Origin of the sequence: Enterobacter sp. FB, assembly GCF_000805795.1 — a bacterium.
Taxonomy (GTDB): domain Bacteria; phylum Pseudomonadota; class Gammaproteobacteria; order Enterobacterales; family Enterobacteriaceae; genus Enterobacter; species Enterobacter roggenkampii.
In genome coordinates this window covers 57,672-115,342 of record NZ_JSZC01000011.1, presented here as the reverse complement: position 1 = coordinate 115,342, position 57,671 = coordinate 57,672, and the positions used below count along the sequence as shown (strand labels likewise).

The 57,671-nt window shown below is 56.2% G+C and carries 51 protein-coding genes (2 of these 51 cut by a window edge); 27 read left to right on the top strand and 24 right to left on the bottom strand.

Annotated elements, in window-relative coordinates; translation table 11 throughout:
• The 6 genes from fhuB to hrpB form a co-directional block, all read right to left on the bottom strand.
• Positions 1-543 carry the 5' portion of a Fe(3+)-hydroxamate ABC transporter permease FhuB gene (gene fhuB / locus PI91_RS06490; protein WP_039265701.1) on the bottom strand. 1,440 nt of this gene lie to the left of the window's left edge, so 543 of the gene's 1,983 nt are visible here — the first part of the coding sequence; the start codon lies at positions 541-543; its stop codon lies beyond the left edge, outside the window.
• The gene (fhuD, locus tag PI91_RS06485) at positions 540-1,430 is read right to left on the bottom strand and encodes a Fe(3+)-hydroxamate ABC transporter substrate-binding protein FhuD (protein WP_023293241.1); all 891 of its coding nucleotides are present in this window, start codon (positions 1,428-1,430) and stop codon (positions 540-542) included. The genes fhuB and fhuD overlap by 4 nt, the downstream gene beginning before the upstream one ends.
• Positions 1,430-2,227, bottom strand: a complete 798-nt coding sequence (gene fhuC / locus PI91_RS06480; protein WP_008501928.1) for a Fe3+-hydroxamate ABC transporter ATP-binding protein FhuC — start codon at positions 2,225-2,227, stop codon at positions 1,430-1,432. Before fhuC ends, fhuD begins: the two co-directional genes overlap by 1 nt.
• Before the next feature lie 50 nt (positions 2,228-2,277).
• On the bottom strand, positions 2,278-4,488 hold the full coding sequence (fhuA, locus tag PI91_RS06475) for a ferrichrome porin FhuA (protein ID WP_021240495.1): 2,211 nt from the start codon (positions 4,486-4,488) through the stop codon (positions 2,278-2,280).
• 231 nt (positions 4,489-4,719) lie between these two features.
• On the bottom strand, positions 4,720-7,245 hold the full coding sequence (gene mrcB / locus PI91_RS06470) for a bifunctional glycosyl transferase/transpeptidase (protein WP_039265700.1): 2,526 nt from the start codon (positions 7,243-7,245) through the stop codon (positions 4,720-4,722).
• A 142-nt stretch (positions 7,246-7,387) separates the two neighbouring features.
• Positions 7,388-9,817: an ATP-dependent helicase HrpB gene (gene hrpB, locus PI91_RS06465; protein WP_039265699.1), complete on the bottom strand. Its 2,430-nt coding sequence runs from the start codon at positions 9,815-9,817 to the stop codon at positions 7,388-7,390.
• 73 nt (positions 9,818-9,890) lie between these two features.
• Between hrpB and thpR the strand changes: the two genes are divergently transcribed.
• The 9 genes from thpR to panD all read left to right on the top strand — a co-directional run bounded on the left by thpR (position 9,891) and on the right by panD (position 16,830).
• Entirely contained in the window at positions 9,891-10,445 is a 555-nt protein-coding gene (gene thpR, locus PI91_RS06460; RefSeq protein WP_039265698.1) for an RNA 2',3'-cyclic phosphodiesterase, read from the top strand.
• Positions 10,435-11,139 (top strand): DNA/RNA nuclease SfsA, encoded by a 705-nt coding sequence (gene sfsA, locus PI91_RS06455; RefSeq protein WP_039265695.1) that lies wholly within the window; start codon positions 10,435-10,437, stop codon positions 11,137-11,139. Before thpR ends, sfsA begins: the two co-directional genes overlap by 11 nt.
• A gap of 176 nt (positions 11,140-11,315) precedes the next feature.
• Positions 11,316-11,771 (top strand): RNA polymerase-binding protein DksA, encoded by a 456-nt coding sequence (dksA, locus tag PI91_RS06450; RefSeq protein WP_001155232.1) that lies wholly within the window; start codon positions 11,316-11,318, stop codon positions 11,769-11,771.
• A 59-nt stretch (positions 11,772-11,830) separates the two neighbouring features.
• A complete protein-coding gene (gene gluQRS / locus PI91_RS06445; protein WP_008501938.1) occupies positions 11,831-12,721 on the top strand; it encodes a tRNA glutamyl-Q(34) synthetase GluQRS in 891 nt (296 codons plus the stop codon).
• A gap of 42 nt (positions 12,722-12,763) precedes the next feature.
• Positions 12,764-14,161, top strand: coding sequence for a polynucleotide adenylyltransferase PcnB (gene pcnB / locus PI91_RS06440; protein WP_072203850.1), 1,398 nt, complete (start codon positions 12,764-12,766; stop codon positions 14,159-14,161).
• The gene (gene folK, locus PI91_RS06435; RefSeq protein WP_039265694.1) at positions 14,158-14,637 is read left to right on the top strand and encodes a 2-amino-4-hydroxy-6-hydroxymethyldihydropteridine diphosphokinase; all 480 of its coding nucleotides are present in this window, start codon (positions 14,158-14,160) and stop codon (positions 14,635-14,637) included. The genes pcnB and folK overlap by 4 nt, the downstream gene beginning before the upstream one ends.
• A gap of 123 nt (positions 14,638-14,760) precedes the next feature.
• A complete protein-coding gene (gene panB, locus PI91_RS06430) occupies positions 14,761-15,552 on the top strand; it encodes a 3-methyl-2-oxobutanoate hydroxymethyltransferase (RefSeq protein ID WP_023293249.1) in 792 nt (263 codons plus the stop codon).
• A gap of 11 nt (positions 15,553-15,563) precedes the next feature.
• Positions 15,564-16,415 carry a pantoate--beta-alanine ligase gene (gene panC / locus PI91_RS06425; RefSeq protein WP_008501942.1) on the top strand — a complete coding sequence of 284 codons (852 nt, stop codon included), beginning with the start codon at positions 15,564-15,566 and terminating at the stop codon, positions 16,413-16,415.
• A 34-nt stretch (positions 16,416-16,449) separates the two neighbouring features.
• A complete protein-coding gene (gene panD / locus PI91_RS06420; protein WP_006173750.1) occupies positions 16,450-16,830 on the top strand; it encodes an aspartate 1-decarboxylase in 381 nt (126 codons plus the stop codon).
• 3 nt (positions 16,831-16,833) lie between these two features.
• On the opposite strand, the gene PI91_RS06415 is transcribed toward panD, so the two are convergent.
• From PI91_RS06415 to PI91_RS06400, 4 genes are all read right to left on the bottom strand, one after another.
• A complete protein-coding gene (locus PI91_RS06415; RefSeq protein ID WP_008501943.1) occupies positions 16,834-18,081 on the bottom strand; it encodes a polysaccharide deacetylase family protein in 1,248 nt (415 codons plus the stop codon).
• Between the two features lie 64 nt (positions 18,082-18,145).
• A complete protein-coding gene (locus PI91_RS06410; RefSeq protein WP_039265692.1) occupies positions 18,146-18,586 on the bottom strand; it encodes a PTS sugar transporter subunit IIA in 441 nt (146 codons plus the stop codon).
• Between the two features lie 104 nt (positions 18,587-18,690).
• Positions 18,691-19,461, bottom strand: a complete 771-nt coding sequence (locus PI91_RS06405) for an ABC transporter permease (protein ID WP_008501945.1) — start codon at positions 19,459-19,461, stop codon at positions 18,691-18,693.
• Complete coding sequence (locus PI91_RS06400; protein WP_008501946.1) at positions 19,458-20,384, bottom strand: ABC transporter ATP-binding protein; 927 nt, start codon at positions 20,382-20,384, stop codon at positions 19,458-19,460. The genes PI91_RS06405 and PI91_RS06400 overlap by 4 nt, the downstream gene beginning before the upstream one ends.
• A gap of 107 nt (positions 20,385-20,491) precedes the next feature.
• On the opposite strand from PI91_RS06400, the gene can reads away from it, so the two are divergent.
• Positions 20,492-21,154, top strand: a complete 663-nt coding sequence (gene can, locus PI91_RS06395) for a carbonate dehydratase (protein ID WP_008501947.1) — start codon at positions 20,492-20,494, stop codon at positions 21,152-21,154.
• A gap of 91 nt (positions 21,155-21,245) precedes the next feature.
• Here can and hpt read toward each other — a convergent pair whose 3' ends face one another.
• The gene (gene hpt, locus PI91_RS06390; RefSeq protein ID WP_008501948.1) at positions 21,246-21,782 is read right to left on the bottom strand and encodes a hypoxanthine phosphoribosyltransferase; all 537 of its coding nucleotides are present in this window, start codon (positions 21,780-21,782) and stop codon (positions 21,246-21,248) included.
• A 208-nt stretch (positions 21,783-21,990) separates the two neighbouring features.
• Here hpt and PI91_RS06385 point away from each other — a divergent pair, with 208 nt between their 5' ends.
• Entirely contained in the window at positions 21,991-24,381 is a 2,391-nt protein-coding gene (locus PI91_RS06385; protein WP_023293268.1) for a glucose/quinate/shikimate family membrane-bound PQQ-dependent dehydrogenase, read from the top strand.
• An 86-nt stretch (positions 24,382-24,467) separates the two neighbouring features.
• On the opposite strand, the gene cueO is transcribed toward PI91_RS06385, so the two are convergent.
• Positions 24,468-26,036, bottom strand: a complete 1,569-nt coding sequence (gene cueO, locus PI91_RS06380; protein ID WP_039265691.1) for a multicopper oxidase CueO — start codon at positions 26,034-26,036, stop codon at positions 24,468-24,470.
• 145 nt (positions 26,037-26,181) lie between these two features.
• Between cueO and PI91_RS06375 the strand changes: the two genes are divergently transcribed.
• The 3 genes from PI91_RS06375 (at position 26,182) to speD (ending at position 28,309) form a co-directional block, all read left to right on the top strand.
• Entirely contained in the window at positions 26,182-26,529 is a 348-nt protein-coding gene (locus PI91_RS06375; RefSeq protein ID WP_014882582.1) for a YacC family pilotin-like protein, read from the top strand.
• A 115-nt stretch (positions 26,530-26,644) separates the two neighbouring features.
• Positions 26,645-27,514, top strand: coding sequence for a polyamine aminopropyltransferase (speE, locus tag PI91_RS06370; protein ID WP_039265690.1), 870 nt, complete (start codon positions 26,645-26,647; stop codon positions 27,512-27,514).
• On the top strand, positions 27,515-28,309 hold the full coding sequence (gene speD, locus PI91_RS06365) for an adenosylmethionine decarboxylase (RefSeq protein WP_008501953.1): 795 nt from the start codon (positions 27,515-27,517) through the stop codon (positions 28,307-28,309).
• A gap of 31 nt (positions 28,310-28,340) precedes the next feature.
• On the opposite strand, the gene yacL is transcribed toward speD, so the two are convergent.
• Positions 28,341-28,703 (bottom strand): protein YacL, encoded by a 363-nt coding sequence (gene yacL, locus PI91_RS06360; RefSeq protein WP_008501954.1) that lies wholly within the window; start codon positions 28,701-28,703, stop codon positions 28,341-28,343.
• A gap of 190 nt (positions 28,704-28,893) precedes the next feature.
• Positions 28,894-31,491, bottom strand: a complete 2,598-nt coding sequence (gene acnB / locus PI91_RS06355) for a bifunctional aconitate hydratase 2/2-methylisocitrate dehydratase (RefSeq protein WP_023326709.1) — start codon at positions 31,489-31,491, stop codon at positions 28,894-28,896.
• Positions 31,492-31,890: 399 nt separating this feature from the next.
• Between acnB and PI91_RS06350 the strand changes: the two genes are divergently transcribed.
• Positions 31,891-33,438 carry a DUF3300 domain-containing protein gene (locus tag PI91_RS06350; RefSeq protein WP_039265688.1) on the top strand — a complete coding sequence of 516 codons (1,548 nt, stop codon included), beginning with the start codon at positions 31,891-31,893 and terminating at the stop codon, positions 33,436-33,438.
• A 10-nt stretch (positions 33,439-33,448) separates the two neighbouring features.
• Positions 33,449-34,240 (top strand): DUF2950 family protein, encoded by a 792-nt coding sequence (locus tag PI91_RS06345; protein WP_039265686.1) that lies wholly within the window; start codon positions 33,449-33,451, stop codon positions 34,238-34,240.
• A 53-nt stretch (positions 34,241-34,293) separates the two neighbouring features.
• Here PI91_RS06345 and lpdA read toward each other — a convergent pair whose 3' ends face one another.
• The 4 genes from lpdA to pdhR all read right to left on the bottom strand — a co-directional run bounded on the left by lpdA (position 34,294) and on the right by pdhR (position 41,355).
• Positions 34,294-35,718, bottom strand: coding sequence for a dihydrolipoyl dehydrogenase (lpdA, locus tag PI91_RS06340; protein ID WP_003856313.1), 1,425 nt, complete (start codon positions 35,716-35,718; stop codon positions 34,294-34,296).
• Between the two features lie 175 nt (positions 35,719-35,893).
• Positions 35,894-37,789 carry a pyruvate dehydrogenase complex dihydrolipoyllysine-residue acetyltransferase gene (gene aceF / locus PI91_RS06335; RefSeq protein ID WP_039265685.1) on the bottom strand — a complete coding sequence of 632 codons (1,896 nt, stop codon included), beginning with the start codon at positions 37,787-37,789 and terminating at the stop codon, positions 35,894-35,896.
• 14 nt (positions 37,790-37,803) lie between these two features.
• Entirely contained in the window at positions 37,804-40,467 is a 2,664-nt protein-coding gene (gene aceE / locus PI91_RS06330) for a pyruvate dehydrogenase (acetyl-transferring), homodimeric type (RefSeq protein WP_008501959.1), read from the bottom strand.
• A 123-nt stretch (positions 40,468-40,590) separates the two neighbouring features.
• Positions 40,591-41,355, bottom strand: a complete 765-nt coding sequence (pdhR, locus tag PI91_RS06325; RefSeq protein ID WP_008501960.1) for a pyruvate dehydrogenase complex transcriptional repressor PdhR — start codon at positions 41,353-41,355, stop codon at positions 40,591-40,593.
• A gap of 263 nt (positions 41,356-41,618) precedes the next feature.
• Here pdhR and PI91_RS06320 point away from each other — a divergent pair, with 263 nt between their 5' ends.
• The 4 genes from PI91_RS06320 to PI91_RS06305 all read left to right on the top strand — a co-directional run bounded on the left by PI91_RS06320 (position 41,619) and on the right by PI91_RS06305 (position 45,786).
• A complete protein-coding gene (locus PI91_RS06320) occupies positions 41,619-41,846 on the top strand; it encodes a hypothetical protein (protein WP_084635599.1) in 228 nt (75 codons plus the stop codon).
• 46 nt (positions 41,847-41,892) lie between these two features.
• A complete protein-coding gene (gene aroP / locus PI91_RS06315) occupies positions 41,893-43,263 on the top strand; it encodes an aromatic amino acid transporter AroP (protein WP_008501961.1) in 1,371 nt (456 codons plus the stop codon).
• A 164-nt stretch (positions 43,264-43,427) separates the two neighbouring features.
• Positions 43,428-44,825 carry a glycoside-pentoside-hexuronide (GPH):cation symporter gene (locus PI91_RS06310; RefSeq protein ID WP_039265684.1) on the top strand — a complete coding sequence of 466 codons (1,398 nt, stop codon included), beginning with the start codon at positions 43,428-43,430 and terminating at the stop codon, positions 44,823-44,825.
• A 10-nt stretch (positions 44,826-44,835) separates the two neighbouring features.
• Entirely contained in the window at positions 44,836-45,786 is a 951-nt protein-coding gene (locus tag PI91_RS06305) for a family 43 glycosylhydrolase (RefSeq protein ID WP_039265683.1), read from the top strand.
• A gap of 18 nt (positions 45,787-45,804) precedes the next feature.
• Here the strand turns inward: PI91_RS06305 and ampE are convergent, their stop codons facing one another.
• Together ampE and ampD are read right to left on the bottom strand one after the other, a co-directional pair.
• Entirely contained in the window at positions 45,805-46,659 is an 855-nt protein-coding gene (gene ampE, locus PI91_RS06300; protein ID WP_008501964.1) for a beta-lactamase regulator AmpE, read from the bottom strand.
• A 9-nt stretch (positions 46,660-46,668) separates the two neighbouring features.
• Positions 46,669-47,220, bottom strand: coding sequence for a 1,6-anhydro-N-acetylmuramyl-L-alanine amidase AmpD (gene ampD, locus PI91_RS06295; protein WP_039265681.1), 552 nt, complete (start codon positions 47,218-47,220; stop codon positions 46,669-46,671).
• A gap of 87 nt (positions 47,221-47,307) precedes the next feature.
• On the opposite strand from ampD, the gene nadC reads away from it, so the two are divergent.
• From nadC to hofC, 4 genes are all read left to right on the top strand, one after another.
• Complete coding sequence (gene nadC / locus PI91_RS06290) at positions 47,308-48,201, top strand: carboxylating nicotinate-nucleotide diphosphorylase (RefSeq protein WP_021240514.1); 894 nt, start codon at positions 47,308-47,310, stop codon at positions 48,199-48,201.
• Positions 48,202-48,375: 174 nt separating this feature from the next.
• Positions 48,376-48,813, top strand: coding sequence for a prepilin peptidase-dependent pilin (gene ppdD, locus PI91_RS06285; RefSeq protein WP_039265680.1), 438 nt, complete (start codon positions 48,376-48,378; stop codon positions 48,811-48,813).
• Positions 48,814-48,823: 10 nt separating this feature from the next.
• Complete coding sequence (gene gspE, locus PI91_RS06280) at positions 48,824-50,206, top strand: type II secretion system protein GspE (RefSeq protein WP_039265679.1); 1,383 nt, start codon at positions 48,824-48,826, stop codon at positions 50,204-50,206.
• Positions 50,196-51,380 (top strand): protein transport protein HofC, encoded by a 1,185-nt coding sequence (hofC, locus tag PI91_RS06275; protein WP_039265678.1) that lies wholly within the window; start codon positions 50,196-50,198, stop codon positions 51,378-51,380. The genes gspE and hofC overlap by 11 nt, the downstream gene beginning before the upstream one ends.
• Before the next feature lie 41 nt (positions 51,381-51,421).
• Here the strand turns inward: hofC and PI91_RS06270 are convergent, their stop codons facing one another.
• The gene (locus PI91_RS06270; RefSeq protein WP_023293282.1) at positions 51,422-52,465 is read right to left on the bottom strand and encodes a GMP reductase; all 1,044 of its coding nucleotides are present in this window, start codon (positions 52,463-52,465) and stop codon (positions 51,422-51,424) included.
• Positions 52,466-52,693: 228 nt separating this feature from the next.
• Here PI91_RS06270 and coaE point away from each other — a divergent pair, with 228 nt between their 5' ends.
• From coaE to yacG, 3 genes are read left to right on the top strand one after another with little or no spacing between them, the layout of a single operon-like run.
• A complete protein-coding gene (gene coaE, locus PI91_RS06265; protein ID WP_039265677.1) occupies positions 52,694-53,314 on the top strand; it encodes a dephospho-CoA kinase in 621 nt (206 codons plus the stop codon).
• The gene (gene zapD / locus PI91_RS06260) at positions 53,314-54,057 is read left to right on the top strand and encodes a cell division protein ZapD (RefSeq protein ID WP_039265676.1); all 744 of its coding nucleotides are present in this window, start codon (positions 53,314-53,316) and stop codon (positions 54,055-54,057) included. The genes coaE and zapD overlap by 1 nt, the downstream gene beginning before the upstream one ends.
• A 9-nt stretch (positions 54,058-54,066) precedes the next feature.
• The gene (gene yacG, locus PI91_RS06255) at positions 54,067-54,261 is read left to right on the top strand and encodes a DNA gyrase inhibitor YacG (protein WP_023615920.1); all 195 of its coding nucleotides are present in this window, start codon (positions 54,067-54,069) and stop codon (positions 54,259-54,261) included.
• 25 nt (positions 54,262-54,286) lie between these two features.
• On the opposite strand, the gene mutT is transcribed toward yacG, so the two are convergent.
• The 3 genes in view from mutT to secM are tightly spaced (at most 58 nt apart) and all read right to left on the bottom strand, a layout consistent with a single transcriptional unit that may run on beyond the window.
• Positions 54,287-54,688 (bottom strand): 8-oxo-dGTP diphosphatase MutT, encoded by a 402-nt coding sequence (gene mutT / locus PI91_RS06250; RefSeq protein WP_039265675.1) that lies wholly within the window; start codon positions 54,686-54,688, stop codon positions 54,287-54,289.
• A gap of 57 nt (positions 54,689-54,745) precedes the next feature.
• Positions 54,746-57,451 carry a preprotein translocase subunit SecA gene (gene secA, locus PI91_RS06245; RefSeq protein WP_021240521.1) on the bottom strand — a complete coding sequence of 902 codons (2,706 nt, stop codon included), beginning with the start codon at positions 57,449-57,451 and terminating at the stop codon, positions 54,746-54,748.
• A 58-nt stretch (positions 57,452-57,509) separates the two neighbouring features.
• Positions 57,510-57,671, bottom strand: partial view of a secA translation cis-regulator SecM gene (gene secM / locus PI91_RS06240; protein WP_074410472.1) — the end only. Its footprint extends 342 nt past the window's final position; 162 of the gene's 504 nt are visible here — the last part of the coding sequence; the start codon falls outside the window, past its right edge; its stop codon occupies positions 57,510-57,512.

Genomic DNA, 57,671 nt, shown 5'->3' with positions numbered 1-57,671 from the left:
ACCGGTACTCCACAGGAACATGCTTTGCAGCCGATCGTGGTGAAACAGCACCAGCAGCTGGTTAATCGCGCCACAGTAGAGGCTCACCACCAGCCCGGCCAGAATGAGCGTCACAGGGGAAAGGCGTTTGCCCCAGGCCACGCCAAAGACCAGCGCGCTCACCACGCACGCCCCCGCGAGTGCCGCAAACTGCGAGGTTAACGCTCCCGGCAGCGCCCACAACGTGGTGATAGTGATCCCAAGCTGTGCGCCGGTCGCGACGCCGAGCGTGGTTGGCTCCGCCAGCGGGTTACGTAACACCTGCTGGAACAGCACGCCCACCAGCCCTAAACCGGCACCGACTAAAAGGGAAATTGCCAGACGCGGCAGCAGGCTGTAGTGGAACAGCATCTGCTGAATATTGTCGATATCCGGCGAGGCCAGCGCGGCTCCCCATTGCGCGCGCGGTAACGCGGCAGAGAGGTTGAACCCGGTTAACGCCAGCGCGGCAAGAAAAATCAGCATCAGCAGAAGCGCCGGGAAACGGGCAATACGCGTACTCATGCTTTACCTCCCAGGGCGTTATCCAGCACGCGGGCAAAATGCATCGCCGACAGCGTCGCGCCGTAGAACCAGACCGCCGGAGCGCGCTGGAAGCGCCGCTCGCGCACAAACGGCATCGCCTGCCAGAGCGGGGTCGCCATCAGGGTTTGCATGTCGCGCTCGTTGCCGTGATCGAAGCACAGCACATCCACATCGCGAAACGCCGCGAGGCGATCGATACCCACAGCGGTACTGCCCCAGAACGTCATCTCCCCTTCCCAGGCGTTGCGAATGCCGAAGCTGTCCAGCACCTCCTGGAACAGGCAGTTTTTACCAAAGACCAGCATATGGCGGGCATCCAGCAGCGTCACCATCAGCAGCGGACGATCGCCCCGGTGAGCAAAACGCGGCTTCAGGGAGTCGATCAGGGCATCAAATTCGTCGAGATGCCGTTTGGCCTCCGCTTCCCGGTTAAGGAAATGCGCCATCTCGCCAATCGAATTTTTCGCTACGGCCAGCGGTTTTTTACCGTCGCTGAAAGCGAATCCGCGCCCGGGCGCAATGCGCGCCATCACCTCTTCTGACGGACCGTAGCCCGCGGACCAGAACAGGAACGAAGGTTTCATCTGGGTGAGCAGCTCGAGGTTTGGCTCCGTACGCAGGCCGACGTCGATCACCGAGTCCGGCAGCTTCGGCTCGTTCACCCAGAGGTTATAGTTGGGAATGTCCGCGACGCCGTAGGGCGTAACGCCGAGCGCCATCATCAGCTCGACCGGCAACCACTCCAGCGCCACTATGCGGTGCGGATCGACGGCGGCGGCACGCGCCGTATTCATTTTTAACAGCAGCGGTGAGAGGGCCATCGCCGTCAGCAGGCGACGGCGGCTAATGCGCATGTTGTCCAGCATCAGTACACGAAGCTCACCGGTGCAGCCCCGGCCGGGTGAGGCAGAATACCCATCGGAATACCATAAATCTGTTCCAGCGTTTCGCTGCGCATCAGCTCGGACGGCGTTCCCTGCGCAATCATTTCGCCACCGCGCAGCGCAACAAGGTAATCGCAGTAGCGTGCCGCCATGTTGATATCATGCAGCACCGCAATCACCGTCAGACCGCGCTGCTGGCTCAAGCGGTGCACCAGCGCCAGAACATCGACCTGATGGGCGATATCAAGTGCGGAGGTGGGTTCGTCGAGGAGCAGGCAGCGGCTGTCCTGGGCCACCAGCATTGCAATCCACGCGCGCTGGCGTTCACCGCCGGACAGGCTATCCACCAGACGGTGCGCCAGCGGCTTAAGCCCGACCAGCGCAATCGCCTCTTCCACTTTCTCTCTGTCGGCCACGCCAAAGCGCCCAAGCGCGCCATGCCACGGATAACGCCCAATCGCCACCAGCTCTCGCACCGTCATCCCCTCCGCCTGCGGCAGCTGCTGCGGCAGATACGCCACTTTGCGGGCAAAGGCTTTACTGCTCCAGCTCTCCAGCGGTTGGTCATCCAGCAGGATGTCGCCTTCTGACGGCGGCTGATGTCGTCCCAGCATCTTGAGCAGCGTGGACTTACCGGAACCGTTGTGACCAATCAGGCCCGTGACTTTACCTGCGGGAAACGTCAAAGAGAGCGGATGCAGCAAGGTGCGCCCGGGTACGCGAAAGGAGAGATGGTTGAGCGTAAAGGTGGTGTCGGGTTGCGTTTGATTATCCTGCATATCAGCCAACTTAAATAAAAAGGGCACGGCGAACCGTGCCCGAAGAGAGATTAGAAGCGGAAGGTCGCGGTAGCAACAACCTGACGTCCTGCTCCCCAGTAGCAGGCATATTCGCTGTAGCAGCTGGAGACGTATTCGCGATCGAAGATGTTGTTCACGTTGACGCCGACAGAAGAGCCGGGAAGTCCAAAGCGTGCCAGATCGTATTTCACGGTGGCATCCGCCAGGGCATAGCCCGCGACGTTGAATGACTGGTAGGCTTTTGGCGACGAGGCAGAGTAATAGGACACGGTGTTACCAATGTAACGGGTGCCAGCCCCTACCGTCAGACCGCTCAACGCCGTCTCGTGGAAGGTATAATCTGCCCACAGAGATGCCATATTGCGCGGCACTTCCGCCGGACGACGGCCTTCATACCAGGTATCGTGTGTGTATTTCGCATCAGTAAAGCTATAGGAAGCCGTCACGTTCACGTTGGCAGAGACGGCAGCTTTCGCTTCCAGTTCGAAACCGCGAGAGCGAATTTCACCGCCCTGCACGCTAAAGCCGCTGGTTGGGTTCGCCGGATCGGCCGTCAGGTTGTTGTTTTTGGTTAACTGATAAACAGCAGCCGTGACCACAACAGGCAGATCTTTCGGTACGTACTTCACGCCCGCTTCATACTGCTTGCCGCGTGCAGGATCGAACGGTTTGCCGCCCTGAGTGGTACCCGAAATCGGTTCGAACGATTCGCTATAGCTGAAATAAGGCGTGATGCCGTTGTCGAACAGGTAGTTAATCCCGCCGCGCCACGTGAATGCCTGATCGTTGATTTCCGCGGTAGTACCGGTTGTACGCGTCAGTGCTGAGGTTTTCGCAAAGTCATAGCGGCCACCCATTGTGAGTACCCACTTATCCCATTCAGCCTGATCCTGCGCATAAAGGCCGGTTTGTTCCTGACGGTTGAGCACTTTGTAAAGGTAGTAAACGTCGACATTTGGATTGCCGTACGCAGGCTTCGTCATACTGATGGGATCGGCCGTGCCGTAGTCAGCATCAATATCATTACGCATGCGGAGGTAATCAACGCCCGTCAACAGGGTATGATCCACTGCACCCGTCGCGAATTTGGACTGAAGCTGAGTATCAACGGTAAACGAGTTGAGGTCCTCATCGGAGCGCACATACGCGCGGCTGATCTGAGCCGGTGCAATATAGCCGTTACCGTAGACGGAACGGTAAAGCGTATTGATTTTGGTGTAACGCAGGTTTTGACGCACGGTAAAGGTGTCATCAAACTGATGCGAGAAGCTGTAACCCACCATTTTCTGACGACGGGAGATCTTGTTATCTTCTTCACCTTCGTTGAAATCGGTCGGCAGCTTGTGTGCTTTGCCGTTGGCATCGTAGTAAGGCACAACGGTACCTTCCCGCGGCAGCCAGCCGTAATAGCCTGCATCCGGATCGCTCTGGAAGTTGCTCAGGAAAGTAAAATCGGTTTTATCGTCAGGACGCCAGCTGAAAGCAGGTGCAATGGCGTAGCGGGAAGATTTCACCATCTCCTGCTGCGCATTTTCGCTGCGCCCCAGACCGGTCAGACGGTATGACCACACGCCGTCATCATCAATCGCATCGCTGAAATCAAACCCGGTCTGCCACAGGTTATCGGTACCCATTTTGAACTGAATTTCTTTCAGTGGCTCGGTGGTTGGGCGCTTGCTGACCATGCTGACCACGCCGCCCGGGTGGCTTTTACCGTACAGAACGGACGTTGGGCCACGCAGCAGCTCGACGCGCTCAAGGAAATACGGATCCATGGACGCTTCAGAATAGTTATCTCCCTGCAGCTTCATCCCGTCCAGATACTGGTTAGTATTCACGGTACTGGAAGTGGTGAACCCACGAATAGAAACAACATCATACGTTGTAGACGCCCCGCGTGTTGCGAACACGCTCGGCGTATAGGCCAGCGCCTGTTTAACCGTCCCCGGCTGCTTCATGTCCATCTCTTCACGGGTGACGACAGAAATAGACTGCGGGGTTTTCTCAATCGGGGTATCGGTCTTGGTCGCGGTGGCCGTGCGTTTAGCCGCAATCGTGGGTGCCGGTCCCCAGGCACTTTCCTGTGCCGCAGGTGCTGCGGTTACCGTAATGGTTTCTTCTTTTTTCGGGGTTTCGGCAGCATGTGTATATGCCGACATGCCGGCAACCGCTGTGGCGACGACGACCGCGATTTTACGCAGCGACGTATTGATTGGCTGAGCAGTATTGGAAAGCGCCATGGTGTATCTCTGATGGAAAAGTGAATGATAACGTAAACGAGAATTATTATTATGACCGCAGCATAATAGGCGAAACGCTGACTGCATAGCAAGCAGTAAGCGGCCCTACGAGAATTAAGGGTTTAAGAAATAACCAGGAGAGAACGAAGGGTTAATCAATATTAAAAAGAGGGTTAAAAAAAGGGGGGGAATGGGTAAAAAAATCCCCCCTTGCGGGGGGACCTCACGCGGTTAGTTACCGCCGAACATATCTTTAATCCAGCCTGCGACACCATCGCTGTCTTTCTTCTCGTTCTGCTGCTGCGGCTGTTGCTGCTGCGGCTGCTGTGGCTGAGAAGACTGCTCGAACGGGTTACCCGTTGGCTGTTCTGGCTGGCTTTGCTGGCACAGGGAATCCGGGTTGGTTGTCCAGACCGGCAGAGTACGCATTCCGCCGCCGCAGACGAAGTTACCGGAGCTGTCCACGCCCATATCGACGATATCTTCCGGCGCAACCAGGTTCAGCGGCACCGGGGACTGATTCGCCAGATAGCGCTGGTAAATCGACATCGCCCCGCTCGCGCCGTACAGCTTGGTCGGCTGGTTGTTGTCGCGGCCTACCCAGGTGATCACCACTTCACGACCATCAATACCGGCAAACCAGGTATCAACGTTGTTGTTGGTGGTCCCGGTTTTACCCGCCAGATGCAGGCCCGGATACTTCGCCCCCAGCTGACGGCCGGTACCGCGCTGCACCACCTGCTGCATCGTCCACAGCGTCATATAGGCCGCCTGCGCAGGAACGGCACGTTCCGCCTGCGGGAAGCTCTGATACAGCACGGAGCCATCTTCGGCAATCACCGAACGCAGGGCGGAGAGCGGCGCGCGGTTACCGCCGCTGGCGATCGTCTGGAACGCCTGCGCCACTTCGATCGGCGTCAGGTTGAGCGCACCCAGGATCATCGCCGGTACCGGGTGCAGCTGATCTTTCGCCACGCCCAGCTTCTGCCAGGTATCGACAATCGCTGGCAGACCCAGCGACATGCCCAGGTTCACCGTCGGCACGTTCATGGAGCGCGTCAACGCATCCACCAGCATCACCTGACCGCTAAACTGCTTGTCGTCGTTCTGCGGTGACCACACCTGGCCGTTAGGCTGGCGCAGGGAGATCGGCGCATCCGCAATCCAGGTATTGAGACGATACTGGTTTGGCTGACTCAGGGCAGTGAGATAGGTTGCCGGTTTTGCCAGAGAGCCGATCGAGCGACGCGCCTGCATGGCACGGTTATAGCCAGCAAACTGCGGCTCGGCACCGCCCACCATCGCACGAACTTCGCCGGAGTTACGGTCAACCACCACCATCGCGGTTTCAAGATCGGAGAGCTTACGCTGTTTCTTCAGCGCCGGAATGCCTTCCACCGCCGCTTTTTCTGCCGCATCCTGCGCCACGGAGTCAAAGGTCGTAAAGATCTTCACGCCGGAGAGATCTTTCACCTTATCGCCAAGCTTGCTCTGCAGCTCCTGACGCACCAGCTGCATAAACGCAGGCTGAGGCGAGATCACCCCACCGCGCGGCTGCACGCCAAGCGGACGTGCGCTCAGCATGTCGTACAGCTCCTGGTCAATCACCTGCTGCTGTTGCAGCAGACGCAGCACCAGGTTACGACGCTCAAGGGCCAGTTTCGGGTTACGCCAGGGGTTATAGATGGACGCCCCTTTCACCATGCCCACCAGCAGCGCCTGCTGATCCAGGCTCAGCTCTTCGACCGGACGCCCAAAGTAGTACAGGCTCGCCAGCGGGAAGCCGCGGATTTCGTTATCGCCGCTCTGACCGAGGTACACCTCGTTCATATACAGCTCAAGGATACGATCCTTGCTGTAGCGCGCGTCCATCAGCACGGCCATGTAGGCTTCGTTCGCTTTACGCCAGTAAGATCGTTCGCTGGAGAGGAAGAGGTTCTTCACCAGCTGCTGAGTCAGCGTACTCGCTCCCTGCACGGTACGACCCGCCGTCAGGTTAGCCAGCACCGCACGACCAATCGAGTAGAGGCTGATGCCGTCGTGCTCGTAGAAGTGACGGTCTTCGGTCGCCAGCAGCGTATCGACCAGCAGATCCGGGAAGCCGTTACGCGCCACGAACAGACGCTGCTCGCCGTTTGCCGATGAAAGCATGGTGATCAGACGCGGATCGAGACGGAAGAAACCGAACTGGCGGTTGTTATCCATGTTCTCGATGGTATCCAGACGATCCCCGTCAAAGGTCAGACGCGCGCGCACCTGACCCTCTTTGCTGTCCGGGAAATCAAACGGACGACGGATCATCTCAATGCTGTTCGCCTGCACGGTAAATTCGCCAGGGCGCGTCATTTTTGACACCTGACGATACTGGGTGGCTTCCAGCAGTTTAACCATTTCGTTTTTCGTGATGGACATATCTGGCTCAAGGTTCACCATACGGCCATACACTGCCGCAGGTAACTGCCAGACTTTACCGTCGATACGGCTGCGGATCTTCTGATCCAGATACACGCCGTAAATTGCCATCAGCACAACAAAAACAATAAAGAGCTTCAGCAGCAGCCAGAACCAGCCGCGTTTGCGCCGAGGCTTGCGCCCTTTGCCTTTCCCTTTACGCGGCATCGGTTCTTCATCCTCATCATCGTCTTCATAGTCATCGTCATAGTCCTCATCTCTGAGGCGACGACGGCTTACTTTTTCTTTCGCCGGACGCGTTGGTTTTCCCTTACGTCCTATTGGCTCGCGGTCATTCCCCGCCATGCTTTTTCTCCGCAACTTTCAGGCGCAAAGGCCAGATTTTCTTTTCTTTCACAGGCCTGTGAAAGAAGAAATCTCTCAAAATTAGTTCTCCCTCTCCCTGTGGGAGAGGGCCGGGGTGAGGGCATCAGGCCACACATCCCTTTCAGGAATATTTCTTCGTCCGCTTCGTCGGCGCCGTATTCGCCGGATCGTCCGGCCAGACGTGTTTGGGGTACCGCCCCTTCATCTCTTTCTGCACGTCACGGTAGCTCCCCGCCCAGAACGCCCCTAAATCTCGGGTGATCTGCAAGGGGCGATGCGCAGGCGACAGCAGTTCAAGCACCAACGGCACGCGTCCTTCAGCGATAGACGGCGTGGTTGCTTCACCAAACATCTCCTGCATCCGAACCGCCAGCGCCGGCGGATTATCCTCATGATAACGGATGGCAATCCGGCTTCCGGTCGGCACAGTGTAATGCCCTGGCAGTTCACTATCCAGACGTTGACGCAATGACCAGTCCAGTAAATTCTGTAACGCAGTCTTAACATCAAGCGCTTTAAGGGCGCGCAGAGAGTGCACGCCGCTCATCTGCGGCAGTAGCCAGCGTTCAAGCGTAGCCAGCAGCGTCTCGTCATCCATCGCTGGCCAGCCATGTTCCGGTAGCCACTTTGCGGCGCAGTGCAGGCGAATGCGGTACTGTTCCGCCTCCGGCGTCCAGTTCAGCACGCTCAGCCCTTTTTCCCGAATGCCGTTCAGCATAGCCTGATGAAGCTCGTCTTCCGACGGCTTCGCCAGCGGCTTCGTCCCGAGCGTCAGTTTCCCAATCTGGCTACGACGAAACGCCTTCAGCGTGCCCTGCGCATCATCCCACTCGACGATGTCCGATTGCTTAAGCAACTGCGGACAGCTACGGGTCAGGGCGTCAATATCGACGGCAATCGCCTGCAGGATACGCGCGTCGGGGGAGTTGCTCCCCTGCAGCAGGAGCGGCGCAATCAGCCACTCATGACGCGTCAGGGCGTCATCGCTGTCCAGCATCGCCCCCATGCCGTTTGCCAGCTGATAGCGGCCGTCCAGCCCGCGCCGACGCGCAATTCGATCCGGAAACGCCTGCGCTAACAGCCGGGAAATCCTCTCGCTGTCTGGCACGCCGCCGCGGCTGTTAAGCCGTTTGCACAGCTGCTGCGCCCGCTGCTGCCAGTTCCCCTGATTGCGTGAAAACGCCTGCCCCAGATCGCTGCTGCCACCGCGCGGCGGCTCCTCAAGGATAGCCGCCAGTTTTGCCGCCGTGGCAATTTCATCATCCCCTTGCGCGGCCACAAGCATCACGGCCAGACGCGGATCGTTGCCCAGCGCCGCCATTTTCTGGCCGCGTACCGTCAGACGTTCGCCCTCCAGCGCGCCAAGCTCAGTTAACAGACTGCGCGCAGCGGTGAGGTTAACGACAGGGGGAGAATCAAGCCAGGTAAGCTGTCCAGGATCCGGACAGCCCCACTGCAGCAGATCCATCACCAGGCCCGACAAATCACTTTGTAAAATTTCCGGCGTGCTTTGCTGCGCCGCGCGTTCAGCCTGCTCTGCGCTGGTCAAATGCAGGCAAATACCCGGCTCGAGACGCCCCGCGCGGCCCGCGCGCTGCACCATTGACGCCTGGCTGATGCGCTGCGTCAGGAGTTTAGTCAACCCGGTGCGCGGATCAAAGCTTGCCACCCTCTCCTGCGCGCTATCGACCACCAGACGAATACCTTCAATGGTCAAACTGGTTTCAGCGATGTTGGTTGCCAGCACCACCTTGCGCTGCCCCACCGGGGCAGGAAGGATAGCTTTACGCTGCTCCTGGAGCGACAGCGCGCCGTAGAGCGGGCACAGCAGTACATCACCGCCTACGCGAGAGGAAAGCTGCTCCTGCACGCGCTGGATCTCACCGACACCCGGCAAAAACAGCAGCAGGGAACCGGGTTCCTGGCGCAGCAGTTCAGCGGTGGCAATGGCGACCGCCTCGTCAAAACGCAGGTGGGAGGGAAGCGGTTGATAGCGGCGTTCAACAGGAAACGCCCGCCCTTCAGAGCTGATGACCGGCGCATCAGGTAGCGCCTGCCGTAGCCGCACATTGTCCAGCGTCGCCGACATTATCAGCAGCCGGAGATCGTCACGCAGTCCCTGCTGAACGTCCAGCAACAGCGCAAGGGCCAGATCCGCCTGCAGGCTGCGCTCGTGGAATTCATCCAGGATCACCAGCCCGATGCCGGTCAGCTCCGGATCGTTTTGCAGCATGCGGGTGAGAATGCCCTCGGTGACCACCTCAAGGCGCGTGGTCGGGCCCACGCAGGTCTCAGCGCGCATCCTGTAACCTACCGTTTCGCCGGGTTTTTCATTCAGCAGTTCCGCCAGGCGCTGCGCCACGTTGCGCGCGGCCAGCCTGCGCGGCTCCAGCAGGATAATTTTCCCGCTGATGTTCCCGTCTTTCAGAATTTGCAGCGGTAGCCAGGTGGACTTACCCGCCCCCGTCGGGGCATTCAGCAAAACCTGCGGGGCATGGCGTAAGGCAGCGAGAAGGTCAGGAAGAACGACGGCGACCGGCAATGAGGACACTAACAGCTCCAGAGGGTTAACATTAGTCGGCGTACATTGTAGCATCGGCGCATATCATTACCGAGTCCTCCGTATGCCTGAGTCGAAACGGCTGTTTTTTGCCATTGAATTGCCCACAACACTACAGCGTCAAATTGTTCGCTGGCGCGCCGATCGCTTCCCGCCGGAAGCCGGTCGCCCGGTCGCGGCGGCTAACCTGCACCTGACGCTGGCCTTTTTGGGCGACGTCAGTGCCGAAAAACAGCGGGCGTTAGCCGCACTGGCCGGGCGTATTGTCCAGCCGGAATTTACGCTACATCTCGACGACGCGGGTCAGTGGCTGCGTTCACGCGTGGTCTGGCTGGGGACGCGCCAGCCTCCGCGCGGATTATTACAGTTGGCGAACATGCTGCGCGCGCAGGCGGCGCGCAGCGGCTGTTATCAAAGCCCACAGCCGTTTCATCCGCACATCACCCTGCTGCGCGATGCCGGTCAGGCCGTTGCCATCCCGCCGCCGGGTTTTCACTGGGCCTTTCCGGTCAACACATTCGCGCTTTATGAATCCGTCTTTGCACAGGGACGCACCCGCTATACGCCGCTACAGCGCTGGACGCTGGGCAACACCGAAAGGAACTCTGATGAAGTTTAGTCCTCCCCTGCAGCACGCTACGCTTATCCAACGCTACAAACGCTTCCTCGCCGATGTGATCACGCCTGAAGGTGAACCGCTCACCCTGCACTGCCCCAATACCGGTGCCATGACGGGATGCGCGACGCCGGGTGACAGGGTCTGGTATTCCACATCAGAAAATACTAAACGCAAATATGCCCATACCTGGGAAATGACCGAAACCCAGAACGGGGCATTTATTTGCGTTAATACCCTGCGCGCCAATCAACTGGTTAAGGAAGCGCTGACTCATGGCGTAATTCCCGAACTGGTCGGTTATGGCACGCATAAAAGCGAAGTGAAATATGGCGATGAAGGCAGCAGAATTGACTTCATGTTACAGGCGGAAGACAGGCCGGAGTGCTATATTGAAGTGAAATCAGTGACGTTAGCGGAACAGGAAAATGGCTACTTCCCGGATGCGGTAACGCTACGTGGCCAGAAGCATCTGCGAGAGCTAATGAGTGTTGCGGCGGCGGGCAAACGCGCCGTATTGCTGTTTGCAGTGTTGCATTCAGCCATTGAACGTTTCTCCCCTGCCCGCCATATTGATCCTAAATACGCGCAATTGTTGAATGAGGCACAAAAGCAGGGGGTAGAGGTTTTCGCTTATAAAGCGGAACTTTCTGCCGATAATATGACTCTGAGATCCTCTCTTCCCATTGTCTTATAAGGGATTAGACGATTGACGATTAAGTGTTCTGGCCGCGTGCGCAAATACGCTTTTCCTCACAGGCTTGTCAAGTGTTACGTTTAGATAATTGCCATACGGAAAAGCATCTGCTATTTATAGCGACCTGATTTTTCCCCCAACACGGGGATCGATAGTGCGTGTTAAGGAGAAGCAACATGCAAGAAGGGCAAAACCGTAAAACATCGTCCCTGAGTATTCTCGCCATCGCTGGGGTGGAGCCGTATCAAGAGAAACCGGGCGAAGAGTATATGAACGAAGCCCAGCTGTCGCACTTCAAGCGTATTCTTGAAGCATGGCGTAATCAACTCAGGGATGAAGTCGATCGCACCGTTACTCATATGCAGGATGAAGCTGCTAACTTCCCGGATCCGGTAGACCGTGCCGCTCAGGAAGAAGAGTTCAGCCTCGAACTGCGTAACCGTGACCGCGAACGCAAACTGATCAAAAAGATCGAGAAAACGCTGAAAAAAGTCGAAGACGAAGATTTTGGCTACTGCGAATCCTGCGGTGTTGAAATTGGCATTCGTCGCCTGGAAGCGCGTCCAACCGCCGATCTGTGCATCGACTGCAAAACGCTGGCCGAAATCCGCGAAAAACAGATGGCCGGTTAACACCAGCGCTGTTTACACACTCCAAAGGCGGGAGTCTCTCCCGCCTTGTTACTGTTGATATGTCTGAATCACACTATATTGGGCGCTTCGCGCCATCTCCTTCCGGTGAATTACACTTCGGCTCATTAATTGCCGCGCTCGGCAGCTACCTGCAGGCTCGCGCCCGTCAGGGAAAATGGCTCGTCCGCATTGAAGATATTGACCCTCCGCGTGAAGTTCCCGGTGCAGCAGAGACGATTCTGCGTCAGCTGGAACATTACGGTCTTCACTGGGATGACGAGGTTCTGTGGCAGTCGACACGTCACGAGGCGTATCGGGAACGTCTGGCCTGGCTTCGCGCTCAGGGGCTTTCCTATAACTGCACCTGCACCCGCGCGCGTATCCAGAGCGCAGGCGGCGTCTATGACGGCCACTGCCGCACGTTGAACAACGGTCCTGAAAATGCCGCCGTGCGAATACTGCAGCGCTCACCGGTGACGCGCTTTCACGATTTACTCTCCGGTGAGATTCATGCCGATGAACGTCTGGCGCGTGAGGATTTTATTATTCACCGTCGCGATGGCCTGTTCGCCTACAACCTGGCCGTGGTGGTGGACGATCATTTCCAGGGCGTGACGGAAATTGTGCGCGGGGCGGATCTGGTCGAGCCGACCGTACGGCAAATCTCGCTGTATCACCAGTTTGGCTGGACAGCACCGGACTACATTCATCTGCCGCTGGCGGTTAATGCGCAGGGCTTAAAATTATCAAAGCAGAACCACGCCCCGGCCCTGCCAGACGGCGATCCGCGTCCTGTTTTGATCGACGCGCTGCGTTTTCTCAACCAGAATGTAACCAACGAATGGCAGGATCTGCGTATTGACGAACTGCTGAAAATGGCCATCGCCAACTGGACGCTCAGGGCTGTGCCAAAAATCCAGCATTCTCAAATGCGTTGCGCTGAGCTATGATTAGCCGCTTTTTTCATAACAAAACACACTACGAGGTGTACCATTTTTACCCGAGTCGCTAATTTTTGCCGTAAAGTGCTAAGCCGCGAAGAGAGCATGGCGAATGATGCTATTGCACAGCCACACATGTCGGTTATTCCGCGTGAGCAGCACTCTATTTCCCGCAAAGATATCAGTGAAAATGCCCTCAAGGTACTCTATCGTCTGAATAAAGCGGGCTACGAGGCCTATCTCGTCGGCGGTGGGGTGCGTGATTTACTGCTGGGCAAAAAACCGAAAGATTTCGACGTGACGACCAGCGCCACGCCTGAGCAGGTGCGCAAATTATTCCGCAACTGTCGTCTCGTTGGCCGCCGCTTCCGTCTGGCTCACGTGATGTTTGGGCCGGAAATTATCGAAGTGGCGACCTTCCGCGGCCACCACGAAGCGGGCGCATCCGATCGCACCACGTCGCAGCGCGGCCAGAACGGTATGCTGCTGCGCGACAACATCTTCGGCTCTATCGAAGAAGATGCCCAGCGTCGCGACTTCACCATCAACAGCCTCTATTACAGCGTGGCGGATTTCACCGTGCGCGATTACGTCGGCGGCATGCAGGACCTGAAAGAAGGTCTGATCCGCCTGATCGGCACGCCGGAAACGCGCTACCGTGAAGATCCCGTGCGTATGCTGCGCGCCGTGCGTTTTGCCGCCAAGCTCAATATGCGCATCAGCCCGGAAACGGCCGAGCCGATCCCGCGTCTGGCGACGCTGATTAACGACGTGCCGCCTGCTCGCCTGTTTGAAGAGGCGCTGAAGCTGCTGCAGGCCGGCCACGGTTTTGAAACCTATAATCTTCTGCGCGAATACAACCTGTTCCAGCCGCTGTTCCCGACCATTACCCGCTACTTCACCGAAAACGGTGACAGCCCTATGGAGCGGATGATTGCGCAGGTGCTGAAGAATACCGATACCCGCATTCGCAACGACATGCGCGTGAACCCGGCGTTCCTGTTTGCCGCGATGTTCTGGTATCCGCTGCTGGAAACGGCCCAGCGCATTACCCAGGAGAGCGGGCTCGCCTATTACGATGCGTTCGCGCTGGCCGCCAACGACGTGCTGGACGAAGGCTGCCGCACGCTCGCCATTCCGAAACGTATTACCACTCTGGTGCGCGACATCTGGCAGCTTCAGCTGCGCATGTCACGTCGTCAGGGCAAACGCGCCTGGAAGCTGATGGAGCATCCTAAGTTCCGCGCAGCCTTCGATCTCCTGTCGCTGCGCGCGGAAATTGAACGCAACCAGGAGCTGCAGCGTCTGGCGCAGTGGTGGGCTGAATTCCAGGTCTCCGCCCCGCCAGAGCAGAAAGATATGCTGACCGGGCTGGATGAAGAGCCGGAACCGCGTCGCCGTCATCGTCGTCCGCGCAAACGCGCGCCGCGTCGTGAAGGGACAGCATGACCCTCGCGTATATCGCCATCGGCAGCAATTTAGCCTCTCCGCTGGAGCAGGTGAAGGCTGCCGTACAGGCACTGGGCGACATCCCACAGAGTCGGATCGTGGCGGTCTCCTCGTTCTATCGCACCCCGCCGCTGGGGCCACAGGATCAGCCAGACTACCTCAACGCCGCCGTGGTTCTTGAGACTGAGCTGGGTCCCGAAGCGCTGCTGGACAATACCCAGCGTATTGAGCTTCAGCAGGGCCGCGTACGCAAAGCCGAACGCTGGGGGCCGCGCACGCTTGATCTCGATATTATGCTGTTCGGCCATGAGGTGATTAACACTGAACGCCTCACCGTACCGCATTACGACATGAAAAATCGCGGGTTTATGCTCTGGCCGCTGTATGAAGTTGCCCCTTCCCTTACCTTTCCTGACGGGCTCTCGCTAAAGGCCGTTCTCAACAGTCTCGGTGCGGAGAAACCCGCCCGCTGGTAAGGCTGTTTTTTTAGCGATTAACCATAAAATATTTATGGTTAATCGTTTACCTAAAATCATTGTTCCCTCGAATGTTACTGTTAGAATGCGCAAAGATTCGCTTTTGGGCTATCAGGAAACAGTATGAAACCAACCACCATCTCCTTACTGCAGAAATGCAAACAGGAAAAAAAACGCTTCGCCACCATCACCGCGTATGACTACAGCTTCGCCAAACTGTTTGCCGAAGAGGGGATCAACGTCATGCTGGTCGGGGACTCGTTAGGGATGACGGTACAAGGACATGATTCCACCCTGCCGGTAACGGTTGAGGATATCGCTTACCATACCCGCGCCGTGCGCCGTGGCGCCCCAGCCTGCCTGCTGCTTTCCGATCTGCCGTTTATGGCCTATGCCACGCCGGAACAGGCATTCGAAAACGCGGCGGCAGTGATGCGTGCCGGTGCCAATATGGTCAAAATTGAAGGCGGCGCCTGGCTTGTGGATACGGTGAAGAGGCTCACCGAGCGCGCCGTGCCGGTGTGCGGGCATTTAGGCCTGACGCCGCAGTCCGTCAATATCTTTGGCGGCTATAAGGTGCAGGGCCGTGGCGATGCCGCCCAGACGCTGCTGGATGATGCCCTGGCGCTGGAAGCCGCAGGTGCCCAGCTGCTGGTGCTGGAGTGCGTGCCGGTTGAGCTGGCGAAACGCATCACCGACGCGCTGTCCATTCCGGTGATTGGTATCGGTGCAGGCAACGTCACCGACGGTCAGATTCTGGTGATGCACGACGCCTTCGGTATCACCGGCGGACACATCCCGAAATTTGCCAAAAATTTCCTCGCCGAAGCGGGCGACATGCGCGCTGCGGTCAGGCAGTATATTGCCGACGTTGAATCCGGTGTTTACCCGGGTGAAGAACACAGTTTCCATTAAGGAGTCTCGTTGTGCTAATCATTGAAACCCTGCCGCTGCTTCGCCAGCATATCCGCCGCGCGCGACAGGAAGGTAAACGTATCGCACTGGTCCCGACCATGGGCAATCTGCATGACGGCCACATGAAGCTCGTCGACGAAGCCCGTGCACGGGCAGATATCGTGGTGGTCAGTATCTTCGTGAACCCCATGCAGTTTGACCGCGCAGACGATCTAGCACGCTACCCGCGTACCCTGCAGGAAGATTGCGAGAAGCTCAAAAAACGCCACGCGGATATCGTTTTCTCACCTGCACCGGCGGATGTTTACCCGCAGGGTACCGAAGAGGCAACCTACGTTGACGTCCCGGGCATTTCCACCATGCTCGAAGGCGCGAGCCGCCCGGGCCATTTCCGCGGCGTTTCCACCATCGTCAGCAAGCTGTTCAACCTGGTACAGCCGGACGTAGCCTGCTTTGGCGAGAAAGATTTCCAGCAGCTGGCGCTGATCCGCAAGATGGTTGCGGATATGGGTTACGATATCGAGATTGTCGGCGTACCGATTGTACGCGCCAAAGACGGTCTGGCACTCAGCTCGCGAAATGGCTACCTGACTGCCGAACAGCGTAAAATCGCGCCGGGCTTAAGCAAGGTCATGAACACCATGGCAGAGCAGATGCTGGCAAAAGAGTTAACAGCAGAAGAAATTATCGCCCTTGCCGAGCAGGCGCTTAACGATAAAGGCCTTCGTGCTGACGACGTACAAATTCGTGATGCTGATACGCTGCTGGAATTAACCCAGAACAGCAAGCGCGCAGTCATCCTGGTGGCGGCCTGGCTAGGTCAGGCGCGTCTGATCGACAATAAAGTGGTTGAGCTGGCGTAGTTCCCTTCACCCCTGATAATGATAGGTAAACGTAATGATTCGCAAAATGCTGCAAGGTAAGCTTCACCGTGTGAAAGTCACGCAGGCCGACCTGCACTATGAAGGCTCCTGCGCCATTGACCAGGATTTCCTTGATGCAGCAGGTATCCTCGAAAACGAAGCGATTGATATCTGGAACGTGAACAACGGCAAACGCTTCTCTACCTACGCGATTGCCGCCGAGCGCGGCTCCAAAATCATCTCCGTTAACGGCGCAGCCGCGCACTGCGCAGACGTGGGTGATATCGTGATCATCGCCAGCTTCGTGATGATGTCTGACGAAGAAGCGCGCCGCTGGCAGCCTAAAGTCGCCTACTTCGAAGGCGAGAATGAAATGAAGCGCACCGCAAAGGCGATACCGGTTCAGGTTGCATAAGCACTACCCCTGCGGCTGATTGCTGATCAGCCGCGACATCGTCTCCAGCGAATCCGTTCTTAAGATGTACAGGCGTTTCAGTAAGAACGGATTATCCCCCGGCTTCACCTTTCCTTTCACCGTCGTCACCGCCAGATGGAAACCGGCATCATTCGCCGCCTTTATCGCTTTATTGTCGTAGCCGCCGAAGGGGTAAGAGACATACAGCACGCGCGGGTTAAACTGCGCCAGCGCGCGACGCGAGCGTTCAAAATCAAACAAAATCACGTGATAGCTGCGGCTCAGTAAAATCGGATGCTTATTGGCATCCACGCGGTGCAGGAAGTGGGTATGAGACTGAATATCGAACACATCCTGAATCCCCTTAATCTCCTGCACGCTCATAAACTGCAGCGATTTAGGGTCCCACTTCTGCGGATGGCCTTTTATGCGGGAAGAGATAATAAACGCGGTAGCCTTGAAGCCGTACTCTTTCAGCACAGGATAAGCATAGCGGCTGACAGATTTCAGGCCATCGTCAAAGGTTATCACCACCGATTTCGCAGGCAGGTTCATTTTGTTACGCACGTACCCTTCCAGCTGGTACATCGTCAGGGTGGTATAGCCCTGATCGCGAAGCCATGCCATCTGGTTATTAAACGCACGTACGCTGGTCGTCGTGGACGTATGTCGAAAGCGCGTGTTTTCTTCATCACGCAAAATATGATGGTAGGTCAGAACAGGAAGGCCGTTATCTTCCTGCGCATCCAGGCTGCTGATCCACGCCAGACGATTACCGATGCGGATCTGAAACCAGGTCTGGTTTAAACGGTCTTTAAGTTTGTTCAGGATCGGATAGCGAAGATTGGCGCTTAAGGTGCCGAAGGGTGCGCTGCCGTTGTTCGGGGCGTTATAAACGGGCGTGTCTTTCCACGTTATCAGGTTTTGATTGCTCAGCGGTTTATTCAAATCCCCCAGGCCATCCTCGACGCGCTGTTTGCCCTGAACCGGCTCCAGATGCCCCTTGTCGATAAAGCCCGTGCCAAATCCGAAGCGAAATTCATAGTAGTCCGCCGCCGCAGGCACCACCGCGAGGATCTGCCCTGCCCGCACGTTGCCAACGTTAATGACGCTGTTGCCGATCTGCGCCCAAATCGCCGCATCTTCGGTGGTTTGCATATATTGAGCAGGCAGTCTTTGCTGACTTAATAAACTGGCAGAAACAGTGCCGGACACGAACATCAATAGCAGGAAAACAATACGCGTGAACATGAGGGTCTTATTCGAAGCGGAAATACTTACGCCATTGTAGCAAAAGCGACATCAATACCAATGTTTAATTCTTATACAGGTCATGCAGCAGGACAAAGGGAGGATTTTTTTGCTGTTGATGCCACAAGCTGCTGACGCCCGGGGTACCCAGCGAAACGATAGCGTTACGGAACGCTGCGCTGGTTAAGGTCTCGCGATGGGGATACATCATTTCAAGCAGTGGAAAGCTAATACCGGAGATCACCTCGCAGCAGTCGTGCTTATGGCTCATCAGGGCCGCAGCACGGTACGGCGCCGCGCCGGATTTATCGGTAAGAAAAATCACGCCGTCTCCGGTGTCGGTTTCATGAAGGGCATCGCACATCATCCGGCCAAGCATGTTGGTACTCAAGCCGCGCCAGTAGTTAACCGCGCGACACTGTGGCAGCGGACCAAACCTGGCTTCCAGCTTCAGCAGCATGTCCTGCGCCCGTTCATCGTAGCAGGTGATAACCCATCCCAGCATAACTCTCTCCTTAGCAGGCAAGTAGTTTAGCGGAGTGAAGGTTAGCTTTCGGTGATAACTGTCAAAGAAAGTGCCCGGCAGACAGAATGTCGCCGGGCTGAGGGCTAGCTGCGCAGACCGCGTCCGCGCTGGATCAGATACCAGCACAGCAGGTAGAAGACGATGATGAACACCACCAGCACCGCCACCGTGGTAAACAGCGGCACATCGGTAATGCCGAGGAAGCCAAAGCGGAAACCGCTGATCATGTAGACGATCGGGTTCAGGTGCGACAGCGCCTGCCAGAACGGCGGCAGCAGCGTCAGGGAGTAGAACACCCCGCCGAGATAGGTCAGCGGCGTCAGCACGAAGGTCGGGATCAGGCTGATGTCGTCAAACGTTTTGGCAAACACGGCGTTCAGCAGACCGGCCAGCGAGAAGAGGATCGCCGTCAGGAGCAGGGTCAGGGCCACGAAAAGCCAGGAGTGCACCTGGAACGGCACGAAGAACAGCGAAATGGCCGTCACCAGGATCCCAACACACAGACCGCGCGCCACGCCGCCACCGACGTAACCGGCAATGATCACATGCGTTGGCACCGGTGCCACCAGCAGCTCCTCAATATTGCGCTGGAACTTGGCGCTAAAGAAGGACGACGCCACGTTGGCATAGGCGTTGGTGATCACCGCCATCATGATCAGGCCAGGCACGATAAACTGCATATAGGTAAAGCCGTGCATCTCACCAATCCGGGAACCAATCAGGTTACCGAAGATGATGAAATAGAGCGTCATCGTGATGACTGGCGGCACCAGGGTTTGCACCCAGATGCGCATAAAACGGTTAATCTCTTTCGCCCAGATACTTTTCAGCGCGACCCAGTAAAGATGCGTCATGCCTTGTCTCCTTGTTTATCCTGCACCAGAGAGACAAACAGCTCTTCCAGTCGGTTCGCTTTGTTACGCATACTTAAAACCTGAATACCCTGCGCGCTCAGCTGGGAGAACACGCTGTTAATCCCCTGCTCGCGCAGCACTTCCACTTCCAGCGTCGAGGTATCCACCAGACGATACTGGTACCCTTCAAGCTTCGGTAGCGGGCTCTTTGCCGCCAGATCGAGAATAAAGGTTTCTGATTTCAGCTTGGAGAGCAGGTTCTTCATCGAGGTGTTTTCCACCAGCTCGCCGTGCTGAATGATGCCGATGTTGCGGCACAGCATTTCCGCCTCTTCCAGGTAGTGGGTAGTCAGAATGATGGTGGTGCCTTTGTCATTGAGGTCTTTCAGGAAGCCCCACATGGAGCGGCGCAGCTCAATGTCTACGCCCGCCGTCGGCTCATCGAGGATCAGCAGCTTTGGCTCGTGCATCAGCGCACGGGCAATCATCAGGCGGCGCTTCATCCCGCCGGATAACATCCGGGCGCGTTCGTTACGCTTTTCCCACAGATCGAGCTGCTTGAGGTATTTTTCGCTCCGCTCCAGGGCCTCTTTACGCTCAACGCCGTAATAACCCGCCTGGTTAACGACGATCTGCTGCACCGTCTCAAACGGGTTGAAGTTGAATTCCTGCGGGACCAGACCCAGCTGGCGCTTGGCGTTGACCACATCTTTTTGCAGGTCGTATCCGAACACGCTGACGCGGCCGGAGGTTTTGTTCACCAGCGAGCTAATGATGCCGATGGTAGTCGATTTCCCCGCCCCGTTCGGCCCCAGAAGCGCGTAAAAATCACCGGCCTCTACTTTAAGATCTATTCCGCGCAGCGCCTGAACGCCGCCCGGATAGGTTTTTTTAAGCTGCTCAAGCTCCAGTGCAATTGCCATGAAATTAACTTACCTTCAGTTCTGACACACGTTGTGTGGTTTCATTAAAAGTCGGGTTACCCTATAGTAGCGCAACGCAATTACTCGGTTACAGGTCGCTAACCTCCATGAACAACATAGATACACTCATCAGCAACAATGCACTATGGTCAAAAATGCTGGTGGAGGAAGACCCCGGATTTTTTGGAAAACTCGCGCAGGCGCAAAACCCACGCTTTCTCTGGATTGGATGCTCCGACAGCCGCGTACCGGCGGAGCGCCTGACCGGCCTCGAGCCCGGCGAACTGTTTGTTCACCGCAACGTTGCCAACCTGGTGATTCACACCGATCTCAACTGTCTTTCTGTTGTTCAGTATGCCGTTGACGTTCTGCAAGTCGAGCACATCATCATCTGCGGCCACTACGGCTGCGGCGGCGTGCAGGCGGCGGTTGAAAACACGGAGCTGGGGCTCATTGATAACTGGCTGCTCCACATCCGCGATATCTGGTTCAAACATAGCTCACTGCTGGGCGAAATGCCGCAGGAGCGCCGCATGGATACCCTGTGCGAACTCAACGTGATGGAGCAGGTGTATAACCTGGGCCACTCAACGATCATGCAATCGGCGTGGAAGCGCGGGCAGAAGGTCTCGATCCACGGCTGGGCGTACGGTATTCATGATGGTCTGCTGCGCAACCTTGAAGTGACCGCCACCAACCGCGAAACGCTGGAGCAGCGTTATCGTTCAGGAATTGCCAACCTTCAGCTTAAGCACGTAAACCATAAATAAACAAAGCCGGGTGGCGGCTGCGCCTTACCCGGCCTACATGTGCCCATTCGTAGGCCCGGTAAGCGCAGCGCCACCGGGCAACAAACCGCAATTACTCGTCCAGCAATACCACTTTCCCAACATACGGCAGATGACGATAACGCTGTGCGTAGTCAATGCCGTAACCGACGACGAACTCGTCCGGGATAGAGAAACCAACAAACTCCACCGGCACCTGCACTTCACGGCGGTCAGGCTTATCCAGCAGGGTGCAAATCGCCAGCGATTTTGGCTCACGCAGACTCAGGATCTCGCGCACTTTTGACAGCGTGTTGCCGGAGTCGATGATGTCCTCAACGATCAACACATCTTTGCCACGAATATCTTCATCCAGATCTTTCAGGATTTTCACATCACGGGTGGTGGACATGCCGCTGCCGTAGCTGGAGGCGGTCATAAAATCGACCTCATGGGGCACATGCACCTCACGGCACAGGTCTGCCATGAACATGAAAGAGCCGCGCAACAGACCGACCAGCACCATTTCGCTGCCGCTGTCCTTGTAATGTTCGGTGATTTGACGACCCAGTTCGGCGATACGCGCTTTGATCTCGGCTTCCGGGATCATCACTTCAACAGTATGTTTCATATTACTAACCAAATGATTTTAATGAAAATCTCTCAATACGGATGCGTTAATATCCAGCACTGATACGCAAGCCAGCCATTATATCAGCAAATGGATAACCCTGGCGTATGAGTTATAAAAAGCAAATATTGTGATTCCGATCACACTTGTTAATACCTATAATTAGTTGCTAGCAAATTATTAACAAAAACTGACGAGTACACTTTCTATGGCTGAAACAAACTCTAAACAGCCGCGTCTACTGGTGACATTAACAGCGCTATTCGCCGCCTTCTGCGGCCTGTACCTGTTAATCGGTGGCGTCTGGCTGGTCGCGATCGGCGGCTCCTGGTACTACCCGATTGCGGGCCTGGTTATGCTTGGCGTAACCGTCCTGCTCTGGCGTAGAAAACAATCTGCACTGTGGCTGTATGCCGCACTCCTTCTTGCCACCATGATCTGGGGCGTCTGGGAAGTCGGCTTTGACTTCTGGGCGCTGACGCCGCGCAGTGACATCCTGGTCTTCTTCGGCATCTGGCTGATCCTGCCGTTCGTCTGGCGTCGCCTGATCGTGCCGTCCAGCGGTGCGGTCGCGGCGCTGGTGGTAGCGTTGTTAATCAGCGGCGGTATCCTGACCTGGGCTGGCTTCAACGATCCGCAGGAGATCAACGGTACGCTGAACGCAGAATCGACGCCTGCGGCGGCGATCTCTCAGGTTGCTGACGGCGACTGGCCTGCCTATGGCCGTAACCAGGAAGGTCAGCGCTACTCTCCGCTGAAGCAGATCAACGCGGACAACGTTAAAAACCTGAAAGAAGCCTGGGTATTCCGTACCGGCGACCTGAAGATGCCGAACGATCCGGGTGAACTGACCAACGAAGTGACGCCAATTAAAGTCGGCGATATGCTTTATCTGTGTACGGCGCACCAGCGTCTGTTCGCGCTCGACGCGGCCACCGGTAAAGAGAAATGGCACTTCGATCCGCAGCTGAACTCCAACCCGTCCTTCCAGCACGTGACCTGCCGTGGCGTCTCTTATCACGAAGCGCGCCCGGATAATGCGAGCCCGGAAGTCATTGCCGACTGTCCTCGCCGCATCATGCTGCCGGTGAACGATGGTCGTCTGTTCGCCATCAATGCCGAAACGGGCAAGCTGTGCGAAACCTTTGCCAACAAAGGTATCCTGAATCTGCAGACCAATATGCCGGACACCACGCCGGGTCTGTATGAGCCGACCTCCCCGCCCATCATCACCGATAAAACCATCGTGATTGCCGGTTCGGTAACAGATAACTTCTCCACCCGCGAAACCTCCGGCGTTATCCGTGGTTTCGACGTGAACACCGGTAAACTGCTGTGGGCCTTCGACCCGGGCGCGAAAGATCCGAACGCGATCCCGTCGGACGAACACACCTTTACCTTTAACTCGCCAAACTCCTGGGCGCCTGCGGCGTATGACGCGAAGCTGGACCTGGTCTACCTGCCGATGGGCGTTACTACGCCAGATATCTGGGGCGGTAACCGCACGCCGGAGCAGGAACGTTATGCCAGCGCTATCGTGGCATTGAACGCGACCACCGGTAAGCTGGCCTGGAGCTACCAGACCGTTCACCACGATCTGTGGGATATGGATATGCCGTCCCAGCCGACGCTGGCGGACATTACCGTAAACGGTAAAACCGTTCCGGTGATTTACGCTCCAGCGAAAACCGGCAACATCTTCGTGCTGGATCGCAGCAACGGCAAGCTGGTTGTGCCTGCACCGGAAAAACCGGTTCCGCAGGGTGCGGCGAAAGGCGATTACGTCAGCAAAACCCAGCCGTTCTCCGATCTGAGCTTCCGTCCGAAGAAAGACCTCAGCGGGGCAGACATGTGGGGTGCCACGATGTTTGACCAGCTGGTGTGCCGCGTGATGTTCCATCAGCTGCGCTATGAAGGCATCTTCACGCCGCCTTCTGAGCAGGGCACGCTGGTCTTCCCGGGTAACCTGGGGATGTTCGAGTGGGGCGGGATCTCCGTTGACCCTAACCGTCAGGTCGCGATTGCCAACCCAATGGCGCTGCCGTTCGTTTCCCGTCTGATCCCACGCGGTCCTGGCAACCCAATGGAGCAGCCGAAAGACGCGAAAGGCAGCGGTACCGAAGCCGGTATTCAGCCGCAGTATGGCGTACCGTTCGGCGTAACGCTGAATCCGTTCCTGTCGCCGTTCGGTCTGCCGTGTAAACAGCCTGCCTGGGGTTATATCTCCGGTCTGGATCTGAAAACTAACCAGATCGTATGGAAAAAACGTATTGGTACGCCACAGGACAGCATGCCGTTCCCAATGCCGGTTCCGGTGCCGTTCAATATGGGTATGCCAATGCTGGGTGGCCCAATCTCCACCGCCGGTAACGTGCTGTTCATCGCGGCAACCGCAGATAACTACCTGCGCGCGTACAACATGACCAACGGTGAAAAACTTTGGCAAGGTCGTCTGCCAGCGGGTGGACAAGCTACGCCGATGACCTATGAAGTGAATGGCAAGCAGTACGTTGTCATCTCCGCGGGCGGTCACGGTTCGTTTGGCACGAAGATGGGCGACTATATTGTCGCGTATGCGTTGCCTGACGAAAACAAGTAACTGAAAAGCCCGGTGGCGCTTACGCTTACCGGGCCTATGGATACGCTATGTAGGCCGGGTAAGGCGAAGCCGCCACCCGGCTTTTTTTATACGGTAAAGCCCAGCATCATCCCCGTATCTTCATGCTCCAGCAGATGGCAGTGCGCCATGTAGGCAAACTCCTTCGGCGCATCGTGGTCAAACTTCACCAGCACCTCGCTGACGCCGCCTTCCACCTTCACCGTATCCTTCCAGCCCGCGCGATGCGCGTCCGGGGCTTTGCCGTTCTCAGAGAGAATGCGGAACTGCGTGCCGTGGATGTGGAACGGGTGCAGCATCATGTCCCCTTCACCTGAAATCACCCAGCGCTCAAACTGCCCTTTTGTCGCAGCAAACATCGGCGTGTTCATGTCGAACGCTTTGCCGTTGATCATGTTGGCGTTGTGGAAATCAAAGCCATGGTCGCCGTGATTCATGTTCCCCATGCCGCCCATGTTGCCGTGGTCCATGTTCATGTGACCCATCATCTGCCCGTGATGCATCCCCGCCATCGCCTTATCGCCATATTTCGCCATCAGCGCCTGCATGCCCATCATATCGAGCATCGGGTTCATGGAGAGCTGCAGTTTCCGTTGCGTAAGCCCATCCAGCGACGGAAGTGCCGGCAGCGTGGTTAACGTATCAGGGAGCGTGCCGGAAGCGGTCACCCGTAACGGCTGGATACGCAGCACCGGATGCGGCTTGTCAAACGGCGCGACCGCCATCCCCATCTGGCTAACCGGCAGGGTCACAAGATCGAACGGCTTGCCGTCGCTGATATCCACCAGCACCTCAAAGCGCTCCCCCATCAGCATCGGCAGTTCGTTGACCTTCACCGGCTCAGGCAGCAGCCCGCCGTCGCTGGCGACCACGTACAGCGGACGCTTATCGCTGGTGGCGAAGTTGAGGGAACGCGCGTTACAGCCGTTAAGCAGACGCAGGCGCAGCCAGCCTTTCGGCGCGGCGTGCTGAGGATAAATGGCGCCGTTGGTCAGCAGCGTGTCGCCAAACCAGCCTACCGCCGCGCTCATCACATCCAGCTGGTAGTCGATTTGCCCGTCAGCGGTGAATTTCTTGTCCTGCACAATCACCGGCACATCGTCGATGCCCCACTGCTTCGGCAGGCGCAGCAGGCGGCTTTCGTCGTCTTCAATCAGCACCAGCCCCGCCAGCCCCATCGCTACCTGATGGCCCGTTTTGCCATGCTGATGCGGATGGAACCAGCAGGTCGCGGCGCGCTGGTTGGGCGTAAAGGTGACGCTGCGCGTGCCGCCCGCTTTGATGATGCCCTGCGGCCCGCCGTCTACCTCGCCCGGCACTTCCAGTCCGTGCCAGTGCACCGTCGTCTCTTCAGCAAGCGTATTGTGGATATCCACCGTCACCGCTTTACCTTTGCGCAGCTGTAGCGCAGGACCGAGAAGATTGCCGTTATAGCCCCAGGTTGTCGCGTTGTGCGCACCGAACAGCGTATTACCGGACTGAACGACAAGCTGGAAACGGCTGCGGGCGTCAGCGGTCAGCAAATCAGGGATGGGTAAGGCAGGCCTGTCAGCCGCGAAAACCGCACGGCTCCAGAGGGGTAAGGCGCTGGCAGCCCCCAGCGCCACGGAATATTTTAAAAAATCACGACGTTGCATGTTCATTTCCTTATTTCCAGCAGGCGATCTTTTGAGCATAAACCCTCCCCTTACCGGAAGGTCAAGTAAAGCGGCAATAATAAAGATCGTCGCACTGGCACCAAGTATGCTAACGTTAATTTTCCGTGAAGAAGTGGTAGAAGCAATGAAGACGTTTTTCAGGACAATTTTGTTCGGTAGCCTGATGGCAATGTGTGCGAACAGCTATGCGCTCAGTGAAAATGAAGCGGAAGATATGGCCGATTTAACGGCGGTTTTTGTATTCCTGAAAAATGATTGTGGCTACCAGAATTTACCCAACGGGCAAATTCGCCGCGCGCTGGTCTTTTTTGCCCAGCAGAACCAGTGGGATCTCAGCAACTACGACAGCTTTGACATGAAGGCGCTCGGCGAAGACAGCTACCGTGACCTAAGCGGTATTGGCATTCCCACGGCTAAAAAATGCAAAGCGCTGGCTCGCGATTCGCTCAGCCTGCTCGCCTACGTCAAATAACCTTCCCGACGCCTCCTGTTAAACCTATAGCCGTGCAACCACGGTTATAGTTAGCTATCATGTTTCGCTCATTTTTTGTGAGCGTAACGGATGTTAACAAAGGAGGAGTCCGCGTATGGCCGACCACACGTTGTGGCATGAAACACTGCATGACCAGTTTGGTCAGTACTTTGCCGTTGATAACGTGCTCTATCATGAAAAAACCGATCACCAGGATCTCATCATCTTCGAGAATGCTGCCTTTGGCCGCGTGATGGCGCTGGACGGCGTGGTGCAAACGACCGAGCGAGATGAGTTTATCTATCATGAGATGATGACCCACGTTCCGCTGCTGGCCCACGGCCATGCAAAGCATGTCCTGATTATCGGCGGCGGCGACGGCGCAATGCTGCGTGAAGTTTCCCGCCATCGCTCGATTGAAACCATCACCATGGTGGAAATCGATGCGGGCGTCGTCTCGTTCTGCCGCCAGTACCTGCCCAACCACAATGCCGGTAGCTATGACGATCCGCGTTTTAGCCTGGTGATTGACGACGGCGTTAACTTCGTTAACCAGACCTCGCAGACCTTTGACGTGATCATCTCCGACTGCACCGACCCTATCGGCCCTGGCGCGTCGCTGTTTACCTCCTCGTTCTACGAAGGCTGCAAGCGTTGCCTGAACCCGGGCGGGATCTTCGTCGCCCAAAACGGCGTCTGCTTCCTGCAACAGGATGAAGCGCTGGATAGCCATCGCAAGCTCAGCACCTATTTCGAGGATGTCAGCTTCTATCAGGCGGCCATTCCGACGTACTACGGTGGGATCATGACCTTTGCCTGGGCGACGGATAACGACGTATTACGTCATCTTTCCACCGAAATTATTCAGGCCCGCTTCCATCAGGCAGGTCTACAGTGCCGATACTACAATCCGGCTATTCATACCGCAGCGTTTGCTCTGCCGCAGTACCTGCAAGACGCATTATCCACTAAGGGGGTGAGCTAATTGAAAAAGCTTAAACTGCATGGCTTTAACAATCTGACCAAAAGCCTGAGTTTTTGTATTTACGATATCTGCTATGCCAAAACAGCGGAAGAACGCGATGGTTACATCGCCTATATCGACGAACTCTACAACGCCAACCGTCTGACCGAGATCCTGTCAGAAACCTGTTCCATTATCGGCGCCAACATCCTGAATATTGCCCGACAGGATTATGAACCCCAGGGCGCCAGCGTGACCATACTGGTCAGCGAAGAACCGGTCGATCCGAAGCTTATCGACAAAACGGAACATCCGGGCCCGCTGCCGGAAGTGGTGGTTGCTCACCTGGATAAAAGCCATATCTGCGTCCATACCTACCCGGAGAGTCACCCGGAAGGCGGGCTGTGTACGTTCCGCGCCGATATTGAAGTGTCGACCTGCGGCGTGATTTCCCCGCTGAACGCACTGAACTATCTCATCCACCAGCTGGAATCGGATATCGTCACGATTGATTACCGCGTGCGCGGTTTTACCCGTGATGTCAACGGCATGAAGCACTTCATCGACCACGAGATCAACTCTATTCAGAACTTTATGTCCGAGGACATGAAGTCGCTGTACGACATGATGGACGTGAACGTGTATCAGGAAAACATCTTCCATACCAAGATGTTACTTAAGGAGTTCGACCTTAAGCACTATATGTTCCACACGAAGCCGGAAGATTTGAGCGAAGAAGAGCGTAAGGCGATTACTGACCTGCTCTGGAAAGAGATGCGCGAGATCTACTACGGCCGCAACATTCCGGCCGTGTAAGTGTTGCCCGGAGCAGGGATGCTTCGGGAAATTACCGCTGTTTCATGAACTCGCGGTAGGCATTCACCACCTGAAGGAAGTCTTCTACGCCGCACAGCGACAGGCTTTCTTCGTCATAGTAGCTCATCCCCTCTTCCATCTCGTCGCCTGAAAACTCGAGCTGGTTGGCACGCACCATGACCTCTTCACCGTCCATCCACAGCGTGTATTCGTGCCCGGCGCGTTGCCAGGAGCGCTCACTGCCTTTCACCGTCTTTGCCGCCTGTTCAACCTCATCAAGAAGGGAGAGATTTTCTTTCACCTCTTCGTTAAACCAGTGTCCAACGGCTTCGTGGCCCATCGACATACGCACTTTCACCACTCCGGTGATGTCGCGCAGAAATTCGTAATCCATAGTGTTTTCCTCTGCAAAGCCATTAAGGTAATTATCGCAGCAGCGAGGAAGAAAAAAAGCGTGGGAGGTGGGAGGAATGAAAATAAAAAGGTGAGAGCAAGACCCTGCGGCCTGATGCCCTCACCCCGTCCCTCTCCCACGGGAGAGGGTGCAAACACTAAAAACCGTCTCGTGGAGACGGTTTTGCTGTTTATACTGCCGTCTGGAAGATCACCCCGTCAGCCTTCTCGGTGTACTGAGAGAGCTGGTCGAAGTTCAGGTAGCGATAGGTATCCACCGCGGTCTTATCCACCTGCGCCACAAAGGTCTGGTACTCTTCCGGCGTTGGCAGTTTGCCAATCAGCGCCGCAACCGCCGCCAGCTCCGCAGAGGCCAGGAAGACGTTCGCACCGGTACCTAAACGGTTCGGGAAGTTACGGGTCGAAGTGGAGACCACCGTCGCGCCGTCGGCTACGCGCGCCTGGTTACCCATACACAGAGAACAGCCAGGAATTTCGATACGCGCGCCGCTCTTACCAAACACGCTGTAGTAGCCCTCTTCGGTCAGCTGAGCCGCGTCCATACGGGTTGGCGGCGCCACCCACAGACGGGTTGGCAGCTGGCCTTTGTGGGTATCCAGCAGCTTACCGGCCGCGCGGAAGTGACCGATGTTGGTCATGCACGAACCAATGAACACTTCGTCGATCTTCTCGCCCTGAACTTCGGACAGCGGACGCGCGTCGTCCGGATCGTTCGGTGCACACAGGATTGGCTCTTTGATATCCGCCAGATCGATGTCGATCACCGCCGCGTACTCTGCGTCAGCATCGGCTTCCAGCAGCTGCGGATCGGCCAGCCATTTTTCCATGCCCTGGATACGACGCTCCAGCGTACGACGGTCGCCGTAGCCTTCTGCAATCATCCACTTCAGCAGCACGATGTTAGAGTTCAGGTACTCAATGATCGGCTCTTTGTTCAGCTTGATGGTACAGCCCGCAGCCGAACGCTCGGCGGAGGCATCGGTCAGCTCGAACGCCTGCTCAACTTTCAGATCCGGCAGACCTTCAATTTCCAGAATGCGGCCAGAGAAGATGTTTTTCTTCCCTTTCTTCTCAACGGTCAGCAGACCCTGTTTAATCGCATACAGCGGGATCGCGTGAACCAGGTCGCGCAGGGTAATACCCGGCTGCATTTTACCTTTGAAGCGCACCAGCACCGATTCCGGCATATCCAGCGGCATCACGCCGGTCGCGGCAGCAAACGCCACCAGACCGGAGCCCGCCGGGAAGGAGATACCGATTGGGAAACGGGTATGGGAGTCACCGCCGGTACCCACGGTATCCGGCAGCAGCATGCGGTTCAGCCAGGAGTGGATAACGCCGTCGCCCGGACGCAGGGAGACACCGCCACGGTTCATAATGAAGTCAGGCAGCGTGTGGTGCGTGGTCACGTCAACCGGCTTCGGATACGCCGCGGTGTGGCAGAAGGACTGCATCACCAGATCGGAAGAGAAGCCCAGGCACGCCAGGTCTTTCAGTTCGTCACGGGTCATTGGGCCAGTGGTGTCCTGAGAGCCTACGGAGGTCATCTTCGGCTCGCAGTAGGCGCCAGGACGAACACCGGCGACGCCGCAGGCGCGACCCACCATTTTCTGTGCCAGCGAGAAGCCGCGGTTGCTTTCCGCAACGTCTTTCGCGTGACGGAATACATCACTGTGCGGCAGACCCAGTGCTTCACGCGCTTTGGTGGTCAGGCCGCGGCCGATGATCAGCGGAATACGGCCACCGGCGCGCACTTCGTCAATCAGCACGTCGGTTTTCAGCTCAAAGCTTGCCAGCAGCTCGTTGGTGTCGTGGTTACGCACTTCACCTTTGTACGGGTAGACGTCAATCACGTCGCCCATGTTCAGGTTGGAGACGTCCACCTCGATCGGCAGTGCGCCCGCATCTTCCATGGTGTTGAAGAAGATCGGTGCAATTTTACCGCCGAGGCACAGGCCGCCGCCGCGCTTGTTAGGCACGTGCGGGATGTCGTCACCCATGAACCACAGCACGGAGTTGGTCGCGGACTTACGGGAAGAACCGGTACCCACAACGTCACCGACGTAAGCCAGCGGGAAGCCTTTTTTCTGCAACGCTTCGATCTGTTTGATCGGGCCGACAACGCCCGGCTGATCCGGCTCAATGCCTTCACGGGCGTTTTTCAGCATCGCCAGGGCGTGCAGCGGGATATCCGGGCGAGACCACGCGTCCGGTGCCGGAGAGAGGTCATCGGTGTTGGTTTCACCGGTCACTTTGAAGACGGTAACGGTGATTTTTTCAGCCAGCGCTGGACGATTCAGGAACCATTCGGCATCGGCCCAGGACTGCATCACCTGCTTCGCATAGACGTTGCCTGCTTTGGCTTTTTCTTCCACATCGTAGAAGTTATCGAACATCAGCAGCGTAGACGAGAGCGCTTTAGCGGCAATCGGTGCCAGCTTGTCATTATCCAGCGCGTCAATCAGCGGATGAATGTTGTAACCACCCTGCATAGTGCCGAGCAGTTCGATGGCTTTTTCAGGAGTAACCAGTGGGGAGGTGGCTTCGCCTTTGGCGATAGCAGCAAGGAATCCGGCTTTTACGTAGGCAGCTTCATCTACGCCAGGCGGTACGCGGTTGATCAGCAGATCTAACAGGAATTCTTCTTCGCCCTTAGGCGGGTTCTTCAGCAGCTCGACGAGCGCGGCCATTTGGGTTGCATCTAAAGGTTTGGGTACAATTCCCTCGGCGGCACGTTCTGCTACGTGCTTACGGTATTCTTCTAGCACGACGGTTCTCCTCGCTCTCATTGTCATATGCGGCGGGCGTTCTCTTCACGCTCCTGTGAGACAGCAGTTTGTAGGGTAAATGCCCGATACCGCGTCGGGCAGCATAGCAGGATTTCTGCACAGTGTTAATCCGTTTACAAAAAAGCAACATTAAAAATGTTTGCTGAATCGTTAAGCATGGTGTAGCGGGGATTTAGGGCATCATTTTGCGGTTCTTCTGCACCGTGACGCTTCAGTTTTTTCTTCATCAGATATAATTGTGTAATAAATACTCACACTCTTTATCCGGACGTACCGGACGCTTCCCAATAAAAGTCAAAACAGTAAAAGACGGGTGAATAATACTCACGCCAACCGTAACGCCTCACGGCACAGCGCTGGTCTCGTTGGAGTCATTTTATGAAGTTGCCCTTTAAGCCACATCTGCTCATCCTTCTGTGCAGTGCCGGGCTGCTTGCCGCCTCAGGCGTCTTGTTTGTCAAAAGTCGTGCAACGGAACCCGTTGCGCCAGCCCCCGTCGCTCAACAACCGGCGGCACCTGCCGTAGCCCAGCCCGCCCCTGTGGTCGCGCCGACCTACACTGCCGCGCAAATCGATCAGTGGGTTGCCCCCATTGCGCTCTACCCTGACGCCCTGCTTTCACAAATTCTGATGGCCTCGACTTACCCGGCCAACGTGATTCAGGCGGCTCAGTGGTCAAAAGACAACCCTAAAATGGAAGGGGACGCCGCGATTCAGGCCGTTGCCAGCCAGCCCTGGGATCCGAGCGTAAAATCGCTGGTCGCGTTTCCTCAGCTTATGTCGCTGATGGGTGAAAACCCGCCGTGGGTACAAAATCTGGGCGATGCGTTTCTCGCGCAGCCGAAAGACGTGATGGATTCCGTTCAACGCCTGCGCGCGCTGGCACAGAAGACCGGTGCTTTACAATCTACGCCTCAGCAGACGGTCACCACCGTGACAAAGCCAGCACCAGCGAAAACCCGCGCCACCGAGGCAACGACAACAACCACGTCTGCGCCCGCCCCAACGGTGATCAAAATTGAATCTGCCGATCCGCAGGTTGTTTATGTTCCCACCTATAACCCCAATACGGTTTACGGGACCTGGCCCAACACGGCCTATCCTCCCACCTATCTCCCGCCCACGCCCGGAGAGCAGTTTGGCAACAGCTTCGTCAACGGCTTAGGCTTCAGCCTGGGCGTTGCCACAACCTATGCCATTTTCAGCAATATCGACTGGGATGACGACGATGACTGGGACCACCACCATGACGGTGACTGGGATAATCACGGCGGCTATAACCGCAACGGTGATAACAACATCAATATCAACGTTGAGAACTTCAATAAAATCAGCGGACAGCGTCTGACGGACGCCAACCGTACCTGGCAGCATAACCCGGCCTATCGGGAAGGCGTGCCCTATCCGACTAACCAGCTCAACAGTCGCTTCCACTCAACCAGCACGGCGACCGGGCTAAGCGCAACGCAGCAAAAACCGGTTAACCGGGATAGCCAGCGTCAGGCGGCCCTGAGCCAGATGCAGAAATCCACGGGGAAAACCTTCCCGCAAACGGCGCGTCCCGACACGAAAGATGAGCAGCGTCAGGCCTCAAGTGAACAGCTGAAGCAAATTTCGCAGCGCAACAACTACCGTGGCTACGACACCAAACCGCAGACGGCGAAGCGGACCACCACGCAGCAGCGAGAAAATCGTCAGGCTGTAACACAGGAGAAACGCGCTTCACAGCCCGCGCAGCAACGCGCCCTGCAGCAGCGAAACGGTCAGCCCCGGGCCAATGCGCTGAGCGGCAACGACAGCCGTTCCGCGAACTGGCAGGCGCAGCAGCAGCGCGGTGCGCAAAGCAGGCAGCTTGCGGCTCGCCAGCAGCAGCCCCGTCAGGTATCTGGTGGACGCGCTGAACGCCGTGAATTTAGACATCGCTAAGGGAACCGACATGAAAAGTAAACTACTCAGTGGAATGGTGTTGTTCATGCTTTCGGCCTCGGCGATGGCGCAGCAGTCCTTTAGCACGCCCGACCAGGCGACCGATGCGCTGGCCAGCGCCATTAGTGAGCATAATGAGCGCGCGATGAGCAATCTGCTTGGAGAGAACTGGCGCGATTTTCTCCCCCCCGAAGGCGTTGATCCGGATGCCGTCGATCGTTTCCTGCGCGACTGGAAAGTTCGTCATAACACCGTTGTCGAAGGAGATACGGCGCATCTTGTTGTTGGAGACAACGACTGGCAGCTTCCCATCCCGGTGATCAAAACCGCCGCCGGCTGGCAATTCGATATCAAAGAAGGGGCTGAAGAGATCCTGACCCGTGAAATCGGGCGTAACGAACTTGCCGCCATTGAAGCCCTGCATGCCTATGTTGATGCGCAGCAAAGCTACTTTGCGATGAACCAGACATACGCGCAGAAGATTGTCAGCTCGGAAGGGAAGAAAGACGGTTTGTACTGGCCCGTCTCACCCGGCGAAACGCCCAGTCCGCTCGGACCGGCATTTAGCCCGAAAGAGCCGGGTACCGGCTATCACGGCTATCGCTTCCGGATCCTGCCGGATAATAACGGTTTCGCGATGGTGGCGTGGCCGGTCAGCTACGGTCAAACGGGCGTGATGAGCTTTGTGATAAATCAGGAAGACAAGGTGTATCAGTCCGATCTCGGCAAGGATTCTGAGCAGAAAGCCCGGGCGTTAACCGCCTATAACCCGGATAAAACCTGGCAACCCGTGGCTCCCTGAACGCAGCGCATAAAAAAAGCGGCCTCAGGCCGCTTTTTTTCATCTGAAGAAACTTATTTCTTCTTCGCTTTCGCGTTTGGCAGGTCGGTGATGCTGCCTTCAAACACTTCTGCCGCCAGGCCCACGGACTCGTGCAGAGTTGGGTGAGCGTGGATGGTCAGCGCGATGTCTTCCGCGTCGCAGCCCATTTCGATAGCCAGACCGATTTCACCCAGCAGCTCGCCGCCGTTGGTACCGACAATCGCACCACCGATTACGCGGTGAGTCTCTTTGTCGAAGATCAGTTTGGTCATACCGTCTGCGCAGTCGGACGCGATAGCACGGCCAGAAGCCGCCCACGGGAAGGTGGCGGTTTCGTAGCTGATGCCTTTCTCTTTCGCTTCTTTCTCAGTCAGACCCACCCATGCCACTTCTGGCTCGGTGTACGCGATAGATGGGATCACTTTCGGATCGAAGTAGTGCTTCATGCCGGCGATAACTTCAGCGGCAACGTGACCTTCGTGAACACCTTTGTGCGCCAGCATTGGCTGACCGACGATATCGCCGATAGCAAAGATGTGCGGCACGTTAGTGCGCAGCTGTTTGTCAACGCGGATGAAGCCACGGTCGTCCACTTCCACGCCAGCTTTGCCCGCGTCGAGGTTCTTACCGTTCGGCACACGGCCGATCGCCACCAGCACGGCGTCGTAACGCTGTGGTTCGGATGGGGCTTTTTTGCCTTCCATGGAAACGTAAATACCGTCTTCTTTCGCTTCAACGGCAGTCACTTTGGTTTCCAGCATCAGGTTGAATTTCTTGCTGATGCGCTTGGTGAAGACTTTAACGATGTCTTTGTCGGCAGCCGGGATAACCTGGTCGAACATTTCAACCACGTCGATCTCTGAACCCAGCGCGTGGTACACGGTCCCCATTTCCAGACCGATGATACCGCCGCCCATCACCAGCAGACGCTTAGGAACGGTTTTCAGCTCCAGCGCATCGGTGGAATCCCACACGCGTGGATCTTCATGTGGAATGAATGGCAGTTCGATTGGGCGAGAGCCTGCCGCGATGATCGCGTTGTCGAAGTTGATCACGGTTTTGCCGTTTTCGCCTTCTACTTCCAGGGTGTTCGCACCGGTGAATTTACCCAGACCGTTTACCACTTTCACTTTACGGCCTTTGGCCATACCCGCCAGACCGCCGGTCAGCTGAGTGATAACTTTCTCTTTCCAGGTACGAATTTTGTCGATGTCGGTTTTCGGCTCGCCGAAGACGATACCGTGTTCAGCCAGCGCTTTGGCTTCTTCGATAACTTTCGCTACGTGCAGCAGCGCTTTAGAAGGGATACAGCCGACGTTCAGACAAACACCGCCGAGGGTGCTGTAACGTTCTACGATGACGGTTTCCAGACCTAAATCCGCTGCGCGAAATGCTGCGGAGTAACCTGCCGGGCCTGCCCCAAGTACTACGACCTGAGTTTTGATTTCTGTGCTCATCATGACCTCTTAGTTTATACCCGTCGTCCACCGGGTCGTTCTATCCGCCCGCAGTTTACAAAATTGTTAACAATTTTGAAACAACAAACGGCTCACGAATTGTCGCTTTCGCCAATAACCTCACAAACGCCATGAGATTATCAGAAAAAAGCCGGCCGACTGGCCGGCTTTTCGATTACATCACCAGGCGGCGAATGTCGCTCAGCATGTTGTTGATGATGGTGATGAAACGCGCACCATCAGCACCGTCGATCACGCGGTGGTCGAAGGACAGAGAGATTGGCATCATCAGACGCGGCACGAACTCTTTGCCATTCCACACCGGCTCCATCGCGGACTTGGACACACCGAGAATAGCCACTTCCGGCGCGTTCACAATCGGCGCGAAGTGGGTGGTACCCAGGCCGCCGATGCTGGAGATGGTGAAGCAGCCGCCCTGCATTTCGCCGGCAGTCAGCTTACCATCACGCGCTTTCTTGGAGATGGTGGTCAGTTCACGGGACAGCTCAGTGATGCTCTTCTTGTTCACGTCTTTGAAGACCGGAACAACCAGACCATTTGGCGTATCAACCGCAACACCGATGTTGATGTATTTCTTCAGCGTCAGCTTCTGGCCGTCTTCGGACAGGGAGCTGTTGAAGCGTGGCATCTGTTCCAGAGCCGCAGCAACAGCCTTCATGATGAAGACCACTGGGGTGAATTTCACGTCCAGTTTACGCTTCTCAGCTTCGGCGTTCTGCTGTTTACGGAACGCTTCCAGATCGGTGATATCGGTCTTATCGAAGTGCGTAACGTGCGGGATCATCACCCAGTTACGGCTCAGGTTCGCACCAGAGATTTTCTGGATACGGCCCAGCTCCACTTCTTCGATTTCGCCGAACTTGCTGAAGTCCACTTTCGGCCATGGCAGCATGCCCGGGATACCGCCGCCAGCGGCTGCAGCTGGTGCAGCTTCGGCGCGTTTCACCGCGTCTTTCACGTAGGTCTGAACGTCTTCGCGCAGGATACGACCTTTACGGCCAGTCCCTTTCACTTTCGCCAGGTTCACACCGAATTCGCGCGCCAGGCGACGAATCAGCGGCGTCGCGTGGACGTAAGCGTCGTTTTCAGCGAACTCTGATTTTTCTGCTTTTGCAGCAGGGGCAGCGGCTGGTTTAGCAGCCTGAGCCGGTGCAGCAGCCGGTACTGGAGCAGCCGCGGCAGCCGGAGCTGCGGCAGGCGCAGCGCCTTCCACTTCGAAGACCATGATCAGAGAGCCGGTAGACACTTTATCGCCGGTGCTGATTTTGATCTCTTTAACGGTACCCGCGAACGGCGCAGGCACTTCCATGGAAGCCTTGTCGCCTTCAACGGTGATCAGTGACTGTTCCGCGGCAACTTTGTCGCCCACTTTTACCATCACTTCGGTGACTTCAACTTCGTCACCGCCGATGTCCGGTACGTTAACGTCTTTCGCGCCGCCAGCAGCAGCTGGTGCAGCGGCCGGAGCCGGAGCATCGGCCTGTGCAGGCGCGGCAGCAGGTGCAGCACCTGCCACTTCGAAGATCATGATCAGAGAGCCGGTAGACACTTTGTCGCCGGTGTTGATCTTGATCTCTTTAACGGTACCTGCGAACGGCGCTGGCACTTCCATAGAGGCTTTATCGCCTTCTACGGTGATCAGTGACTGCTCGGCCGCAACGGTATCGCCCACTTTCACCAGGATCTCAGTGACTTCAACTTCGTCACCGCCGATGTCAGGCACGTTCACGTCTTTCGCGCTCGCGGCAGCGGCTGGAGCAGCGGCGGCCGGAGCGGCTTTCTTCTCTTCCTGCGCAGGTGCAGCAGCTGCTGCACCGTCGGCGGAATCGAAAATCATGATCAGTTTGCCAGTCTCGGTTTTATCGCCAACAGAGACTTTGATCTCTTTAACGATGCCAGCCTGAGGAGACGGGACTTCCATAGAGGCTTTGTCGCCTTCTACGGTGATCAGCGACTGTTCAGCTTCAACTTTGTCGCCTACTTTGACCAGGATCTCGGTGATTTCAACTTCATCAGCCCCGATGTCCGGTACATTGATTTCGATAGCCATTATTCTTTTACCTCTTACGCCAGACGCGGGTTAACTTTTTCTGCATCGATGTTGAATTTGGTAATTGCGTCTGCAACCACTTTCTTATCGATTTCGCCACGTTTAGCCAGTTCGCCCAGTGCTGCTACAACCACGTAAGAAGCATCAACTTCGAAGTGGTGACGCAGGTTTTCGCGGCTGTCAGAACGACCGAAGCCGTCAGTACCCAGAACGCGATAATCATCAGCTGGAACGTAAGTACGAACCTGCTCAGCGAACAGTTTCATATAGTCAGTAGACGCCACCGCTGGCGCGTCGTTCATCACCTGAGCGATGTACGGTACGCGTGGGGTTTCCAGTGGGTGCAGCATGTTCCAGCGCTCACAATCCTGGCCATCACGCGCCAGTTCAGTGAAGGAGGTCACAGAGTACACGTCGGAACCGACACCGTAGTCTTTCGCCAGGATCTGCGCTGCTTCACGAACGTGACGCAGGATAGAACCGGAGCCCAGCAGCTGAACTTTACCTTTGCTACCTTCGATGGTTTCGAGTTTGTAGATACCTTTACGGATACCTTCCTCGGCACCTGCTGGCATTGCCGGCATGTGGTAGTTTTCGTTCAGGGTGGTGATGTAGTAGTAAATGTTCTCCTGCGCTTCACCGTACATGCGCTGCAGACCGTCATGCATGATGACTGCCACTTCATACGCGTAAGACGGGTCGTAAGAGATACAGTTAGGGATAGTCAGAGACTGAATGTGGCTGTGACCATCTTCGTGCTGCAGACCTTCACCGTTCAGGGTCGTACGACCGGAAGTACCACCGATCAGGAAGCCGCGAGCCTGCTGGTCGCCTGCCTGCCAGCACAGGTCACCGATACGCTGGAACCCGAACATGGAGTAGTAAATGTAGAACGGGATCATCGGCAGGTTGTTGGTGCTGTAAGAGGTCGCAGCAGCCAGCCAGGATGCGCCTGCGCCCAGCTCGTTGATACCTTCCTGCAGGATCTGACCTTTCTCGTCTTCTTTGTAGTATGCAACCTGCTCACGGTCCTGCGGGGTGTACTGCTGGCCGTTCGGGCTGTAGATACCGATCTGACGGAACAGACCTTCCATACCGAAAGTACGCGCTTCGTCGGCGATGATTGGCACCAGGCGATCTTTGATCGACTTGTTCTTCAGCATCACGTTCAGGGCACGAACGAAAGCGATAGTGGTAGAGATCTCTTTGTTCTGCTCTTCCAGCAGCTGAGAGAAGTCTTCCAGCGCTGGCAGTTCCAGCTTCTCGGTGAAGTTAGGCTGACGAGCTGGCAGGTAGCCTTTCAGCGCCTGACGACGTTCGTGCAGGTACTTGTGCTCTTCGGAGCCTTCCGGGAAGGTGATGTAAGACAGGTTTTCGACCTGCTCATCGGTCACTGGAACGTTGAAACGGTCGCGGATATAGCGCACGCCGTCCATGTTCATTTTCTTAACCTGGTGAGCGATGTTTTTACCTTCTGCGGTATCACCCATGCCGTAACCTTTGATGGTGTGGGCCAGGATTACAGTCGCTTTACCTTTGGTTTCACGCGCTTTTTTCAGTGCAGCGTAGATTTTCTTCGGATCGTGACCACCGCGGTTCAGGGCCCAGATCTGCTCATCAGTCCAGTCTGCAACCAGGGCTGCGGTTTCTGGATATTTGCCGAAGAAGTGCTCACGCACGTAGGCACCGTCTTTGGATTTGAAGGTCTGGTAGTCACCGTCAACGGTTTCGTTCATCAGCTGGATCAGTTTACCGCTGGTGTCTTTACGCAGCAGTTCGTCCCAACGGGAACCCCACATGACTTTGATCACGTTCCAGCCAGCACCTGCGAAGATGCCTTCCAGTTCGTTGATGATCTTGCCGTTACCGGTTACCGGACCATCCAGACGCTGCAGGTTACAGTTGATGATGAAGCACAGGTTGTCCAGCTTCTCACGGGTCGCGATGGTGATCGCGCCTTTAGATTCTGGCTCATCCATTTCGCCGTCGCCCAGGAAGGCGTATACGGTCTGCTCAGAGGTGTCTTTCAGACCACGGTGTTCCAGATACTTCAGGAATTTCGCCTGGTAGATCGCACCGATTGGGCCCAGACCCATGGATACGGTTGGGAACTGCCAGAATTCAGGCATCAGTTTAGGGTGCGGGTAAGAAGACAGACCTTTACCGTGAACTTCCTGACGGAAGTTGTTCATCTGCTCTTCAGTCAGACGACCTTCCAGGAATGCACGTGCATAGATGCCCGGAGAGATGTGGCCCTGGAAGTACACCAGATCGCCGCCGTCTTTCTCGTTCGCTGCACGGAAGAAGTGGTTGAAGCACACTTCGTAAACGGTCGCAGAAGACTGGAAGGACGCCATGTGGCCACCCAGTTCCAGGTCTTTCTTGGATGCGCGCAGAACGGTCATGATGGCGTTCCAGCGGATTGCAGAACGGATACGACGTTCCAGATCCAGATTGCCCGGGTATTCCGGTTCGTCTTCAACGGCAATCGTGTTTACGTAGTTGCTAGCCCCTGCACCTGAAGCAACCTTCACGCCGCCTTTGCGGGCTTCAGAAAGCAGCTGATCAATCAGATACTGAGCGCGCTCAACACCTTCTTCACGGATGACCGATTCGATCGCCTGTAGCCAGTCGCGAGTTTCGATCGGATCCACGTCATTTTGGAGACGTTCTGACATGGGGGTATTCCTTATCTATCTAATACGTTGATTTGTCTGGAACCTGTCCCATTGTGCTCTTGGGCAAGAACACAATAAGACAGGTTCTGCGTTTAGTTGCCGCGCTCTAAAAGTACCTGGCGCTTAATCCTTTCGTTGCTGTATGCGGCGTAATGAACGTTCGCGACGCGATTGTTCACGGCTGCGGTCCAGCAAGATTTCCTCAATGAAAGCCAGATGGCGGTGCGACGCTTCGCGCGCCTGCTCCGGTTCCCCGGCCATTATCGCCTCGAATACTCGGGTGCGATGGTTGCTTACCAGTGGGAGCATGTCCCGACGGGCATACAACAATTCAAAATTTTGACGAACGTTCTGGGCCAGCATCGGCTCCATGCAGCGTAGCAGATGGAGGAGCACCACGTTGTGGGCCGCTTCGGTGACGGCAATTTGATACTGGACGACGGCGCTGGACTCGGCGTCTAAATCGCCGGACTGCTGTGCCCGTTCAATGGCCTGATGCAGCTCGCGGATACGCACGCGATCTTCATCAGTGCTGCGAAGGGCGGCGTAATAGGCCGCAATACCTTCCAGCGCGTGACGGGTCTCAAGCAGGTCAAACTGGGATTCTGGGTGGTCAGAGAGAAGTTCTACCAGCGGATCGCTGAAGCTCTGCCACAGGCTGTTTTGCACAAAGGTTCCGCCGCCCTGGCGACGAAGCAGCAAGCCCTTTGCTTCGAGACGTTGAATCGCCTCACGCAGAGAGGGACGTGAAACGTCGAACTGTTTTGCCAGTTCGCGTTCTGGCGGAAGTTTCTCACCCGGGCGCAGAGTCCCTTCGAGGATTAAAAACTCCAGCTGCTGCTCAATCACATCAGATAGTTTTGGTTGGCGAATTTTGCTGTAGGCCATATTCCCTGTCTTACGCCTTTTTGCCCGGAGTCAATTGGTCTTACCAATTTCTATTTCGTATCGCTAAAGTAACAAAGTATTCACCTTCTGTCCATATTGGTTTTGATTGAAATCAGTAAACCCTGCACATTTTAACAACCTTACAGAAATAACGTTTCAGAAATGTAACTTTGCACAAATGAGTTGATTACCCCCAAAGAGGGAGTTTTAACCATAATTAAACGAGGGTTTTTGCAATCTGAAGCGATTCAACAAGGCAAATAATGAAAATTCGCCCACTTAAGGCGCATTTCTATTCTATAGGTTGGGTGAGGAACAACGAGCGGGCCGATTTACAAATGCTTTCTTTTTATTCAAGTCGTCATCACCCCTTCATCAAGCAGGTGCATTCGCAGGCACTTACCACTATTCTGGCGCTTACGGAAGTCATCTCCGTTTTTTTCGGTCTCGTTAACCGTAAAGAAATAAATACAGAATATGGATTTTCATAATTACACACGCTCAGCGTGAACATAACAACCACACACGAGGTTTCAAATGGAAGCTCAACAGCACGGCGATCAGCTAAAGCGCGGGCTTAAAAACCGCCATATTCAGCTCATCGCACTGGGCGGTGCGATTGGTACCGGCCTGTTTCTGGGCAGCGCATCCGTTATCCAGTCTGCCGGTCCGGGCATTATTTTGGGTTACGCGATTGCGGGTTTCATTGCTTTTCTGATCATGCGCCAGCTGGGCGAAATGGTCGTGGAAGAGCCGGTCGCAGGCTCCTTCAGCCACTTTGCCTATAAGTACTGGGGCAGCTTTGCCGGTTTCGCCTCGGGCTGGAACTACTGGGTGCTGTACGTTCTGGTTGCCATGGCCGAACTGACCGCCGTCGGGAAATACATTCAGTTCTGGTATCCCGAAATCCCAACCTGGGCTTCTGCTGCAGCCTTCTTCGTCATTATCAACGCCATTAACCTGACCAACGTTAAAGTGTTCGGGGAGATGGAGTTCTGGTTTGCCATCATCAAGGTCATTGCCGTGGTGGCGATGATTATCTTCGGCGGCTGGCTGCTGTTCAGCGGCAACGGCGGCCCGCAGGCCACGGTGCGCAACCTCTGGGAACAGGGTGGCTTCCTGCCTCACGGCATGACCGGCCTGGTGATGATGATGGCGATCATTATGTTCTCCTTCGGCGGCCTGGAACTGGTGGGCATCACCGCTGCTGAAGCCGACAACCCGGAGCAGAGCATCCCGAAAGCCACAAATCAGGTTATCTACCGCATCCTGATCTTCTATGTGGGCTCACTGGCGGTGCTGCTCTCCCTGCTGCCGTGGACGCGCGTGACTGCTGACACCAGCCCGTTTGTGCTGATCTTCCACGAGCTGGGCGATACCTTTGTCGCCAACGCGCTGAACATCGTGGTGCTGACCGCAGCGCTCTCCGTTTACAACAGCTGCGTATACTGCAACAGCCGCATGCTGTTCGGCTTGGCCCAGCAGGGTAACGCGCCGAAGATGCTGCTTAACGTTGATAAACGCGGCGTGCCGGTGAATACCATCATTGTTTCCGCCATCGTGACCGCCCTGTGCGTGCTGATTAACTACATGGCACCGGAATCGGCGTTTGGCCTGCTGATGGCGCTGGTGGTCTCTGCGCTGGTCATCAACTGGGCGATGATCAGCCTGGCGCACATGAAGTTCCGCCGCGCGAAGCAGCAGCAGGGCGTCACCACGCGCTTCCCTGCCCTGCTCTATCCGCTGGGTAACTGGATCTGCCTGCTGTTCATGGCGGCCGTGCTGGTGATCATGCTGATCACCCCAGGTATGGCGATTTCCGTCTACCTGATCCCGGTCTGGATTGCAGTACTCGGCGTTGGCTATCTCTTCAGTCAGAAAAGCCGTAATGCCATGAAGGCGCACTAAGCCTCCCACCGCGGTGCCTGCTTTTGCGGGTGCCGCGCGTTGTTACCTCCCTCACACTTTCACGCCCACAGCGCATTTATCCATATCACCGCCCTGATACTGCAACGCATATATCCCTTCGCCAGCGAATAATTCTCTCCATACCGTAAACCGGAGAGCTGTCGATGGATAACAACACACTGTCAGTAAAAGAAAAGATCGGCTATGGGATGGGCGACGCCGGATGCAACATTATCTTTGGCGCCATCATGCTGTTTGTTAACTATTTTTATACGGATATTTTTGGTCTTGCCCCTGCGCTGGTCGGCGTGCTGCTGCTGTCCGTCCGCGTGATTGACGCCGTAACGGACCCGATCATGGGCGCGATTGCCGACCGTACCCGCAGCAAATATGGCCGGTTTCGTCCATGGCTGCTGTGGATCGCTTTCCCCTACGCGCTGTTCAGCATCCTGATGTTCACCACGCCAGAGTGGAGCTATAACAGCAAAGTTATCTATGCCTTTGTCACCTACTTCCTGCTGTCGCTCACCTACACCGCCATCAACATCCCCTACTGCTCGCTGGGCGGGGTGATCACTAACGATCCTAAAGAGCGCGTTGCCTGCCAGTCGTATCGCTTCGTGCTGGTCGGCATCGCCACGCTGCTGCTCTCATTAACGCTGCTGCCCATGGCAGACTGGTTTGGCGGGGACAACAAAGCCAAAGGCTACCAGATGGCCATGACCGTGCTGGCGCTGATTGGCACCTGCATGTTCCTGTTCTGCTTCGCCACCGTGCGCGAGCGCGTGCGCCCGGCAGTCCAGACCAATGACCAGTTGAAAAACGACCTGAAAGACGTGTGGAAGAACGACCAGTGGGTGCGCATTCTGCTCCTGACGCTCTGCAACGTCTGCCCGGGTTTTATCCGCATGGCGGCCACCATGTATTACGTCACCTGGGTGATGGGCCAGAGCACCCACTTCGCCACGCTGTTTATCAGCCTGGGCGTTGTCGGCATGATGCTCGGCAGCGTGCTGGCAAAAGTGCTGACCGACCGCTGGTGCAAGCTGAAGGTCTTCTTCTGGACCAACATCGTGCTGGCGATTTTCTCCTGCGCCTTTTATTTCTTCGACCCGAAAGCGACCGTCACCATCGTGGTGCTCTACGTCCTGCTGAACATCCTGCACCAGATCCCGTCTCCGCTGCACTGGTCGCTGATGGCCGACGTGGATGACTACGGCGAGTGGAAAACCGGGAAGCGCATCACCGGCATCAGCTTCTCGGGCAACATCTTCTTCCTGAAGCTGGGGCTGGCGATTGCCGGGGCGATGGTCGGTTTTCTGCTCTCCTGGTACGGCTACGACGCGGGGGCGAAAGCGCAAAGCGCAGACGCCATCAACGGGATTGTGCTGCTGTTTACCGTTATCCCGGGGGTGGGTTATTTGATTACCGCGGGCGTGGTGCGCCTGCTGAAGGTGGATCGTGAAACCATGAAGCAGATCCAGCTCGATCTGGAAAAACGCCGCAACAACTACCACGAGCTGAACGATTATCAGGAACTGAAAGCCGCTGAGACTAAATAAGGAAAGCCGAATGCAAACCTGGCCAAACCCGTTTATTGAACAACGCGCCGACCCGTATATCCTGCGCCACGATGGGAAATATTACTTTATCGCCTCCGTGCCGCAGTACGACAGGCTGGCGATCCGCCGCGCAGCGTCGCTGGAAGGCTTACGTCATGCCGAAGAGGTGGTGGTCTGGCGTAAACCCGACGCTGGCCCCATGAGCCAGCTGATATGGGCGCCGGAACTGCATCATATCGACGGAAAGTGGTACATCTATTTTGCCGCGACGCACACGCAGGCGCTCGATGCACTCGGGATGTTCCAGCACCGCATGTTTGCCATTGAATGTACCGACAGCGATCCGCTTACCGGCACGTGGGTGGAAAAAGGGCAAATCAAAACCCCGTTCGATACCTTTGCTCTGGACGCTACCTCCTTTGTGCATCAGGGGAAACGCTGGTATCTGTGGGCGCAAAAGGCACCGGATATCACCGGGAACTCCAACCTTTATCTGTGCGAAATGGCGAACCCGTGGACGCTAAAAGGCGAGCCGGTGATGCTCAGCAAACCGGAGTATGACTGGGAGTGTCGCGGATTTTGGGTTAACGAAGGCCCGGCGGTGTTGGTTCACGGCGATAAGCTGTTTATCAGCTATTCCGCCAGCGCTACCGACGAGAACTACTGCATGGGACTGCTGTGGATAGACCTGAATGCCGATCCGCAAAACCCTGCAAACTGGCACAAATCCCCGCGTCCCGTATTCGTGACAAGCTACGAAAACCGCCAGTTCGGCCCGGGCCACAACAGCTTTACGCAAACGCCGGAAGGGGAAGATGTGCTGGTGTACCACGCGCGGAACTACACCGAAATTGAAGGCGATCCGCTGTACGATCCGAACCGTCATACCCGCCTGAAGCACGTCCGCTGGAATGAAAACGGGATGCCTGATTTCGGCATCCCGCCTGCGGATACGCTTTAGTCTTTGCGGCGCGCTGGCTTACACCAGCGTGCCGTAGATCGTCAGCAGCGCCACGATAACCACAACCACAAACGACGTTTTCTTCGCCATGGAGACAGCGGCTTTCGGTGTTTCAATCTTATCGGTATGCGGCTCACGCGCCAGCGAGAACTGCGCCAGACGCGTTAACACCTGATACTGCGACGTATGGCGGTCGGCAAGCGAGGCGAACCACGCGGGCAGCGCTTTTTCACCGTGGCCAATTAACGCGTACACCACGCCCACCAGACGCACCGGAAGCCAGTCAACCACGTGCAGGATGGCATCAATGCCGGACAGCAAACGCTCGTGCGGCGTCAGATAGCGAGCAAGCCAGGTCTGCCAGGCGCGCAGGAACGCATACCCCATCAGCAAGACCGGTCCCCATGGACCGCCCACCACAAACCAGAACAGCGGCGCCAGGTAGTAACGGAAGTTAATCCACAGCAGCGCGTTCTGCAGTTCGCGCAGGAACTCGCGCTCGTCGCAGTCCGGCGGCACGCCGTGGATCATCGTCAGCTCGCTCGCCATGGCATTGCGCGCATGGGCATCGTCACGGGAGGCGGCTTTAAGGTACGCGTGATAGTGCAAACGCACCTTGCCCGCACCAATGCACAGCACGCCGAGCAGGATCCACACCACCAGCAGCGGCACGTTGAAAAAGAGTCCATACAGCGCGCGCAGCAGCAGGAACGTAATCACCATCACACCCGCCATCATCAGCAGCGTGCGCAGCATGGAAAAGTGCTTGATACGGCGGAATAACACCTCCAGCCGGTGATCCAGATGCCAGTGCTCACCGAGCTTGAACAGGCGTTCAGCGATGATAACCAGCAGCATGGTAAACAACGTCATGGTATCTCCTTATTCTGACGACGCGGCAAGCATGGCGCGAAACCGCGGCCAGTCAAATGCCGGGCCGGGATCGGTTTTTCTCGCCGGAGCGATATCGCTGTGCCCGGTAATATTGTCGGCGATGGCCGGGTAAAGTCCGATAAGCGTGCGGGTCACAGCCGCTAGCTGTTGATACTGTGAATCGGTGTAGGGCGTGGTATCCGTGCCTTCCAGTTCGATCCCGATAGAAAAATCGTTGCACCGTTCGCGCCCGTGATACATCGACACCCCGGCATGCCAGGCGCGCTTATCAAAGGGAACATACTGAACCACTTCACCATCGCGACGAATCAGGCAATGAGCCGACACGCGCAGATGCGCAATCTCAGCAAAGAAAGGATGGGCATCGGGATCTATCGTTCCCGTGAATAACGCATCGATCCACGGGCCGCCGAATTCCCCCGGCGGGAGACTAATATTATGAACCACCAGCAGTGTGGGCTTTTCATCCTCCGGGCGGCAGTCGTGGTGCGGCGAAGGCACATGCCGCGCATCCACCAGCCATCCGTTTTCTAACAACATGCTGGAACTCCTTATGTATGGTGCTGTTACTCGGTTCAGAGTAGCATGTTTCAATATTTTGATTCGTTACCAATTTGGAGTTTTATCATGCCGCCTCGCCGCTACAACCCCGACCACCGACGTGAAGCGCTTCTGGAACGTATTAATATGGATATTCCGGCAAGCGTTGCCCATGCTTTGAAAGAAGATCTGGGCGGTGACGTCAATGCCGATAAAGATATTACCGCACAATTGTTGCCGAAAGAGACGCGCTCCCACGCGGTCATTATCACCCGTGAAGAGGGTGTGTTTTGCGGCAAGCGCTGGGTTGAAGAGGTCTTTACCCAGCTGGCGGGCGATGATGTGCAGGTAACATGGCACGTGGAGGACGGCGATAGCGTCACGCCAAACCAGCCGCTGTTCGAGCTGGACGGCCCCTCCCGCGTCTTGCTGACCGGCGAACGTACCGCGCTCAATTTTGTACAAACGCTCTCTGGCGTCGCCAGCGAAGTGCGTCGTTACGTTGACCTGCTGGCCGGCACCCGAACCCAGCTGCTGGATACCCGCAAAACGCTGCCGGGCCTGCGCACGGCGCTGAAGTACGCGGTGCTCTGCGGCGGCGGCGCAAACCATCGTCTGGGCCTGTCCGACGCTTTCCTGATTAAAGAGAACCACATTATTGCATCGGGTTCCGTACGTCAGGCGGTGGAGAAGGCCTTCTGGCTGCATCCGGATGTGCCGGTTGAAGTAGAAGTGGAAAACTTGGACGAGCTGGAGCAGGCGATCAAGGCCGGGGCCGATATCATCATGCTCGATAACTTCGAAACCGAACAGATGCGTGAGGCGGTAAAACTGACCAATGGCCGGGCCCAGCTCGAAGTCTCCGGAAACGTCACCTTCGAAACGATTCGTGAATTCGCCGAAACCGGCGTGGATTACATCTCCGTCGGCGCGCTGACCAAGCACGTTCGCGCCCTCGACCTCTCGATGCGTTTTAAATAGTGATTCCTCCCCTCTCCGCCTGGAGAGGGGAATTTCAGCCCCGCTCGCAAATCCGCTGTTCTTTCCTGCAACACCGCATTAATTCTCTGAACGCGCTTTCCCGTTCCCTTTTTTGCCCCTCGTTTCTGCCCTTTTGCGCTGACAGAGTAGCGCCACTTAACGTAAGGAGCAGATATGAACAGACAACACGGATTCACTCTTATTGAGCTGATGGTGGTCATCGGCATTATTGCGATTCTGAGCGCCATCGGCATACCTGCCTATCAGAACTACCTGCGCAAAGCGGCGCTGACCGATATGCTGCAAACCTTCGTTCCCTACCGCACCGCCATTGAACTTTGCGCGCTGGATCACGGTGGTGTGGAGAGCTGCGATGCCAACAGCAACGGCATCCCTTCCCCCACCACGACACGCTACGTTTCCGGAATGAGCGTAGCGAAAGGGATCGTGACCTTAACAGGACAGGAAAGTCTTAACGGGCTGGAAGTGGTCATGACGCCGCAGTGGAACAACGGCAACGGGATGACGGGCTGGACGCGCGTCTGCAACATCAGTGCTGATAGCGCTCTGAAGCAGGCCTGCGATGACGTTTTCCGCTTCAGCAATAACTGAGGAGCGGAGAATGAATACCGATCAACTCGTGGCGCTTTGTCTTCGCCATCACGCACTGCTGCTATCCAGCGACAGTGAGAGGATCAACATTGCCGTCGTGGGAAAGCCCGCGACCGAACTCATGGAGGCGCTGCGTTTCGCGACCCAGAAACGGATTGATATTGAGTGCTGGAGCGTGGAGCGCATGGAAAAACACCGGCAGCTAACGTCACAATCGCATCTGCCCGGCGTTTCGCAAACACACTCCACGGTAGATGTCCTTAACCACACGCTGCAGCAGGCAATCAACCAGCGCGCCTCTGATATTCATATCGAACCGATGGAGCACGCGTGCCAGATTCGTTTACGTATCGACGGCGTACTTTGTCCGCAGCCTCCGCTTGCCGCTGAACTGGCTAACCAGTTAAGCGCACGTTTAAAAGTGCTGGGTAACCTGGATATTGCAGAACGCCGACTGCCTCAGGACGGCCAGTTTACGATTGAACTGGCCAATGAGCCGGTCTCGTTTCGGATCGCGACGCTTCCCTGCAGCGGCGGCGAAAAAATTGTGCTGCGCCTCCTGCATCAGGTTCCGCAGGCCCTTGAGCCGAAAGCGCTTGGCATGAATGCTGAACAGTTGGCCTGTTTTAATGCGGTTCTCCACCAGCCGCAGGGGCTGATTCTGGTCACCGGCCCTACCGGCAGCGGTAAAACCGTGACGCTGTACAGCGCGCTGCAGTCGCGTAACACCCCTGACGTCAACATCTGCAGCGTGGAAGATCCTATTGAGATCCCCCTTGCCGGATTAAACCAGACGCAGATTAATCCCCGGGCGGGTTTAACCTTCCAGAACGTGCTGCGCGCACTGCTACGTCAGGATCCCGACATCATTATGGTCGGCGAAATCCGTGACGGAGAAACGGCGGGGATTGCCATTAATGCTGCCCAGACCGGGCATCTGGTGCTGTCGACCCTGCACACCAACTCGACGACGGAAACGCTCATTCGCCTGGAGCAGATGGGCGTCGCGCGCTGGATGATTTCTTCCGCGCTGACGATGGTGATTGCCCAGCGACTGGTCCGGCGTTTGTGCCCACATTGTCGCCGGGAAACCCGCGATCAGGCTCAATTACCTCGCTCAGTATGGCCCAGGTCGCTTCCACGCTGGCAGCCCACCGGCTGCGATCGCTGTTATCACGGCTTTTATGGCCGCGTGGCCATTTTTGAAGTACTCGCCATCGACAATGCCCTCCGGCAGGCCATTGCCAGCGGGGCGGGAACTGACGTCATAGAGGCGAGCGCCCGGCAGGCGGGGATGGTTTCTCTTTTTGAACACGGCTGCAGGGCCGTCGAACAAGGGCTAACCACGATTGAAGAGTTGCTGCGCGTCCTGGGAATGCCCAATGGCGGCTAATCAGCTCTGGCGCTGGCGTGCGCTCACCAAAGATGGAGAACCCCGAAGCGGGACACTCTGGGCCACAGACCCCAATGCGGTCTTCACCCGGCTGATGCGTAACGACCTCCATCCTCTGACGCTGACCCGATGCACGCAGCGACACCGCTGGCGTCCACACCACTGCGGCGAGATGTTTCATCAGCTCGCCTCGCTGCTGCAGGCTGGGCTGACGCTGTCCCACAGCCTGCAAATGCTGGCAGAGCAACATCCGTTAAAACCGTGGCAGGCGCTGCTGCAAAGCATTGCCGATGAGCTCAGTGAAGGATGCCCGTTTTCTGAGTCGCTAAAAAAGTGGCCAGCCGTTTTTAGCCCGCTGCATGTCTCGATGGTGAAAACCGGAGAGCTGACGGGGAAGCTGGAGGTGTGCTGTCGTCAGCTCGCGCAACAACAAAAAGCGCAGCAGCAGCTCAGTGCAAAAGTGAAAAAGGCGCTGCGCTACCCGGCGATCGTCCTGACGCTGGCTGTGCTCGTCGTGCTGGCGATGGTCACTCTGGTCCTGCCCGAGTTTGCCGCGATCTACAAAACGTTTAATACCCCGCTTCCCGTGCTGACACAGATGGTTATGGGGATGGCCGCCTTTATGCAGTCATATGCCCTTGCGTTGTTCGTCCTGCTATTAGCCCCTTTAGCCGTCGCCTGGGCTCTGCGGCAGAATCCTCGCTGGCAGTGCATCCTGCTGCATACGCCCGTGATGGGCGCACTGGCAAAAGGTCAAAAGCTGGGACACGTCTTTACCGTGCTGTCACTCACGCAACAGGCGGGTATCCCCTTTTTACAGGGCCTGGAGAGTGCCGAGGAGACCGTTGAAAGTCAGTACTGGCAGGGAATACTGCGCGGCGTGCGGGAGGACATTGAAAAAGGCCTTCCCGTCTGGTCATCCTTTCAAAGAGCGGCAATCTTTACCCCGCTCTGTGTTCAGCTTTTACGAACCGGTGAAATGTCAGGTGCGCTGGATATCATGCTGGCAAACCTTGCCCGCCATCATACGGAACAGACCTTTCAACGTGCAGAGAATCTGGCGGCGCTTCTGGAGCCAGTGCTTCTGATAGTGACGGGGGTCATTATCGGTACGCTGGTGGTGGCAATGTACCTGCCGATATTCCACCTGGGAGATGCAATGAGCGCGGGATAGTACAACAGGGCTGGCGCACGGGCATGCGCCAGCGATAGCCATTACAGGCTGTTGAATACGCGGTTTTCTTGTTCCTGAACGCGAATAAACGTCGTACGCTTTGTCAGCTCTTTCAGGCGGGAGGCGCCAACGTAGGTGCAGGCAGAGCGCAGGCCGCCGAGGATATCGCGTGCGGTGTTTTCAACCGGGCCGCGCAGAGGCAGCTTGACGGTTTTACCTTCTGCCGCACGGTATTTTGCCACGCCGCCGACGTGACGGGTCATCGCAGACTCAGAGCTCATACCGTAGAACAGCATAAATTTCTCGCCGTTCTCTTCTACTACGGTACCGCCGCTCTCTTCGTGACCTGCCAGCATGCCGCCGAGCATCACGAAGTCCGCGCCGCCGCCGAAGGCCTTTGCGACATCACCCGGCATGGTGCAACCACCGTCGCTGATGATCTGGCCGCCCAGCCCGTGCGCCGCATCGGCACATTCAATGACGGCAGAGAGCTGCGGATAACCGACGCCGGTTTTGACGCGCGTGGTGCATACGGAGCCCGGACCGATGCCCACTTTCACGATATCGGCACCGGAGAGGATCAGCTCTTCACACATTTCACCGGTCACCACGTTGCCCGCGATGATGGTTTTCGTCGGCCAGGCCTCACGCGCCTTGCTGACGAACTGTACGAAGTGCTCGGAGTAACCGTTCGCCACATCAATACAAACGAAGTTCAGCGCCGGGTTAGCCTTCAGAATCTGTTTGGTCTTCTCGAAATCCGCATCGGAGGTACCGGTGGAGACCATCACGTGCTTCACCACATCAGCAGAGGCGGACGCCACAAACGCATCCCACTCTTCAGGGCTGTAATGTTTGTGCACGGCGGTGAGGATGTCGAACTGTGCCAGCGCGGTTGCCATCTCAAAGGTTCCCACAGTATCCATGTTGGCAGCGATGATCGGCACGCCAGACCAGGTCTGACCGGAATGCTTAAAGGTGAATTGACGTTCGAGTTCAACGTCTGAGCGACTTTTCAGTGTAGAGCGTTTAGGGCGGATAAGAACGTCTTTGAAACCTAACTTCAGATCTTCTTCGATACGCATGTGCGGATTCCTGGGGTTAGAGGCAAATATGTTAAAAGCACAACTCCAGTGACGCTATCATACGCACTAATACCTGCTCCGCAAGACTGCGAAATTCTCTTTTTTTACGCTACAATCCTATAAATTTACCTGGTAAAAAGCCGGTAAAGAGGGCTAAACAGTTGCTGGCGCACCTGAGAGTTTTAATCAACTGATTTTAATAATGAATAATTCCCAGGATTTGATTTAATGGGGTATATCGTTGCATTAACCGGTGGCATCGGTAGTGGCAAAAGTACCGTTGCAGACGCGTTTTCTCGTTTGGGTATCACGATTATCGATGCCGATATTATTGCCCGCCAGGTGGTAGAGCCCAATACACCCGCGCTTAAGGCCATCGCAGAACATTTTGGCCAGGCAATCATCAATGCCGATGGCACGCTAAATCGCCGTCAGCTTCGCGAATGCATTTTTTCCGATTCAGCGGAAAAAGCCTGGCTTAATGCCCTGCTCCATCCCATTATCCACCAGGAAACACAGCGTCAGATAGCCGAAGCCCGCTCGCCCTATGTCTTGTGGGTGGTTCCGCTGCTGGTGGAAAATCAGCTGCATCAGAAAGCCGATCGGGTACTGGTGATTGATGTCGCACCCGAGACGCAAATCCAGAGAACCATGTTGCGAGACCATGTCTCGCGCGAGCATGCTGAACATATTCTCGCCGCTCAGGCCACGCGCGCTCAGCGCCTTGCCGTGGCGGATGATGTTATTGATAATAACGGCGCACCAGATGCTATTGCATCGGATGTTGCCCGTCTGCACGCGCAGTATCTGACGTTAGCCGGGCAGGCCGTTGCACAGGAAAAACCATAATGTCGACTCACATCCTTTTTGAGCATCCGCTCAACGAAAAAATGCGTACCTGGCTGCGCATCGAATTCCTCATTCAGCAGCTTTCACAACATCTGCCGGTTAACGATCACGCTACGGCGTTGCACTTCTTCCGCAATGTAGGCGATCTGCTGGATGTGATTGAACGCGGCGATGTCCGCACAGAATTGCTTAAAGAGCTGGAGCGCCAGCAGCGTAAATTGCAGGCATGGGCTGAGGTTCCGGGGGTGGACGTAAGCCGTATCGATTCCCTTCGTCAGCAGCTTAAAACCAGCAGCAGCATCCTGATGGCCGCACCGCGCGTCGGGCAGTTTTTGCGTGAGGACCGCCTGATTGGCCTGGTGCGCCAGCGCCTGAGCATCCCTGGCGGTTGCTGCAGCTTCGACCTGCCGACGCTGCATATATGGCTCCATATGCCACAAGCCCAGCGTGACGCGCAGGTGAACAGCTGGCTGGCAAGCCTGGAGCCGATGCACCAGACGCTGTCGCTGATCCTCGATCTGATCCGTAACTCAGCGCCGTTCCGCAAGCAAACCAGCCTGAACGGTTTCTACCAGGACAACGGTGATGATGCCGATCTTCTGCGCCTGAATATATCGCTTGGCGAACAGCTTTATCCGCAAATTTCCGGGCATAAGAGCCGCTTTGCGATTCGCTTTATGCCGCTGGACAGCGAAAATGGCACCGTGCCGGAACGCCTCGATTTTGAACTGGCCTGTTGTTAAGGAGTGCCGATGTCTGATGTCACCACCGTAAACTGCCCGACCTGTGGCAAAACCGTTGTCTGGGGCGAAGTGAGTCCGTTCCGCCCATTCTGCTGCAAACGCTGCCAGCTTATTGACCTGGGCGAATGGGCGGCGGAAGAGAAACGCATTCCGAGTAAAGGCGATCTTTCGGACAGCGATGACTGGAGTGAAAACCAGCAGTAATCTGTAAAGCCTGCTGGCGCGTCGCTTAGCAGGCCTTCGGTTGTTCGACTAACCGCAGGATCACAGGTTCATTAGCTGGCGGGAATTTTTCGGCATCACTTGCCTGAAGCTCCACCCAGTTACCCGGCTGCCCCTCTTTCCCCCAGGGTTCACCTTCCCAGTTTTCCACCAGCCAGAACCACAGCGTGATGTGTCTGTCCGGAAACTGGTATTCAAGCTTATCAAACAGCGTTGCGCCAAGCGGGGTGATCCCCACCTCCTCCTGAAGCTCGCGAACCAGCGCCTCTTCCGGCGTTTCACCTGACTCGATTTTACCGCCTGGAAACTCCCACTTGTTCGCCATATGGGCGTCGGCAGCGCGCTGGGTGATGAAGATTTGATTTTGCGGGTTGCGAATAATCCCGACGGCAATTTGCAGTATTTTCATATTGTCACTTCCATAAAAAAGGCGCAGAAATCTGCGCCTTTTTGTTTTTTTATGAACTTAGCTCAGACGGCCGTGGCACGCCTTGTACTTTTTACCAGAACCGCACGGGCATGGATCGTTACGACCCACTTTACGATCGCCGGTTTGCGCGGCGATCGCCGCTGCGGCTTCGCTGTCGTCGGTCTGATGGCTCAGCTGTTGCATTTGTGCCAGACGCTCGGCTTCTTCACGACGCTGCTGCTCCATCGCTTCCACTTCTTCCGGCATGCGCACCTGAACCTTGCTCAGGGTGCTGATGACTTCATACTTCAGCGACTCAAGCATAGAGGCAAACATGGAGAAGGACTCACGCTTGTATTCCTGCTTCGGATCTTTCTGCGCATAGCCACGCAGGTGGATACCCTGACGCAGGTAGTCCATCGCCGCCAGGTGCTCTTTCCACAGGGAATCCAGCGTCTGCAGCATCACGCCTTTTTCGAAGTGACGCATCATTTCAGCGCCAACCACTTCTTCCTTGCGCTTGTAGACGTCCAGCGCGGTTTCGTAGATACGCTCGCGCAGGGTCTCTTCGTGCAGTTCAGGCTCTTTATCCAGCCACTCTTTGATAGGCAGATCGAGGTCAAAGTCGTTTTTCAGACGTTCCTGCAGGCCTTCGATGTCCCACATCTCTTCCAGAGACTGCGGCGGAATGTGCGCATCAATCGTGGCTTTAAACACATCTTCGCGAATGCTGTTGATGGTTTCGCTCACGTCGGACACGTCCAGCAGTTCGTTACGCTGGGTGTAGATCGCACGACGCTGATCGTTAGCCACGTCGTCATATTCCAGCAGCTGCTTACGAATATCGAAGTTGCGGCTTTCCACTTTACGCTGTGCGTTCGCGATCGCTTTGGTGACCCACGGGTGCTCAATAGCTTCGCCCGGCTTCATGCCCAACTTGCGCATCATGCCGGACACGCGGTCGGAGGCGAAAATACGCATCAGCGCATCTTCCATCGACAGATAGAAGCGGGAAGAACCGGCATCACCCTGACGACCCGCACGACCACGCAGCTGGTTATCGATACGACGCGATTCGTGACGCTCGGTACCGATAATGTGCAGACCGCCGGATGCCAGCACCGCGTCATGACGCACCTGCCAGTCGGCCTTGATCTGCGCAATCTGTTCAGGCGTTGGGTTTTCCAGCTCAGCCACTTCGGCCTGCCAGCTACCGCCCAGCATAATGTCGGTACCACGACCCGCCATGTTGGTGGCGATGGTTACCGCAGCCGGATAACCTGCCTGCGCAACAATATCCGCTTCTTTGGCGTGGAATTTGGCGTTCAGTACATTGTGTTTAATACCCGCTTTCGTCAGCTCGTGAGAAACCACTTCGGATTTTTCAATGGAGATGGTCCCCACCAGAACCGGCTGGCCTTTAGCAGTACGCTCGCGAATGTCTTCGATGATCGCCTGAATTTTTTCCGCTTCGGTCATGTACACCAGGTCTGGCATATCCTTACGGATCATCGGACGGTTGGTTGGAACGACCACGGTATCCAGCTTGTAGATAGAGCTGAATTCAAACGCTTCGGTATCGGCTGTACCGGTCATGCCCGCCAGCTTCTCGTACAGACGGAAGTAGTTCTGGAAGGTAATAGACGCCAGCGTCTGGTTTTCGTTTTGAATATCCACGCCTTCTTTGGCTTCTACAGCCTGGTGCAGACCGTCTGACCAGCGACGTCCCTGCATGGTACGACCGGTGTGCTCATCGACAATGATCACTTCGCCGTCTTTTACGATGTAGTCGACGTCGCGGGTGAACAGCGCGTGGGCACGCAGCGCGGCGGTCACATGGTGCATCAGCATGATGTTGCTTGGGGAGTACAGAGACTCGCCCTCTTCCATAATGCCTTCAGCCACCAGCAGCTCTTCGATTTTCACTAGACCACGCTCGGTCAGGTTCACCTGGCGCGCTTTTTCATCCACGGAGAAGTGACCTTCACCCTGGAAGGTATCCGAGTCTTCTTTCTCCTGGCGCAGCAGGTGTGGAATGATTTTGTCGACTTTACGGTACATCTCGGAGCTGTCTTCAGCCGGGCCGGAGATGATAAGCGGAGTACGCGCTTCATCGATCAGGATGGAGTCCACCTCATCCACCAGCGCGTAGTGCAGCTTACGCTGGACGCGCTCTTCAGGGCTGAACGCCATGTTGTCACGCAGGTAGTCGAAGCCGTATTCGTTGTTGGTACCGTAGGTAATGTCCGCGTTATACGCTTCACGCTTGGCTGGTGCAGGCAGGCCAGACATGTTGATGCCGACGGTCATGCCGAGGAATTCGAACAGTGGACGGTTGTTTTCGGCGTCACGCTGCGCCAGATAGTCGTTGACGGTAACGACGTGAACGCCTTTACCGGTCAACGCATTCAGGTAAGCCGGCAGCGTTGCGGTCAGGGTTTTACCTTCACCGGTACGCATTTCCGCGATGCAGCGTTCGTTAAGCACCATCCCGCCCAGCAGCTGAACGTCGAAGTGACGCATGCCGAACACGCGCTTACTTGCTTCACGCACGACCGCAAATGCTTCCGGGATCAGGCTTTCTAAGGTTTCACCTTTTTCCAGACGCGCACGGAATTCCGCCGTTTTCGCTTTCAGCTCATCATCAGAGAGCTTCTCCATCGCCGGTTCCATACCGTTGATGACGGCAACAGCTTTGCGCATACGGCGCAGGGTACGATCGTTACGACTACCAAAAACTTTAGTTAATAATTTGATTAGCATAATAAATTCTCAAACGCCCCATCATGGGCAGATAAATTAAGGTATTGAAAAAGTTAATTTAGCTGAGGCGTTGAGGCCCGGCGCGAATGCCGTGAACCTGGCTAATCCAGGTTGAAACAGAGAATGAAACAGGAGGAACGAACGCGCGTTGCGCCGTCTGGCGAACCATGACCGGCGGCTGGCTGTCCTGCGTGAGCAGCGCGTTGAGCGTGTCCAGCAG

Bases quoted from the DNA above. Each gene is read 5' to 3' on its own strand.
- fhuD (WP_023293241.1), bottom strand. From the start codon at position 1,430: ATGCTGGACAACATGCGCATTAGCCGCCGTCGCCTGCTGACGGCGATG.
- fhuC (WP_008501928.1), bottom strand. From the start codon at position 2,227: ATGCAGGATAATCAAACGCAACCCGACACCACCTTTACGCTCAACCAT.
- fhuA (WP_021240495.1), bottom strand. From the start codon at position 4,488: ATGGCGCTTTCCAATACTGCTCAGCCAATCAATACGTCGCTGCGTAAA.
- mrcB (WP_039265700.1), bottom strand. From the start codon at position 7,245: ATGGCGGGGAATGACCGCGAGCCAATAGGACGTAAGGGAAAACCAACG.
- thpR (WP_039265698.1), top strand. From the start codon at position 9,891: ATGCCTGAGTCGAAACGGCTGTTTTTTGCCATTGAATTGCCCACAACA.
- sfsA (WP_039265695.1), top strand. From the start codon at position 10,435: ATGAAGTTTAGTCCTCCCCTGCAGCACGCTACGCTTATCCAACGCTAC.
- dksA (WP_001155232.1), top strand. From the start codon at position 11,316: ATGCAAGAAGGGCAAAACCGTAAAACATCGTCCCTGAGTATTCTCGCC.
- gluQRS (WP_008501938.1), top strand. From the start codon at position 11,831: ATGTCTGAATCACACTATATTGGGCGCTTCGCGCCATCTCCTTCCGGT.
- folK (WP_039265694.1), top strand. From the start codon at position 14,158: ATGACCCTCGCGTATATCGCCATCGGCAGCAATTTAGCCTCTCCGCTG.
- panB (WP_023293249.1), top strand. From the start codon at position 14,761: ATGAAACCAACCACCATCTCCTTACTGCAGAAATGCAAACAGGAAAAA.
- panD (WP_006173750.1), top strand. From the start codon at position 16,450: ATGATTCGCAAAATGCTGCAAGGTAAGCTTCACCGTGTGAAAGTCACG.
- PI91_RS06415 (WP_008501943.1), bottom strand. From the start codon at position 18,081: ATGTTCACGCGTATTGTTTTCCTGCTATTGATGTTCGTGTCCGGCACT.
- PI91_RS06410 (WP_039265692.1), bottom strand. From the start codon at position 18,586: ATGCTGGGATGGGTTATCACCTGCTACGATGAACGGGCGCAGGACATG.
- PI91_RS06405 (WP_008501945.1), bottom strand. From the start codon at position 19,461: ATGACGCATCTTTACTGGGTCGCGCTGAAAAGTATCTGGGCGAAAGAG.
- PI91_RS06400 (WP_008501946.1), bottom strand. From the start codon at position 20,384: ATGGCAATTGCACTGGAGCTTGAGCAGCTTAAAAAAACCTATCCGGGC.
- can (WP_008501947.1), top strand. From the start codon at position 20,492: ATGAACAACATAGATACACTCATCAGCAACAATGCACTATGGTCAAAA.
- hpt (WP_008501948.1), bottom strand. From the start codon at position 21,782: ATGAAACATACTGTTGAAGTGATGATCCCGGAAGCCGAGATCAAAGCG.
- PI91_RS06385 (WP_023293268.1), top strand. From the start codon at position 21,991: ATGGCTGAAACAAACTCTAAACAGCCGCGTCTACTGGTGACATTAACA.
- cueO (WP_039265691.1), bottom strand. From the start codon at position 26,036: ATGCAACGTCGTGATTTTTTAAAATATTCCGTGGCGCTGGGGGCTGCC.
- PI91_RS06375 (WP_014882582.1), top strand. From the start codon at position 26,182: ATGAAGACGTTTTTCAGGACAATTTTGTTCGGTAGCCTGATGGCAATG.
- speE (WP_039265690.1), top strand. From the start codon at position 26,645: ATGGCCGACCACACGTTGTGGCATGAAACACTGCATGACCAGTTTGGT.
- yacL (WP_008501954.1), bottom strand. From the start codon at position 28,703: ATGGATTACGAATTTCTGCGCGACATCACCGGAGTGGTGAAAGTGCGT.
- PI91_RS06350 (WP_039265688.1), top strand. From the start codon at position 31,891: ATGAAGTTGCCCTTTAAGCCACATCTGCTCATCCTTCTGTGCAGTGCC.
- PI91_RS06345 (WP_039265686.1), top strand. From the start codon at position 33,449: ATGAAAAGTAAACTACTCAGTGGAATGGTGTTGTTCATGCTTTCGGCC.
- lpdA (WP_003856313.1), bottom strand. From the start codon at position 35,718: ATGAGCACAGAAATCAAAACTCAGGTCGTAGTACTTGGGGCAGGCCCG.
- aceF (WP_039265685.1), bottom strand. From the start codon at position 37,789: ATGGCTATCGAAATCAATGTACCGGACATCGGGGCTGATGAAGTTGAA.
- aceE (WP_008501959.1), bottom strand. From the start codon at position 40,467: ATGTCAGAACGTCTCCAAAATGACGTGGATCCGATCGAAACTCGCGAC.
- pdhR (WP_008501960.1), bottom strand. From the start codon at position 41,355: ATGGCCTACAGCAAAATTCGCCAACCAAAACTATCTGATGTGATTGAG.
- PI91_RS06320 (WP_084635599.1), top strand. From the start codon at position 41,619: ATGAAAATTCGCCCACTTAAGGCGCATTTCTATTCTATAGGTTGGGTG.
- aroP (WP_008501961.1), top strand. From the start codon at position 41,893: ATGGAAGCTCAACAGCACGGCGATCAGCTAAAGCGCGGGCTTAAAAAC.
- PI91_RS06310 (WP_039265684.1), top strand. From the start codon at position 43,428: ATGGATAACAACACACTGTCAGTAAAAGAAAAGATCGGCTATGGGATG.
- PI91_RS06305 (WP_039265683.1), top strand. From the start codon at position 44,836: ATGCAAACCTGGCCAAACCCGTTTATTGAACAACGCGCCGACCCGTAT.
- ampE (WP_008501964.1), bottom strand. From the start codon at position 46,659: ATGACGTTGTTTACCATGCTGCTGGTTATCATCGCTGAACGCCTGTTC.
- ampD (WP_039265681.1), bottom strand. From the start codon at position 47,220: ATGTTGTTAGAAAACGGATGGCTGGTGGATGCGCGGCATGTGCCTTCG.
- nadC (WP_021240514.1), top strand. From the start codon at position 47,308: ATGCCGCCTCGCCGCTACAACCCCGACCACCGACGTGAAGCGCTTCTG.
- ppdD (WP_039265680.1), top strand. From the start codon at position 48,376: ATGAACAGACAACACGGATTCACTCTTATTGAGCTGATGGTGGTCATC.
- gspE (WP_039265679.1), top strand. From the start codon at position 48,824: ATGAATACCGATCAACTCGTGGCGCTTTGTCTTCGCCATCACGCACTG.
- hofC (WP_039265678.1), top strand. From the start codon at position 50,196: ATGGCGGCTAATCAGCTCTGGCGCTGGCGTGCGCTCACCAAAGATGGA.
- PI91_RS06270 (WP_023293282.1), bottom strand. From the start codon at position 52,465: ATGCGTATCGAAGAAGATCTGAAGTTAGGTTTCAAAGACGTTCTTATC.
- coaE (WP_039265677.1), top strand. From the start codon at position 52,694: ATGGGGTATATCGTTGCATTAACCGGTGGCATCGGTAGTGGCAAAAGT.
- zapD (WP_039265676.1), top strand. From the start codon at position 53,314: ATGTCGACTCACATCCTTTTTGAGCATCCGCTCAACGAAAAAATGCGT.
- yacG (WP_023615920.1), top strand. From the start codon at position 54,067: ATGTCTGATGTCACCACCGTAAACTGCCCGACCTGTGGCAAAACCGTT.
- mutT (WP_039265675.1), bottom strand. From the start codon at position 54,688: ATGAAAATACTGCAAATTGCCGTCGGGATTATTCGCAACCCGCAAAAT.
- secA (WP_021240521.1), bottom strand. From the start codon at position 57,451: ATGCTAATCAAATTATTAACTAAAGTTTTTGGTAGTCGTAACGATCGT.